The following is a 55,732-nucleotide window of genomic DNA, read 5'->3' as shown; positions in this document are numbered from 1 at the left end:
ACGTGCCGCAGCCAGGGCGCGGCGGCGCGGACGCACTCGGCCGGAGGGAGGGGTTCGAGGCACTGGCAGTGGCCGATGTCGAGGGTGAGGCCCAGGTTCTCCGGGTCGCCGAGGGTGCCGCGCAGGTGGTGGAAGTCGGCGAGGGTGGCGAGGAGGTGACCGGGTTCGGGCTCCACGGCGAGGGGGACGCCGGCGGCGGTGGCGGCCTCCAGGACGGGACCCAGGGAGTCGGCGAGCCGCTTCCACGCCGTGTCCCGGTCGGTGCCGGGCGGGGTGATGCCGCTGAAGCAGTGCACGGCGTGGGCGCCGAGGTCGGCGGCCACCCGTACGGCCCGCAGCAGCAGGTCGACGCGCCGGGCACGGTCCTCCGGGTCCGCGTCCAGGAGGGAAGGGCCGTGCTTGCGGCGCCGGTCGAGCACATAGCGGGCGCCCGTCTCCACCGTCACCCCCAGGCCGAGCGCGTCCAGCCGGTGCGCGACCCGGCGGGCGCGGGCGGCCAGGTCGGGGGCGAGTGGGTCGAGGTGCATGTGGTCGAGGGTCAGTCCGACGCCGTCGTAGCCGAGGTCGGCGAGCAGGCCGAGGGCGTCGTCGAGGCGCAGGTCGGCGAGGCCGTTGGTGCCGTAGCCGAAGCGCGGGACCGCGGCGGGGTCGGGGCTCATGTCACGCTCACCTTCCTCGCGAACCTTCGGGCCAGGGGGGCCAGGGCGGCCGTGCACAGGGCGGTGCCCGGTGCGCCCGCGCGGGCGGACAGCGCGGCCTGGAGGGGGATCATGGCGCGGATGCCGCCGCCGACGGCGCGCTGGGTGAGCGGCGGTGAGGAGTTGAGTACGGCGTGGGCGAGGGGGCGGGCGACGGTGGCGGCGTAGCCGAGCGCGAGGGCCGCGCGGAGCGCACCGCCCGGTGCGGGGGTTGGGCCCGGCAGACCGAGGGGGGCTGCTCCGCCTCGGTCCGCCGGGAGTCTGAGGGCCACGGCAGGCGGGGCCAGTGCGTACGCGACGCAGGAGGTGACCGCGAGGGCCGCGAGCGGGACGGCCGTGGAGCCGCCCTGGGTCTCGCGGCGGGAGACGGCGGTGACGGCCAGGGTGTGGGCGCCGAGGGCGGCGGCGGACGGTACGGCGTCGCGGACCCGGCCGCCGCTCGCGGCGGCGCCGAGCACGAGGTCGAGGCTCCGGGCCGCCGCCATCGCGGGCGGCCCCGCCCAGTTCCGCTTCAGTCCGAGGTCGTACGCCCAGACCGTGGCGGCGAGCGGTACGGCGACGGTGAGGGCGGGCCGGCCGGCGCGGGCGGCGAGCGCGAGGCCGAGGGCGGTGAGCGCGCCGGCCGCGGCGAGCGCGGCGCCGGGGGCGATCCGTCCGGACGGGACCGGCCGGTGCGGGCGCTCCACGGCGTCCTCGACGCGGTCCGCCCAGTCGTTGAGCGCCATGCCCGCCTGGTAGAGGCACAGGGACGAGCCGATGGCGAGCAGCGTACGGGCCCCGGGCGCCCGCCCGGCCGCCGCGGCCCCGGCGAGGGCATCACCGGGAACGGTGAACAGAGCGGGCAGCCGCAACAGTTCGACCCAGTCGGCGGGCGTACCGAGGGCGGGGCGATGGGGCCGGAGCGGGGTGGGTGCGGGGGCCGAGCCTGCGGCGGGCGGGGTGGCTGTGGGGGCGGCGGAAGTGGCTGCCGGGGCGGCGGAAGTGGCTGCCGGGGCGGTGGAAGCGACGGGGTCGCCATCCGCCCGCTCCGGCCGGAAGGCCCCCTCCGACGGACCGGCCGCCGGCGGCTGTCCGGCGGAAGCCGCGGCTGGCGCCGCCCGCTCGGTGGAAGGCTGGGGCACGGCGGGGGTGGCTGACCGGGCGGTGCCAGGGTCCGCATCTGCGTCCGCCCGCCCGGGCCGCGAGGCCCCCTCCGACGCGCCGGACGCCTGTGACTGTCCGCCGGAATCGGTGGCTGTCGCCGGCCGTTCGGCGGAAGCTGCGGGCGTGGCGTTCTCCCCCGCTGGGTGGGTCGGATCCGCGGGTCTGGCATCCGACTGCGTCTCCTGCTCCGTCTGCGGCGAGGGTGCCGGGTGGCCGTGGTCCTCCGCCTGGCGCCGGCGGCCGCGGGCCGAGGACCCGCGCGCTCCTGCCACGGCGGCGACGGTCACCGCCAGGGCGATGGCCACCAGACCGTGGCGGGTCATCGCTGGTCCCCCAGCCGTCGGCCGAAGTCCAGGAGCGCCGCGTACTGCTCGCCCAGCGCGGCGGGGGCGCCCGGGTCGGGATCCTTGAAGTAGAAGCCGAGTTCGGGGCGCGGCCCGGTCAGTCCGCGTTCGTGGGCGCGGGCCAGCAGCCGGGCCAGGTCGAGGACCAGAGGTGCGGCGAGCGCCGAGTCGCAGCCCTGCCAGGTGGTCTGGAGGGTCATCCGGGAGCCGAGGAAGCCGTCGAAGGCGATGTGGTCCCAGGCGGTCTTCCAGTCGCCGAGCGCGGGCACGTCGTCGATGTGCACCTCGCCCTGGGGAGCCGTGCCAAGGGTGTCCACGAGGACCCGTTCCTTGCCGGCGTTCTTCGCCGCGGCAGCGGCGGGGTCGGCGAGGGCTGCGCCGTCCCCGCCGCCGAGGAGGTTCGTTCCGGACCAGGCCAGCACCCGCAGCGCCCGCTGCGCGAACATCGGGCCGAGCACGGACCGCAGCAGGGTCTGCCCGGTCTTGCCGTCGCGGCCCGCGTACGGCAGGGCGGCGGCCCCGGCCTCGGCGGCGAGCGCGGGGTGGTGCAGCCCGGTCGACGGGGTGAAGTTGACGTACGGGCAGCCGGCACGCAGGGCGGCCGCCGCGTACAGCGAGCTGGCGGGCAGGGCGGTGCCCTCGGGGGCCGGTTCTGTGGAGGCGACGTTGACGACGACGGTGCGGGCGAGACCGTGGCTGCGGGTGAAGTCGCGGATGTCGCCGGCGAGGGCGTCGATGAGGGCGTCCTCGCTCCGGGTGTCTCCGGGCAGCGGACCGCCGGGCCTGATCTCCCCGTCGGCGGCGGCCAGTTCACTGCGGACGGCGGACGGGAGGCCGTGCGGCAGGACGCCGCCGGCGGCGAGGGCTTCGGCGCGTTTGGGCAGCGGGCAGTCCACGGTGTCGTGCCCGCCGAAGACGAGGGCGGACAGGGCCGGCAGGCCGCTCGCGGCGAAGGGCTCTGTCTCGGTGACGAGGCCGGCGGTGGGATGCATTCCGGCGGCGACGGCGGCGCATCCGGTGATGGCGGTGGTGGCGACGGAGCCTCGTGCGCCGATCAGCCAGACACCGGTGCGGGAGGGGGAAGCGGAAGGTTCGGCGGACATGGGCAGCCTCCTTGTCGTACGCGAACCGGAAGCCGGACGGGTGGGTCGGGTGCCGGGTGCGGGCCAGGACCCGGGCTTCGGGCAACGCCCGGGGTCCCGGCCCGCACTGGCTGGGGGAAGTACGGGCGCGGGCGCGTCGGCGGCCGGCCCGGTCGGAGGGACGGCGGGCGGGAGTCCGGCGTCTCCCGCCCGCCGCCGTTCTAGGCGCCCTTGACGGGCAGTTCCTTGATCTGGATGTTGCGGAACGACACGTGGTCGGACGGCCCGTGGTTCTGGAGTCCGATGTAGCCGTTCTTCATCCGCTCCGGGTCCTTGTTGGTGAAGTCGTTGATCTCGACTCCGTTGAGGAACACCTGGATGCGTTCGCCCTCGACGCGGATCTCGTAGCTGTTCCACTCCCCCGGCGGGCGCAGCGCCGCGTCACGCGCCTTGATGTCCGCCGACTGGAAGGAGTAGATGGCCCCGGTGGTCCGGTCCGGCGCGTCGGTCGCGTCGATCTGGATCTCGTAGCCCTTGTTCACCGCCGACCACGGGTCGTCGGAGGCGGGGAAGCCCACGAAGACACCGGAGTTGTCGTCGCCCTGCATCTTCCAGTCCAGCTTCAGGGAGTAGGACTGGAACTCCTTGGCCTGGTACCAGAGCAGGCCCATGCCGCCCTCGGAGTGCAGCGCGCCGTCCTTGACGGTGAAGCCGCCCGGTCCGGCCTGCTTCCAGCCCTCGAGGGTCTGGCCGTTGAAGAGGTCACGGTAGCCGGTGCGCGGCTTGCAGTCGGCCTTCTCCTGCCCGGTGGTGTACTTCAGTCCGCCGAGCAGGTGGCTGCGGAAGCCGTCCTCGGCGTAGGACTCCTTGGTGTGGCCCATGCCGGTGTAGAAGGAGCGTCCGCCCTGGTAGGCGTGGCACCAGGCGATCGGGTGGTCACCCTTCATCTTGCCGCCCTGGTAGGTGGTCTCGTCCAGGGTGGCCAGGACGCGGACGTTGTCACGCGGGTTGGAGCGATAGTCGTACCACTCGTCGGTGCGGTCCCACGCGTCGTCGAGGTCCTTGGTGGCCGGGTGGTCGTGCTCGGGGACCCGCACGGTGGCCTTCTGGATCTGCGGGTGCGAGTCGAAGTAGGCGCCGACCAGGCCGCCGTAGAACGGCCAGCTGTACTCGGTGTCGGCGGCCGCGTGGACACCCATGTAACCGCCGCCGCCGGCGATGTACTTCTCGAACGCCTGCTTCTGATCGGCGTTCAGTACGGTGCCGGTGGTGGAGAGGAACACGACGGCGTCGTAGCGGGCGAGGTTCTCGGTGGTGAACTGCTTGGCCTCCTCGGTGGAGTCGACGGTGATGCCGCTGTCCTTGCCGAGGTCCTTCAGGGTCTGCACGCCGGTGCCGATGGAGTCGTGGCGGAAGCCGGCCGTCTTGGAGAAGACGAGGACGCGCTTGGCGTCGTTCGCCGGCTTCTTGTCCGAGATCACGAAGTCGTCGACGTCGTAGAGCGCTCCGGTGCCGCTGCCCTTGAACACCAGGTACAGCTCGGTGGTCTTGTTCGGGAGCTTGCTGAGCGGGATGTCGATGTCCTGGAAGGTCTCCCAGCCACCGGTCACCGGGACGATCCCGGAGCCGTGCAGGGGGCCGTCCGGTCCTCCGGTGCGGACCTCGAGGTAGCCGCCGGCGCCGCCGGAGGAGACCCGGGCGGTGAGCGTCTGGGCACCCTTGAGGTCGTAGGGCTTGAAGGAGATCCAGTCGCCGTTGTTGATGTCACCGACGGTCTTGCCGCCGTGGGCCTGGGTCTTGTCGTAGGTGCGGATGCCGCTCTGGTCGCCGAAGTGCTCGGCCTGCCGGTGCCGGGGCTGGAGCTGGACCTGGTCGTGGGTGGTCAGCGCAGCCTGACCGCCGCCGCCGTTGTCGGTGTACTCGGCGTCGAGGACGCCGAAGATGTTGGCGTTGGGGTCGTGCTCGCCGTCGGCCGGCACCGTGATGGTGCCCTCACAGCCGTTGGCCGAGGTGATCGGGTGGCCGTGGCTGTCGTGGCCGAGGATGTAGCGGACGGTGACCTTCGAGCAGTCGATCACTTCGTCCTCGGGGTCGGTGACCTTCACCTGGAACGGGATGGTGTCACCGAACTCGAACAGCGCGCCGTTGGCCGGGGACTTGAACTCGACGGTGGGCGCGGTGTTGCCGACGACCACGTGGACGTTGGCGGTGGCGGTGTAGCCGCTCGGGTCCGTCACGGTGACGCTGGCGGTGTACGTGCCGTTGGTGCTGTAGACGTGCTGGGGCGACTCGCCGGTGCCGGTGGTGCCGTCACCGAAGTCCCAGCTGTAGGTGAGCGCGTCGCCGTCGGCGTCCTTGCCGGTCGCGGAGAAGGACACCTTCAGGGGCGCCTTGCCGGAGGTCTTGTCCGACGTGGCGGTCACCGTCGGCGCGTGGCCGTTGGTGACGTTCTCGATGCGGTAGAGGGCGGAGTTCTCGTCGCCGCCGAACCAGGACAGGCCGTAGTCCAGGACGTAGAGGGCGCCGTCCGGACCGAAGGCCATGTCCATCACCTGGGTCCCGGACCAGGGGAAGGGGTTGATGGACTTGACGGTGCCGTCGTCGTCCTGCTCGATCCGCTTGATCCACCGGCGGCCGAACTCGCCGGCGAAGAAGTCCCCGTCGTAGGCCTCGGGGAACTTGGCGGCGGACTTCAGGTCGGGGTCGTAGCGGTAGACCGGGCCGCCCATCGGGGACTCGGAGCCGGTGCCGAACTCGGGGACGGAGCCGCCGTCGTAGTCGATCCAGGCCGGCTGGGCCGGCGGGAGGTCGACCAGGCCGGTGTTGTTCGGCGAGGTGTTCTTCGGCGCCGAGCAGTCGAAGGCCGCACCGGACTGCTTGGTGGCGAAGTCGTACTTGATGTACGCCCGGTTCTTGCCGACGCAGTAGGGCCAGCCGTAGTTGCCGGGCTTGGTCACGCGGTTGAACTCGACCATGCCGGAGGGGCCGCGGTTGGGGTTGGCGGAGCCGGCGTCCGGGCCGTACTCACCGATGTAGATGGCTCCGGTGGGCTTGTCGATGCTGAACCGGAACGGGTTGCGGAAGCCCATCGCGTAGATCTCGGGACGGGTCTTCGGGGTGCCCGGGGCGAAGAGGTTGCCCTCGGGGATGTCGTAGGAGCCGTCCTGCTTGACCTTGATCCGCAGGATCTTGCCCCGCAGGTCGTTGGTGTTGCCCGAGGTGCGCTGGGCGTCGAACGCCGGGTTGCGGTTCGACCGCTCGTCGATGGGGGTGTAGCCGTCGGAGGCGAAGGGGTTGGAGTCGTCGCCGGTCGACAGGTAGAGGTTGCCGTCCTTGTCGAAGTCGATGTCACCGCCGACGTGGCAGCAGATGCCGCGGGACGCCGCGACCTCGAGGACTTTCTTCTCGCTGGCCAGGTCGAGGGTGCCGTCCTGCTTCAGGACGAAGCGGGAGAGCCGGTTGACGCCGTCGAAGGGCGCGAAGTCGGCGGCCGTGCCGTTCTCGGGAGCGTCGCCGGGCGGGGTGTTCAGCGGCGGCGCGTAGTAGAGGTAGACGAAGCGGTTCTCGGCGAAGTCGGGGTCGACGCCGATCCCCTGGAGCCCCTCCTCGTCGTGGTTGTAGACGGCCAGCTTGCCCGCGACGGACGTGTTGCCCTGCGCGTCGGTCAGGCGCAGGGTGCCGTCGCGGGAGGTGTGCAGGACGCTGCGGTCCGGCAGGACGGCCAGCGACATCGGTTCGCCGACCTCGGGGGCGCCCTTGGCCAGGGTCACCTGCTGGAATTCCTCGGCGGCCGCGGCGGCCGGCTTGGCGGTGTCGGGGTCGGCGGCGCTCGCCGGCGGCGCGGCGAGCGCGAGCGAGCTGCCCGCGAGGAGTGAACCGGTGAGAAGTGCGAGTGCCTTGCGGAATCTGGGACGTTTCCTGTGCACGAAGATCCCTCCGGGAGGGTGGGGGTCGTACGGGGCGGTTGCGATGTGCCGGGGTGCGCCGTCACCCCGGAGATGTGCGGGACCTGTACAACTCCGGGACCGTAGCTGGCTTTGTCGGAGTCGGATAGCCCTTGCACAGCAGAGAAGTTGAACTTTTTCCAGTGGCAGGACAAAGCGGTCTGCGGGCATGCCGAACCGGCAGGTGGCGCGCCAGCGCCCCCGAAGGGGCGCGGGGAACTGCGCGACCGGCCACAGCCCACCCGCAGCCGCCGGCGGACACCGCGCCGAAACGGCGCTCTGCGTCCCCGCCTCCCGCGGAGCTATTCGCTGCCGAAGGCCGCGTCGAACGACGCGCTCGGCGGGTCGAAGTCGAACTCCTTGAGCCGGCGGAGTGCCTCGGGAGCGCCCTGGAGCCGGTCCATGCCGGCGTCCTCCCACTCCACCGACACGGGGCCGGCGTAGTCGATGGACCGGAGCATGCGGAAGACGTCCTCCCACGGGACGTCACCGTGCCCGGCGGAGACGAAGTCCCAGCCGCGCCGGGGGTCGCCCCACGGCAGGTGGGAGCCGAGGCGGCCGTTGCGCCCGTCCAGGCGCTTGCGGGCCTCCTTGCAGTCCACGTGGTAGATGCGGTCCCGGAAGTCCCACAGGAAGCCGACCGGGTCGAGGTCCTGCCACACGAAGTGGCTCGGGTCGAAGTTCAGCCCGAACGCGGGCCGGTTGTCCACCGCGTCCAGGGCCTGCCGGGTGGTCCAGTAGTCGTAGGCGATCTCGCCGGGGTGCACCTCGTGCGCGAAGCGGACGCCCTCGGCGTCGAACACGTCGAGGATCGGGTTCCACCGCTCGGCGAAGTCCTCGTAGCCGCGTTCGATCATGCCCGGCGGCACGGGCGGGAACATGGCGACGAGGTGCCAGATCGAGGAGCCGGTGAAGCCGATGACGGTGTCGACGCCGAACGCGGCCGCCGCCCGCGCCGTGTCCTCGAGTTCGGCGGCGGCCCGCTGCCGTACGCCCTCGGGCTCCCCGTCGCCCCAGATGCGGGCCGGCAGGATGCCCCGGTGGCGCTCGTCGATCGGGTGGTCGCAGACCCCCTGGCCGACCAAGTGATTGGAGATCGCCCAGCACTTGAGACCGTACTTGTCGAGCAGCGCGCGGCGCCCGTCGAGGTAGCCGGGGTCGGCCAGCGCCTTGTCGACCTCGAAGTGGTCGCCCCAGCAGGCCAGTTCGAGTCCGTCGTAGCCGAAGTCGCGGGCCAGCCGGCAGACCTCCTCCAGGGGGAGGTCTGCCCACTGGCCGGTGAACAGAGTGAACGAGCGTGACATGACCTGGCCTCCCTAGACCGGGACGGGCGTGTAGAGGGAATTCTTCGCCGCGCTCTCCTCGACGGCGGCCAGGACGCGCTGCACCTGGAGTCCGTCGGAGAAGGACGGTTCGGGCGCGGTGCCCGCGGCGATCGCGAGCACCAGGTCGCGGGCCTGGTGGACGAAGCTGTGCTCGTAGCCGAGGCCGTGGCCCGGCGGCCACCAGGCCTCGAGGTAGGGGTGGTCGGGTTCGGTGACGAGGATCCGCCGGAAACCGGCGCTGACCCCGGGTTCGGTGTGGTCGTGGTACGAGAGCTCGTTGAGCCGTTCCAGGTCGAAGGCGAGCGAGCCGTGCGCACCGTTGAGTTCGATGCGCAGCGCGTTCTTGCGGCCGGAGGCGAACCGGGTCGCCTCGAAGGAGGCGAGCGCTCCCGAGCCGAACCGGGCGGTGAACAGGGCCGCGTCGTCGACGGTGACCTCCCCCCGGCCGCTGCCGCCGATGCCGCTGAGCCCGGCCGCCGCTCCGGCCGGCAGCGGGCGCTCCCGGACGAAGGTCTCGGTGACCGCGGACACCCCGGTGATCGGCTCGCCCGCGAGGTACTGGGCGAGGTCGACGATGTGCGCGCCCAGGTCGCCGAGCGCTCCGGAGCCCGCCGAGTCCTTGCGCAGCCGCCAGGTCAGCGGGAACTCCGGGTCGACGAGCCAGTCCTGGAGGTAACTGACCCGTACGTGCCGCAGGGTGCCGAGGCGGCCCTCGGCGACCATGCGGCGGGCCAGGGCGGTCGCGGGCAGCCGCCGGTAGTTGAAGCCGACCATGGCGACCTGGCCGCGGGCCCGCGCCCGCTCGGCCGCCTCGGTCATCGCCCGTGCCTCCTCGACCGAGTTGGCGAGGGGCTTCTCGCACAGCACGTGCTTGCCCGCCTCCAGGGCGGCCACGGCGATCTCCGCGTGGCTGTCGCCCGGGGTGCAGATGTCGACGAGGTCGACGTCGTCGCGGGCGATCAGGTCGCGCCAGTCGGTCTCGGCGTCGGCCCAGCCGAGCCGGGCGGCCGCGCCCCGCACGGCCGCCCCGTCACGTCCGGCGACGACGGCCAGTACGGGCCGGTGCGGCAGGTCGAAGACGCGGCCCACGGTGCGCCATCCCTGGGAGTGGGCGGCGCCCATGAAGGCGTAGCCGACCATGCCGACACGCAGCGGAGGCTTCCCGGCCGCGGGCTCGCTCTCGGCCTGCTCCGACTGTCCCTTCAGGCCCATACCGATAACTCCTTCTCGTAAGCGTTCGCAGCGGCGTTCCCGACGCCGTGATTGCGATGTGGGGGGTTGGCGGCGCCCATCACTTGAAGCCGGTGGGCATGTACTGGTCCACGTTGGTCTTGTCGACCACGGCCGAGTACAACGTGATGGACGCCGGGATCTCGAACTCCGCCATCCCGGACACGCCCTTGCCCTGGCCCAGTGCGCGTGCCAGGTCGATCGCGGACGCGGCCATCGTGGGCGGGTACAGCACGGTGGCCTTCAGGACGCCCTTGTCCTGCTTGATCTGTTCGAAGGCGGAGAGCGCGCCGGCGCCGCCGACCATGAGGAACTCGTCGCGCCCGGCCTGCTCGATGGCGCGCAGCGCGCCGACGCCCTGGTCGTCGTCGTGGTTCCACAGCGCGTCGATCTGCTTCTGCGCCTGGAGGAGCTGGGCCATCTTCGCCTGGCCGGACTCGACGGTGAACTCGGCCGCCTGGCGGGCCACCTTGGTGATGTTGGCGTAGTTCTTCAGCGCGTCGTCGAAGCCCTGGGTGCGCTGCTTGGTCAGCTCCAGGTTGTCGAGGCCGGCGAGTTCGACGACCTTCGCGTTCGGCTTGCCCTTGAGCTGCTCGCCGATGTACTGCCCGGCGTTGAAGCCCATGCCGTAGTTGTCGCCGCCGATCCAGCAGCGGTACGCCTGCGGGGAGTTGAAGATCCGGTCGAGGTTGACGACGGGGATGCCCGCACGCATCGCCTTCAGACCGACCTGGGTGAGCGCCTTGCCGTCGGCGGGCAGGATCACCAGGACGTCGACCTTCTTGTTGATGAGGGTCTCGATCTGCCCGATCTGCGCGGCGGTGTCGTTGGAGCCCTCGGTGATCTCCAGGGTGACGTCGGAGTACTTCTCGGCGCGGCTCTTGGCGTTCTCGTTGATCGCGTTGAGCCAGCCGTGGTCGGCCTGGGGGCCGGCGAAGCCGATGGTGACCGCCTTGCCGGGCTTGTCGTCGGCGGCGGGCTGGTCGTTCGCCGCGGGCTTCTCGTTCTTGGGCTCGTTGCTGGTGCAGGCGGCGAGGAAGGCGGTGGCGCCGACGGCGGCGCCGCCGAAGAGCAGACCTCTGCGGCTCGGTGTCTGGGTCATGGCGATGGCCTTTCCGTTGAGGGCCGTACGGAGCGGGCGGCTCGGCTGGGCTACGTGGTGGAGGCGGTGCGCCGCTGGACGAGGACGGCGGCGACGATGATGGCGCCCTTGGCGATCTGCTGGACGTCGCTCTGGAGGTTGTTCAGGGCGAAGATGTTGGTGATCGTGGTGAAGATCAGGACGCCGAGGACGGAGCCGACGATGGTGCCCCGGCCGCCGCTCAGCAGCGTCCCGCCGATGATCGCGGCGGCGATGGCGTCGAGTTCGTACAGGTTGCCGTTGGTGTTCTGGCCGGAACCGGCCAGGACGATCAGCAGGAAGGCCGCGATGCCGCAGCACAGCCCGGACAGCAGGTAGAGGTAGAGGCGCTGGCGGCGGACGTCGATGCCCGCGAGGCGGGCCGCCTCCGCGTTGCCGCCGACGGCGACGGTGCGCCGCCCGAACGTGGTGCGGTTCAGCACGAGCCAGCCGATGACGGTGACGGCGGCGAAGACGAGGACCAGCGGCGGCACGCCGAGGACGTAGGAGTCGCGTTCGCCGAGCCGCAGGACGCCGTCGATGGTGACGATCTGCGTCTTGCCGCCGGTGATCTGCAGGGCGAGACCGCGCGCGGAGGCGAGCATGGCGAGTGTCGCGATGAACGGGACCATGCCGCCGTACGCGATGAGGACGCCGTTGACGAGTCCGCAGCCCACGCCGACGAGCACCGCGGTGAACAGCACGCCCGCGAAGCCGTACTCCTGGGTGGCGACGGTGGTGGCCCACACGGAGGCGAGGGCGACGATCGCGCCGACGGACAGGTCGATGCCTCCGCTCATGATGACGAAGGTCATCCCGACGGTGACGACGCCGATGATGGACGCCTGGGTGAGCACCAGTTGCAGGTTGCGGGCGTCCAGGAACTGGTCGGGTTTGGTGATGCCGCCGATGAGGACGAGGACGGCGAGCACGCCGAGCAGCGACAGGGTGCGCACGTCGGTGCGCGCCAACAGGGCGCTCAGCGGGCCGGCGCCGCCGGACGGGGTGTCCGCGCGGGCGGCGGGGGGCGGCCCGGCGTCGGGTCCGCCGTGCTGGGCCGGGGTGGCGGGCTGCGTCATGACGTCGCGCTCCCTTCCTCGGTTACGGACTGCGTGGACACGGGGCTTCCTTCCATGACCAGGTCGAGTACGCGGTGTTCGTCCAGCTCCCGGGCGGGTGCCGTGTGGACGACGAGTCCTTCGCGGAGCACCAGGACGCGGTCGGCGAGGCCGAGGACCTCGGGCACCTCGCTGGAGACCAGGAGGACGGCCAGGCCCTCGTCGGCGAGGCGGCGCACCACCGCGTACAGCTCGGCGCGGGCGCCGACGTCGACGCCGCGGGTGGGTTCGTCGAGGAGCAGGACGCGGCAGCCGCGCAGCAGCCAGCGGGCGAGGACCGCCTTCTGCTGGTTGCCGCCGGAGAGAGTACGCACCGGGGCGTCGGGATTGTCGGGGCGCAGGGAGAGTTCGCGGGTGGCCTGCCGGGCGGCGGTCCGCTCCGCGCGCCGGTCGAGCCAGCCGCCGCGGGCGAAGCGCGACAGCGTGGAGACGCTGACGTTGCGGGTGACGGACTCCAGCATCAGCAGGGCCTGGGCCTTGCGTTCCTCGGGAGCGAGCCCGAGTCCGGCGCGCACGGCGGAGCGCACGCTGCCGGGGCGCAGCGGTGCGCCGTCGACGAGGACACGGCCCGCGCTGGGTTTGCGGGCACCGTAGATGGTCTCCAGGATCTCGGAGCGGCCGGAGCCGACGAGTCCGGCGAGGCCGACGATCTCGCCGGGCCGCACTTCGAGGTCGAGGGGGGCGAACTCGCCGTCGCGGGAGAGTCCTTCGACGGTGAGGACGGGCGGGGGGTGCTCGGTGCCGGCCGGCGGGCGCGGCGGGAAGACGTACTCGACGTTGCGGCCCGTCATCAGGGAGACGATCTCGCGGGTCGGGGTGGATTCGGCGGGCAGGCCGCCGGCGACGGCGCGGCCGTCCTTGAGGACGGTGACCCGGTCGCCGATGCGGCGGATCTCCTCCAGGCGGTGGGAGATGTAGACGACGGCGACGCCGTCGGCGGTGAGGTCGCCGACGATGCGGAAGAGGTTGTCGACCTCGTCCGGGTCGAGGGCGGCGGACGGCTCGTCCATCACGATGAGCCGGACGTCGTGGGAGAGGGCCCGGGCCATGGAGACGACCTGCTGCTGGGCGGCGGAGAGTTCGCCGACGAGCCGGGCCGGGTCGATCTCGGGGTGGCCGAGCCGCTTGAGGAGGGCGGCGGTGGCGGAACGTGCCTCGCGACCGCGGACGACGAAGCCGGCGGTGGTGGGTTCGTGGCCGAGGAAGACGTTCTCGGCGACGGACAGATGCCCCACCAGGTCGAGTTCCTGGTAGATGGTGGCGATGCCCAGGCTCATGGCGGCGATCGGGGACTTCAGCGTGATGGGCTCGCCCCGCCAGGTGATCTTCCCGTCGTCGGGCTGGTGGGCCCCGGCGAGGACTTTGATGAGCGTGGACTTCCCGGCGCCGTTCTGGCCGAGCAGGCAGTGGACCTCTCCGGCCAGGACCTCCAGGTCGACTCCGTCCAGGGCACGGACTCCGGGGAACGACTTGGTGATGCCGGACATGCTGAGCAGGGGTGGTTCTGGAGCCATGGTGGTTCCCCTCGGCGGATACGGCCGGTCTCAGGGCAGGGCTGACGTACGCGGGGCGTACCGGTGTCGGTGCGCGGTACGCGGCGTGTTCGGGTACTGGGGGTGTGCGGGGGCGTGCGGGTACGGGGGATGTGCGGGTAAGGGGATGTTTGGGTATTCGAGGGTGTGCGGGGGCTGGGTACGCGGGGTTGGGGGCGCGAGTTCGGTGCCGGGGGTGCGGCTTTCGTACGTGCGCGGGACGTGCGGTTGCGTGCCGGTGGTACGGACTTGTGCCGGTGGTACGGGGTCCTGCCGGTGCTCGGGACGTGCTGGCTGGTACGTGGACGTACTGGTGGTGCGTGGACGCACTGTGCGCGGGACGTGCCGGTGTGCCGTGCTGCGTGCTGCGTGCTGGTGGTGCGGGACGTGCCGGTGGTGCGGGACGTGCCGGTGGTGCGGGACGTGCCGGTGGTGCGGGACGTGCCGGTGGTGCGGGGTGGTACGCGCCGGTCAGGCCGGCGAGAACAGGTGGTCGCTGATGAGCCGGGCCGCGCCGATGACTCCGGCGACGGGCCCCAACTCGCCCAGGACGATGGGCAGGTTGCCGGTCGCCAGGGGCAGCGACTGGCGGTAGACCTGGGTGCGGATCGCGGCGAGCAGGGTGTGGCCGAGGCCGGTGACCCCGCCGCCGATCACCACCAGGCCGGGGTTGAAGAAGGAGACGAGTCCGGCGATGACCTGTCCGGTGCGGGTGCCGCCCTCCCGGATCAGGCCGAGCGAGGTGGCGTCGCCCGCGGCGGCCGCGGCGGCCACGTCGACGGCGGTGAGGGCGCCGTTCGTCTCCAGCCGGGCCGCGAGTTCGGCCGACAGGCCCTGCTGGGCCGCCTCCAGCGCGTCACGGGCCAGGGCCGCGCCGCTGAAGTGGGCCTCCAGGCAGCCCCGGTTGCCGCAGACGCAGGGGCGTCCGTCGGGCACGGCCTGGATGTGCCCGATGTCGCCCGCGCTGCCGGTCGTACCGCGGTGGACCTCGCCGTCGACGACGATGCCGCAGCCGATGCCGGTGCCGATCTTGACGCAGAGGAAGTCGCCCACGGAGCGGGCGACGCCCGCGTGCTGCTCCCCCATCGCCATGAGGTTCACGTCGTTGTCGACCATGACCGGGCAGCCGAGTTCCTGGCTGAGCGCCTCCCGCACGGGGAAGCCGTCCCAGCCCGGCATGATCGGGGGTGCCACGGGGACGCCCTGGGGGAAGCGGACGGGCCCGGGGACGCCGATACCGGCGCCGTCGTACCCCTCCGCGAGCCCCGACACCCTCAACTTCGCAGCCATGGCGAGGACTTGCTCGAAGACCGCGACGGGCCCCTCGCGTACGTCCAGCGGCTGGTTGAGGTGTCCCAGCACTTCCAGTTCGGCGTTGGTGACCGCGACGTCGACCGAGGTCGCGCCGATGTCGACGCCCAGGAAGCGCAGTTCGGGGGCGAGCCGGACGTTGTGGGAGCGACGGCCGCCGCGCGAGGCGGCGAGTCCGTCGGCGACGACCAGTCCCGTCTCCAGGAGCCGGTCCACCTCCACGGCCAGCTTCGACCGCGACAGCTCGACGCGGTCGCCGAGCTGTGCCCGGGAGCTGGCTCCCCCGTCGCGCAGCAGCTTCAGCAGCCGGGCCTGGTGTGTGTTGGCGGGTCGTGCCGTCATACGTCTCACGTGCCCCTCCCCGCCCCAATTCGGCCTGTGCACACGGGATTTCCGGCCACTTGGCCGCTTGCTTGAGAGAGGAACGTAGCAGCGACTGCCGGAACTGGGAAGAAGTTGCGCACGGATTGCCGCCAACTTTCCCCACCGACAGGACAAAGTTGGCGGCGATGAGCGGGACCCCGGACCGGTCTTCGGGGGGTCAGGGCTGGGCCCGTGGGGGCAGGGCTCGACCCGTGGGAGCAGGGCTGGGCCCGCGGGGTCAAGGCTCGACCCGTGGGAGCAGGGCTGGGCCCGCGGGGTCAAGGCTCGACCCGTGGGAGCAGGGCTGGGCCCGCGGGGTCAAGGCTCGACCCGCGGGGTCAAGGCTCGACCCGTGAGGGCAGGGCTCGACCCGTGAGGTCAAGGCTCGACCCGTGAGGGCAGGGCTCGACCCGTGAGGTCAAGGCTCAGCCCGTGGGGTCAAGGCTCGACCCGTGAGGGCAGGGCTCGAGGTCAAGGCTCAGCCCGTGGGGTCAACGCTCAGCCCGTCGGATCAGGACTCAGCCCCCGTAAGGTCAGGGCTTCGCCCGTGGGTCAAGGCTTGGCCTGGCCGTGGTACGACCTGCGGGTGTGCTCCGTGTGCTCGCGCATCAGACGGGTGGCGCGCTGCTCGTCGCGGTCGGCGATCGCGTCGATGAGCGCGCGGTGCTCGATCCAGGACTGGCGGCCGCGCTGCCGGGCCACCGGGGTGTAGTACCAGCGCACCCGGCGATCAACCTGCGCGGCGAGCTCGGCGAGCACCGCGTTGCCGGCCAGCTCCACGACCTTGGCGTGGAAGCGGGCGTTCAGGGCGACGGCCGTGTCCACGTCGTCGGCGGCGACGGCCTCGAACCCCTGCGCCACGAGCTCCTCCAGGACGGTGACGCCGTCGCGGTCAGCGTTCACGGCGGCGAGGCGGGCCGCCTCGGCCTCCAGCAGCATGCGCACACTGAGGAGCTGATCGGCCTCCTCCTCCGTCGGCTCGTGCACGAAGGCGCCCTGGGCGGGCCGCAGATCGACCCACCCCTCGGTGTTCAGGCGCTGGAGCGCCTCGCGCACCGGCTGCCGGGAGACGCCGAGGTGCCCGGCGAGTTCGCTCTCGACGAGGTGCTGGCCCGGCTGGAGGGCGCGGGTGGTGATGAGCTCCAGCAGGGCCTCGTAGACACGCTCGCGCAGCGGGCCGGGGCGCTCGAGCCTGGGCACCGCCCCCTGCGGCAGTCCTGTCGACAACATCGCGGTCCCCTCCTCGGCCGGGCGCGTGCGCAGCAGGCGGACAGCCGGGTCCTTGACACTCGGGCAGAGCATCGATCGGGCGTTCGTCTACAGTCTACGATGCACAGTAGCCACGATCATCGGAAGTCGCGCACGTCACACACTCGCGCGCGTGAAGCCCGCACGCGCGACGCCCGCGCGTGACGCCCCCGTCCGAAGCCGTACACCCATCGCGCGAGGCCCCGCCGGCCGCCGCTCACGGGCAGCGCACGACCTGCCCGGCGTAGGACAGATTGCCGCCGAAGCCGAACAGCAGCACCGGGTCGCCGGTGGTCACCTCGCCCCGTTCGACGAGCTTGGACAGGGCCAGCGGGATGCTCGCGGCCGAGGTGTTGCCGGACTCGCTGACGTCGCGGGCGACCACGGCGTTGACGGCTCCCAGCTTCGCGGCGAGCGGCTCGATGATGCGCAGGTTGGCCTGGTGCAGGACGACCGCGGCCAGTTCCTCCGGCGCGAAGCCGGCCCGCTCACAGGCCTGCCGGGCCAGCGGCGGCAACTGTGTGGTGGCCCACCGGTAGACGCTCTGCCCCTCCTGCGCGAACCGCGGCGGCGTGCCCTCGATCCGCACCGCGTGTCCCATCTCGGGCACCGAGCCCCACAGCACCGGCCCGATCCCGGGCTCCTCGCCCGGCCGGCAGGCCTCGACCACGGCTGCCCCGGCCCCGTCGCCGACCAGCACGCAGGTCGTGCGGTCGGTCCAGTCGGTCACGTCGGACATCTTGTCGGCGCCGATGACCAGGGCGCGGGTCGCGGCGCCGGCCCGCACGGTGTGGTCGGCGGTGGCCAGGGCGTGGGTGAAGCCCGCGCACACGACGTTGACGTCCATCGCGGCCGGCCGCGGGACGCCGAGCCGGGCGGCGACACGGGCGGCGGTGTTCGGGGAGCGGTCCGTGGCCGTGGAGGTGGCGACCAGCACCAGGTCGATGTCGGCGGGCGTGAGCCCGGCCGCCGCGAGCGCCTTGGCGGCGGCGTGCGCGGCGAGCTCGTCGACCGGCTCGTCGGGCGCGGCGATGTGCCGGGTCCGGATGCCCACCCGGCTCCTGATCCACTCGTCGCTGGTCGCCACGATGCCCTCCAGATCCTCGTTGGTGAGCACCTTGGCGGGCTGGTAGTGACCGACGGCGGTGATGCGCGAGCCGTTCATGGGTGATCCCCCTCGTGGCCGTGGGTAGCGGGATTCACCAGTCTGATCAGTGACTCACGGGTAAGGCGGCAGGTGAAGTCACAGGATTGACGGGCCCCGCTTGTCGGCTTCTGTCAGAGGGGCGCCACCCTCACCACCAGGGCCCTTGCTCAGGCGGCGGCAAGCGGTGGACAATAGATCGTAGACAGTATTCGAGCAGTGGCAGGACAGGTCACGGCTGTGATCAGCGAGGTCCTCCCGCCGCGATCCCCTGCCACGCGTGCAGGACAATTGAGATCGTCAAGGCCGCTTCGGCCGGAGAGCGCACAGAACCGGGGCTGATCAGGACATGGGACGAGTCACGGAACGACGCAAGGTGATCCGCATCCGGGACGGAGCCGTCTCGTCCCGCCCCGACACGCTGGTCGCCGAGGAGCCGCTGGAGATCCGGCTGAACGGCAAGCCGCTCGCGATCACCATGCGCACACCGGGTGACGACTTCGCGCTGGCGGCCGGTTTCCTGGTGAGCGAAGGCGTGCTGGGCGCCAGGTCCGACCTGCTGAACATCGTGTACTGCGCGGGCGCGACGGTGGACGGGTCGAACACGTACAACGTGGTGGACGTGAAGACGGCGCCGGACGTCGTCCTGCCCGACATCACCCTCGAACGCAACGTGTACACGACCTCGTCGTGCGGCCTGTGCGGCAAGGCGAGCCTGGACGCGGTCCGTACGACGGCCCGCTGGCCGATCTCCGACACGCCCCCGCTGCGTGTCGGGCCCGAGCTGCTGGCGAGCCTGCCCGACCGGCTGCGGGCCGCCCAGCGCGTCTTCGACCGCACCGGCGGGCTGCACGCGGCGGCCCTGTTCGCCGAGGACGGCGAACTGCTGGACATACGGGAGGACGTGGGCCGGCACAACGCGGTCGACAAGCTGATCGGCCGCGCCCTGCAGCACGGCGACCTGCCCCTGTCGCGCAGGATCCTGCTGGTCTCGGGCCGTGCGTCCTTCGAGCTGGCCCAGAAGGGCGTCATGGCGGGCATCCCGGTCCTGGCGGCCGTCTCGGCGCCGTCGTCCCTGGCGGTGGACCTGGCCGCGGAGACGGGACTGACGCTGGTGGGCTTCCTGCGGGGCAGCTCCATGAACGTGTACGCGGGCGGGGAGCGGATCGCCCTGCGGGAGGCGGCCGCCCACGGCTGAGCCGCCCCGACGGCCGCCGCCGCGCGGCCGTGCGACACCGGCCCGATCAGGTGGCCGCGCCGGTGTCACGGACGTCAACGGGGACCGGTGGCCGTACCGACCACGGTCCGTGACGCCGCGGCCGACGCCCGCCCGGTGGCCTCCTGCCGCGGCTCGGGGTCGTGCGCCCGGCGCTTGGCGATCACCGCGCACACCATGAGCTGCATCTGGTGGAAGAGCATCAGCGGCAACACGGCGAGCGAGGCATGGGCGCCGAACAGGACGCCGGCCATGGGCAGCCCGGAGGCCAGCGACTTCTTCGAGCCCGCGAACTGCACGGCGACGCGGTCCTCGCGGGAGAAGCCCAGCGCCCGTGTGCCGTACCAGGTCAGGGCGAGCATCACGGCGAGCAGCAGGGCCTCCACGACGAGCAGCCCGCCGAGCCGTACGGGACTGACCTGGTGCCAGATGCCGCGCACCATGCCCTCGCTGAACGCGGTGTAGACCACGAGCAGGATCGAGCCGCGGTCGACCAGGCCGAGAGCCTTCTTGTGCCGGGCGACGAAGCGCCCGATCCACGGCCTGAGGACCTGGCCGGCGACGAACGGCACGAGCAGTTGCACCACGATCGTGACCAGCGAGTGCCCGGAGAAGCCGCCGCCGCCGCTGCCGAGCAGCGCCGCCGCGAGCAGCGGGGTGAGGATGATGCCGACCATCGAGGAGAAGGAGCCGGCGCAGATCGCGGCGGGCACGTTGCCGCGGGCGATGGAGGTGAACGCGATCGACGACTGGATGGTCGACGGGACCAGGGTGAGGAAGAGCAGGCCCTGGTAGAGCGGCTGGTTCAGCAGCACCGGGACGAGTCCGCCTGCGGCGATGCCGAGCAGCGGGAAGACCAGAAAGGTGCAGGCCAGGACAGTGACGTGCAGCCGCCAGTGCTTCAGGCCGTCCAGTGCCTCACGGGTGGACAGGCGGACGCCGTAGAGGAAGAACAGCAGGGCGATCGCGGCGGTCGAGGCGCCCGAGGCCACATGGGCGGCCGTGCCGCGGGCCGGGAGGAGTGCCGCGATGCCCACCGTCCCCAGCAACAGGACGATGTACGGGTCGATCGGCAGCCAGTTCGTCCGGCGCAGGCGTTTCACGGTGCTCCACTTGCTCGTGCTCTTCGGTTCGGTACGGGCGCCGTCATGCCCGTTCGGTAGGGGGCCGACGGGGCCCCTCTCCATCGTGCTCCTCGCGCGGCCGATCGGGAATCCGTCACACCGCTCTGACTGTCATCGTGTTTCGCGATGACCGCGGTAACCTGTGCCTCGTGTACGACCCCGCCCAGTTGCGCACCTTCCTGACCGTGGCCCAGACCCTCAGCTTCACGGGGGCGGCGCGGCGGCTCGGGCTGCGTCAGTCGACCGTCAGCCAGCACGTGCGCCGATTGGAGGACGCGACCGGCAGGCTGCTGTTCTCCCGCGACACCCACTCGGTGGAGCTGACCGAGGACGGCGAGGCCATGCTGGGCTTCGCGCGGCGGATCCTCCAGGTGCACGAGCAGGCGACGGCGTTCTTCACCGGCGCCCGGGTGCGCGGCCGGCTGCGGTTCGGCGCGTCGGAGGACTTCGTGCTGACCCGGCTGCCGGAGATCCTGGAGGGCTTCCGCTACGAGCATCCCGAGGTCGACCTGGAGTTGACGGTGGAGCTGTCGGGCACCCTGCACGAACAGCTCGCCGCCGGAAAGCTGGACCTGGTGCTGGCCAAGCGGCGCCCCGAGGACCCGCACGGCGAACCGGTCTGGCGCGACCGCCTGGTCTGGATCGGCGCCGAGCGGCTGCGTCTGGACCCCGATCGCCCGGTGCCCCTCATCGTGTACCCGCCGCCCGGCATCTCCCGGGCCCTCGCCCTGGAGGCCCTGGAGCGCCAGGGCCGGCCGTGGCGCGTCGCCTGCACCAGCGGCAGCCTCAACGGCCTGGTCGCCGCCGCCCGCGCGGGCCTGGGTGTGATGGCCCACTCCCGTGGCCTGATCCCGCCGGGCCTGGTGCGTGTCCCGGACCGTGCGGGCCTGCCGGAACTGGGCGGAGTCGACTTCGTCCTCGTCCACGGCCGCCGCCACGACACTCCGCACCACGCGGCCGACGCCCTGGCCACGGCCATCCTGACCAGCGGCGACCGCCTCCACCGGCGCGGAGCCGGCTAGACGGCGGCCGGTCCGGGCCTCCCCACCGCCCTCGCCCTGGCCGGTTCGGGTGGTCCGGGTCTGCCCACGACTCTCGCGACCGGCGCCCGGCTTGCCCACCGCGGTCGCCGCGGGTGTCGGGCCGGCCGGTCGCGAGGGCCGTAATCGGGCCGTACAGATTCGGTGGAGATAACGGCACCGAACCTTACTGATCCGTAAGAAAGCCTGTCCGACCCTTCCCCTTGTGAGCGCATTTTCCGGCGTCCACCGGGGCGCCGCTCGCCTTCGCGGGCCCTCCCGTCCCCTGCCGCGCTGGGGTAGCTTTCACGGCGCTGTGCGGAGCGTCACAAGGAACGGGAGCGGGCTTTGCGCGAGTTCACCAGCCCTCCGTCGAGGTTGCCACCACCGGTGGGCGGACTGGCCGACGTCGTCTTCCAGCATGCCCAGGACGACCCGCTGCACATCGCGCTCGGCCGCAAGGACGAGTTCGGCAGGTGGCGGGACGTGACCTGCGCCGAGTTCCGCGACGAGGTGCTGGCCCTCGCCAAGGGCCTGCTCGCCCAGGGCATCCGCTTCGGCGACCGCGTCGCGATCATGTCCCGTACCCGCTACGAGTGGACGCTGTTCGACTTCGCGCTGTGGACGATCGGTGCCCAGGTGGTGCCGCTCTACCCCACCTCCTCGGCCGAGCAGTGCTTCTGGACGCTGTACGACGCGGAGGTCACGGCGGCGGTCGTGGAGCACGAGGAGCACGCGATGACGATCGCCACCGTCATCGACCGGCTCCCGCAACTGCGCCTGCTGTGGCAGCTGGACACCGGCGTCGTGCAGCAGCTGTACGACGCGGGCGGGCACATCGACGACGACGTGGTGCACCGGCACCGGCAGGCGGTCACCCCGGACTCGGTCGCGACCGTCATCTACACCTCCGGCACCACCGGCCGTCCCAAGGGCTGCGTGCTGTCGCACGGCAACTTCATGTACGAGTCGGACACGGTGATCGAGCGCTGGGAGCCGGTGTTCCACAGCAAGAAGGGCGACGAGGCGGCGACGCTGCTGTTCCTGCCGCTCGCCCACGTCTTCGGCCGGATGGTGGAGGTCGCCGCGATCCGCGGCAAGGTCCGTTTCGGCCATCAGCCGCAGCTGAACGCCGCCGCGCTGCTGCCCGACCTCCAGGCGTTCCGGCCGACGTTCATCCTGGCGGTGCCGTACATCTTCGAGAAGGTGTTCAACGCGGCCCGCCGCAAGGCGGAGAAGGAGGGCAGGGACGGGCCGTTCGAGAAGGCCGTCGAGGTCGCCGTGAAGTACGCGGACGCCGTCGAGGCCAAGGCGTGGGGCGTCGGCCCCGGCCCCTCGGCCGGCCTGCGGATGCAGCACCAGTTCTTCGACACGTTCGTGTACTCCAAGGTGCGCGCCGCGATGGGCGGCAGGATCCGCAACGCGATGTCCGGCGGCTCGGCCATGGACCGCCGCCTCGGCCTGTTCTTCGCGGGCGCCGGCGTGCAGATCTACGAGGGCTACGGACTGACCGAGTCCACCGCGGCGGCCACCGCCAACCCGCCCGAACGCACCCGCTACGGCACGGTCGGGCAGCCCATTCCGGGCACCACCGTGCACATCGCCGACGACGGCGAGATCTGGCTGCGCGGCGGCAACGTCTTCCAGGGCTACCTCCACAACGAGAAGGCCACCGACGAGACCCTGCACGACGGCTGGCTGGCCACCGGGGACCTCGGCTCCCTCGACGAGGACGGCTACCTGACGATCACCGGCCGCAAGAAGGAGATCCTGGTGACCTCCGGCGGCAAGAGCGTCGCGCCGGGCCTGCTGGAGGAACGGGTGCGCGACCACCCGCTGATCTCCCAGTGCATCGTCGTCGGCAACGACCGCCCCTACGTCGCCGCGCTGGTCACCCTCGACCAGGAGGCCGTCGAGCACTGGCTCCAGATGCGCGGCAAGCCGCGGATGCCGGCGGCCCGGCTGGTGCACGACGCCGACCTGGAGACCGAGGTCCGCCGTGCGGTGGTCGCCGCCAACACGCTGGTCTCCCAGGCCGAGTCGATCCGCACCTTCCGGATCCTCGCCCAGCCGTTCACCGAGGAGCACGGTCTGCTGACCCCGTCCCTGAAGCTCAAGCGCAAGGCCATCGAGAACGCGTACGCCGTCGAGGTGGAGGCGCTGTACCAGGTCTGAGCGGGGCCGCACCGCCAGGGGCCGATCAGGAATGCGATACGGCCCGTGATCGTTGACCATGGCACCGACACACGACGACAACCGAAGGATCGAGAAGCTCGTGAGCAGCAAGGTCCCCCCGATCATCCTCAACAACGGCGTCGAGATGCCCCAGCTGGGCTTCGGCGTCTGGCAGGTGCCGGACGACGAGGCGGAGCGGGCCGTCGCCACCGCGTTGGAGGCCGGGTACCGCAGCGTCGACACAGCGGCGATCTACGGCAACGAAGAGGGCACCGGCAAGGCCATCGCCGCCTCCGGGATCCCCCGCGAGGAGGTCTTCGTCACCACCAAGCTCTGGAACAGCGACCACGGGTACGACTCCACGCTGCGCGCCTTCGACGCGTCGCTGGCCAAGCTCGGCCTGGAGTACGTGGACCTGTACCTGATCCACTGGCCGACGCCGGCCCGGGGGAAGTTCGTCGACACCTACAAGGCGTTCGAGAAGCTGTACGCCGACGGGCGCATCCGGGCGATCGGCACCTCCAACTTCCTTCCCGAGCACCTCGATCGCCTGATCGCCGAGACCTCGGTGATCCCGGCGGTCAACCAGATCGAGCTGCACCCGCACCTCCAGCAGCACGCCGCCCGCGAGTACCACTCGGAGCAGGGCATCACCACCGAGGCCTGGTCCCCGCTCGGCCAGGGCAAGGGCCTGCTGGAGGTTCCGGCGATCGTGGCGATCGCGCAGAAGCACAACCGCACGCCCGCCCAGATCGTGCTGCGCTGGCACCTCCAGCTCGGCAACGTCGTGATCCCGAAGTCGGTGACGCCCTCCCGGATCCGGGAGAACATCGACGTCTTCGACTTCAGACTGGACGACGAGGACCTCGCGGCGATCGGCGCCCTGAACGAGGACCGGCGTCTGGGCCCGAACCCGGCGACCTTCGAGATGGCCTGACCCGCACAGCGCGCGGCGCGTCCTGAACCACTGCCCGGCGGTTACGGGACGCGTCGTGCGCCGTCGATATCGAGACGCCTCCAGGTAAGGAAACTTTCCTGACAGAAGGATCACACAGGGCACATGCGAAGACCGCCCCTCGCCGCGGCCCTGGGTGCGGCCCTGCTCACCACCGGAGTGCTCCCCGCGAACGCGCCCGGCGCCGGCGGACCGCGGCCCGCCGGGGAGGGCTCGGTCGGTACCGCCGACCGGCTCGCAAAGGTGACGACCTGTCAGCAGGTCTCCAAGGAGATCACCGGTGAGGCCTCGTACGCCACCGCCCAGGACCTCGGCATCGACCCGGACCCGGCCACCGGCGGCGTGGACTCCGGCGTGACCTGCATCCTGTTCAAGAACTCCCGGGTCTCGCCGATCGGGAGCCACAGCGCGGCGCATGCCCTCGGCGAGAGGCCGGCGCAGGAGTTCATCGAGGCCGACTGAGCCGGGTACACGGGCCGAGCGATTGCCGCGCCCCTGCGGCTCAGGCGGTCCGGACCGCCGTGTACACCGTGTGCGCCTTGAGCACGAAGAGGTCGTTCCTGCGGTGCACGCCGGCCTCGTCCTCGGGGTCGAGGAGCCGGTCGAGAGTGGCACGGTCCTCGTCGTCGATGTCGCTCTCCAGGGACTCGCGACGCCGGTTCAGGTCGGCGGCGACATAGGCGCGGGCCGCGTCCGAGACCGGGGCGGGCAGGTCCAGCAGGAAGCTGCGGGTGCCGCTGGGCTTCAGGCCCGCGGACTCCAGCAGCGCCGGCCAGTCCTCGGTCTCGGCGACCGAGCCCGGCAACTCGGCCCGCATGCGCGCGAACCAGTCCTCCTGCACCACGTCGAGCCGGGTCTGGAGGCCGGGCCTGCCGATGCCGATGTCGCGGGGCAGGAACCGGGCGGGCAGGCCGCCCTCCAGCAGGGCGAGCGTGCCGCCGGGCGCCAGCCGCTCGGCGAACGCGGCGAGGGCGGCCCGCTGGTCGCCCAGGTGGTGCAGACTGTTGCCGGCCCACAGCAGATCCACCGGGTATTCCAACTCTTCCAGCACACCGGGGAGTTCACCTGCGGCGGTGCCGAGGCGGTCTGCCAGGCCGAGGCGGGCGGCCCGGGCCCGGGCCAGGGCCAGCAACGGTTCGGAGCCGTCCACCGCGACGACCCGCGCGCCCGGGAACGCCTCGGCGAAGAGGCAGGAGACCACGCCCGGCCCGCTGCCGGCGTCGACGATCAGGCCGGGTTCGGGCGCCTTCTCCCCCAGCCACGCCATGACCTTCCCGTACAGGGGCGTGAACAGCTCCGCCTGGGCCTCCAGCAGCGCAGCCATGACTGCCCAGTCGATGTCGGTGTGACCGTGGTGGTCGTGCCGGCCGGGGTGGGCCCCCTCGTGGTCGTGGTGTCCGTGGTGTCCGTGCGCCATGCTGATCAGCCTCTCTTGTCCGGTGCGGCCAGCCTGCGCCGACGCACCGGGAGAGGGCCAGTCCTGTTGCCGAGGCGGCAAAACGGCCGGGAGCACAGGCCCCTGGCCGCGGGGAGGAGCCGTTCGCGGCCCGCCGGGCCGCCCGGCAGGGCCGGCCCCGGCGGATCGCCTCAGATCACGGCAGAGGCGGGTACGCGTTCTTCCTCAGCTCCTGGAACCGGGCGGAGAACCAGGGACACGGGGGCGTTCGGCAGCGCGCCCGACATGCTGTTGCCGTTGCGGACGTTGCCCCCGTAGGTCGGGCCGCACATGCGGTCGAAGCCCTTGCCCTCGTCGGTCGGGCGGCTTCCTCGTCGTAGTCCAGCACGCGGATCCCCCTCCCTGTCCCGGCGCGGCTCAGCTCGCCCCGTGTCCCGGTGCGAGGTCCTGCACCCGGCGGGCGAGTTCGAAGTCCTTCTCGGTGACTGCGCCGCCCGCGCTGTGGGTGTTCACGCTGAGCGAGACGGTGTTGTAGCCGAGGGTGAGGTCGGAGTGGTGGTCGAGCTCCTCCTGGACCTGGGCGATGTGCACGACCATCGCCGTCGCCGCGAAGTGCGAGCCGAGCCGGAAGGAGCGGGTGAGGCGGTCCCCGTCGACGGACCAGCCGGGCAGCTCGGCCAGCCGGTCCTCGATCTCCTTGTGCGACAGCGGTGCGACGGGCATGGGACCGGCTCCCTTCCTGGACCTCTGCTGGACCTCGCGTTCCTGTTCAGACTGCCACAGGAGGGCCGTCGCGTCCCGGGCCGGAACGGGCCCGCGGCTCGGCCGGCCACGCACTCGGTCGCGAGGTCGTCCGCCAGGTCGGCGGTCCTGGCGCGGCCCTCGACGTGTTCCATCCAGGTGTGCGGGAGGCCGTGGTCGCCGTGCCGGGCGCCGCGGAGGTTTCCGCAGGTGGAGCCGGTGGAGTCACTGTCACCCGAGTGGTCGACGGCGAGCAGCAGGGCGTCCTCGGCGCGCGGGGCGGCCAGGGCGCTGCGGACGCCGATGGCGAGGGCTTCCTCGGCGACCCATCCGGCGTCGAGCCGCTGAAGCCTCTCGAGTGTCGGAGCGCCCTGCGCGGCCAGGTCGAGGGCCTGCTCCAGGGCGGCGCTGGTCTGCTCGTGCCCGGGGATGGGGGGTCCCCCTGCTCGAGTGGAGCCGAGAGCTTGGGGGCGGGCGAGCAACCGCAGCGCACGCAGGACCGCGCCCTCGACGGACTCCCCGGACATGAGGTACGCGACGATCACGGCGAGCGCGCCGGCCGCGTAGCGGTGGGGTGGCCGTGGGTCGTCTGGGCGCAGCGGGCGGCCGTGCCGAAGGCGGCGGCGGGGTCGGTGCGGGTCAGTCCGAACACCGCCGTCGCCTCCCAGGACGGCTTCCACGGCTCGGTCATACGCCCCCTCCTCGACTACGGTCGGGCCTATGACCATTGTCGCGTCCGGCACCACCGTGTCCCCCACCGCCCCCGCAGCCCAGGGCGTGGGCCCGTTGCTGCGGTCCTGGCGGGAGCGGCGGCGGATCAGTCAGCTCGAACTGGCGCTGCGCGCCGACTCCTCGGCCCGGCACATCAGCTTCATCGAGACCGGACGGTCCCGGCCGAGCGAGGAGATGGTGCTGCGGCTGGCGGAGCACCTGGAGGTGCCGGTGCGGGAGCGCAACGCCCTGCTGCTGGCCGCCGGTTACGCCCCGCATTACCGGCAGACCCCGCTGGACGACCCGGCGCTCGGCCCGCTGCGCGAGGGCCTGGAGCGGCTGATCCAGGGGTACGAGCCGTATCCGGCGCTGGTGGTCGACGCGACGTACGACGTGGTGAGCGCGAACCGGGGCATCACGATGCTGCTGGAGGGCGTACCGGAACGGCTGCTCGCCGCGCCGCTGAACGCGATGCGGCTGACCCTGCACCCGGAGGGCCTGGCGCCGCGCATCCGCAACCTGCGCGAGTGGCGCGGGCATCTGCTCGCCCAGATGGAGCGGCAGTTCGCGCTGCACCGCTCGGCCGCGCTGCGCGAGCTGTACGAGGAGGTGGCGGCCTACCCGGTGCCGCGGAGCGCGCCGGAGGCGGCGGAGCCGCCCGCGCAGGTGCCGTACTTCGCGCTGCCGCTGCGGATCGAGCACGATGGGCGGGTGCTGTCGTTCGTCTCCTCCATCTCCACCTTCAACACGCCCATGGACGTGACGGTGGCGGAACTCGCGATCGAGACGTTCCTGCCCGCCGACCCGGCCACCGTCGAGTACCTTCACTCGTCGTGGGCGGGAGAGAGCCGGGAGGCGTGGCGTGAGTGAGCGGCGGGCGGCACCCACCGTGGGCCAGGTGGTGCTCGGCAGACGACTTCAGGAGCTGCGGGAGAAGGCCGGACTGGGACGCGAGGAGGCCGCGCGCGTCCTGCGGGTGGCCCCCGCGACCGTACGGCGGATGGAGACGGCCGAGGTCGCGCTGAAGATCCCGTACGTGCAGATGCTGCTGACCGCCTACGGGGTGGGCGACGAGGCGGCTGCCGCGTTCGTCTCGCTGGCCGAGGAGGCCAACGCGCCGGGCTGGTGGCAGCGGTTCCACGACGTGCTGCCGGAGTGGTTCAGCCTGTATGTGAGCCTGGAGGGCGCCGCCCGGCTGATCCGCTCCTACGAGCCGCACTTCGTGCCGGGTCTGCTCCAGACGGAGGGCTACGCGCACGCGGTGCTGGAGGCCGGGACGGTCGGACAGCGCAGGCCGGACGCGGTCGAGCGGCACGTGTCGCTGCGGATGGCCCGGCAAGCGCTGCTGGAGCGGCCGGATCCGCCGCACCTGTGGGCGATCATCGACGAGACGGTGCTGCGGCGGCCGGTGGGCGACCGCCCCGAGGTGATGCGCGAGCAGCTCGACAAGCTGCTCGAGTACACCGAGCGGGACCGGGTGACGGTGCAGGTCGCCGAGTTCGCGCGGGGGCCGCACGCGGGGACGTACGGGCCGTTCTCGCTGTTCCGCTTCGCCGAGCCGGAACTGCCCGACCTGGTCTACACCGAATACCTGACCGGCGCCCTGTACCTGGACTCCCGCACGGAGATCTCCACGCACCTCGAGGTCCTCGACCGCATGACGGCCACCGCCGCCACCGCCGAGCAGACCCGCGAGCTGCTGCGGGAGTACCGCAAGAACCTGTGACCCGCATCCCGGCGACCTGACCCAGGGCCTCTCGTTCGGATCAGCCGGGCTCGCGGGCCCTGGTGCCGCTCCCCCAAGCTCTTCGAGCAGGGGGGACCCCCAGCCGCGTTGTCGACCCCGCTCCCTGGTCCGGCCCGATCCGAACGAAAGACCCTAGGCGGCCCCGCCCCTGGTGTCGCGTTCGTCGTCGACGATCTCCGCGTCCACCACCGAGTCCTCGTCGGGCGGTGCCGTCTGCTGTCCGGTGCTCTCCGTGCCGCTCTGCTGGGCCTGGGCGTACATCGCCTGGCCCATCCGCTGGCTGACGGAGGCCAGTTTGTCGATGGCCGTGCGCAGCGCCGGGGTCTCCGCCTGCTGCTCCAGGAGGGCCTTCACCTCGGCGGCGGCGGCCTCGACCTCCGACTTGGTGTCGGCGGGGACGCGGTCGCCGTTGTCGCGGAGGAAGTTCTCCGTCTGGTAGACGAGCTGCTCGGCCTGGTTGCGGGTCTCGGCGGTCTCCCGGCGCTTGCGGTCCTCCTCGGCGTACTGCTCGGCCTCCCGCATCATGCGGTCGATGTCGTCCTTGGGCAGCGCCGAGCCACCGGTCACGGTCATCTTCTGCTCGCGGCCGGTGGCGAGGTCCTTGGCCGAGACGTGCATGATCCCGTTGGCATCGATGTCGAAGGCGACCTCGATCTGCGGCACCCCGCGCGGGGCGGGCGGCAGACCGGTGAGGTCGAAGACGCCGAGCTTCTTGTTGTACGCGGCGATCTCACGTTCGCCCTGGTAGACCTGGATGCCGACCGAGGGCTGGTTGTCTGTGGCGGTGGTGAAGATCTCCGAACGCCGGGTCGGGATCGTGGTGTTGCGCTCGATGAGCTTGGTCATGATGCCGCCCTTGGTCTCGATGCCGAGGGACAGCGGGGTGACGTCGAGGAGGAGGACGTCCTTGACGTCGCCGCGGATCACGCCCGCCTGGAGGGCGGCGCCCACGGCCACCACCTCGTCGGGGTTGACGCCCTTGTGCGGGTCCTTGCCGGTCAGCTCCCGCACCAGGTCGGTCACGGCCGGCATCCGGGTGGAGCCGCCGACGAGGATCACGTGGTCGACGGCCGGCAGCTTGACGCCCGCGTCCTTGACGGCCTGGTGGAAGGGCTTGCGGCAGCGGTCCAGCAGATCGGCGGTCAGCTCCTGGAACTGGGCCCGGGTCAGCTTCTCGTCCATGTGCAGCGGCCCCTCGGCGGAGGCCGTGATGTAGGGCAGGTTGATCGTCGTCTCGGAGGACGACGACAGCTCGATCTTGGCCTTCTCGGCGGCCTCGCGCAGCCGCTGCACCGCCATCTTGTCGTTGCCGAGGTCGATGCCGTACTGGCCCTTGAACCGCTTGACCAGGTGCTCGACGACCCGCTGGTCCCAGTCGTCGCCGCCGAGATGGGTGTCGCCGTTGGTGGCCTTGACCTCGATGACGCCGTCGCCGATCTCCAGCAGGGAGACGTCGAAGGTGCCGCCGCCGAGGTCGAAGACGAGCACGGTCTGCTCCTCGCCCCGGTCCAGGCCGTAGGCGAGCGCGGCGGCCGTCGGCTCGTTGATGATCCTCAGGACCTTCAGGCCGGCGATCTCCCCGGCCTCCTTCGTCGCCTGCCGCTGGGCGTCGTCGAAGTACGCGGGTACGGTGATCACCGCGTCCGTGACGTCCTCGCCGAGGTAGGACTCCGCGTCCCGCTTCAGCTTCTGCAGGACGCGCGCGGACAACTCCTGCGCCCGGTAGCGGGTGCCGTCGACGGAGCCCTTGTCGGGGAAGCGCCAGTTCGCGTCCCCCATGTGCCGCTTGACCGAGCGTGCGGTGCGCTCGACGTTCGTCACCGCCTGCCGCTTGGCCACCTCGCCGACGAGCACCTCGCCGTTCTTGGCGAACGCCACGACCGACGGTGTGGTGCGCGCGCCCTCGGCGTTGGCGACGACGGTGGGGTCGCCGCCTTCCAGCAGGGCCACCACCGAGTTCGTCGTCCCGAGATCGATCCCGACCGCACGTGCCATCTTCGTCCCCTTCCGGGCGCCTCCTGCTCTCCAGCACAAAACTTGAGTGCGCTGTTGTCAATGCCGCGTACCCGCCGACTGCCTCTCTACCCCGGGACACCGATGCCGCGCCCGGGGCGGGCGCGGCACCGTCGTCGGACGTAGGCCTCGCGTCAGGCGAGCTTGGCGTCCAGGGTGATCGTCGTACCGGTCAGGGCCTGGCTGACCGGGCAGTTCTTCTTGGCCTCCTCGGCCGCGGCGACGAACGCGTCGTTGTCGATGCCGGGGACCGTGCCCTCGACGCTGAGGTGGATGCCCGTGATGCCCTCGCCCGGCTGGAAGGTGACGTCCGCCTTCGTCCGCAGGGTGGTGGGCGGGGTGCCGGCCCCGGCCAGGCCGTGCGACAGCGCCATGGAGAAACAGCTGGAGTGGGCGGCGGCGATCAGCTCCTCGGGGCTGGTCTTCCCGTTCGCCTGCTCGGCGCGCGACGGCCACGACACCGGCTGCTGGCCGATGCCGGAGGAGTCGAAGGTGACGACGCCGTTGCCCTCGAGCAGGTTGCCTTCCCAGACGGTGTGAGCGGTGCGCGTGGTTGCCACGGTTGGTTCCATACCTTTCGCCTAGGTTCCCGTTTGCCGGGGTTCCGTAACCGCCATCCGATCACATCCGCGCCGTACGCACCCACCGAACGGGCCGCGACCTGCCGGAGAAGCTGCGGGAATCGCCTGCCGGACGGCGGGGGGAGGGCCTACAGTCCGTTCCATGGTCGAACTCTTCCAAGTCCTCGGGGGAATCGCGGGATTTGGTGGGGTCGCTCTCGGTGTCCTGTACCTGCTCTACCGGGACCTCGTGCGCGACATCATCCGCAGGCGGATGTTCCGGACGCTCACGTCGGCGCAGGCGACCGCCCTGTTCGGGGCCGTGGTCGTGCTGGCCTTCGTCGTGGCGATCCTCGGGATCTTCGCCACCCTCGCCGAAAGCCAGGGCGTTCAGCAGTTCCTCGTCCTCGTGGGCATGCTGCTGCTGTTCCTGCTGGCGGTGCTGTTCATCGCGGTGCGCGTGGTCACGGGCCCGGCGGCCCGCGCGAAGGCCGGCGGCCCGAGCGGCTCGGAGCGCAGGCTCACCGCGGTGCGCCGGCACGTCGAGAGCGGGGAGGCCGACCAGGCGGAGCGCGCCCTGGAGGCGTCCCGGCCGGACCGCGAGTCGTCGGTGTTCTGGTACTGGAAGGCCAGGATCGCGCTGGTCCGGTCCAACCTCGACGTGGCGTCCGGCTATGTCGAGGAGGCGCTGAAGCTGGACGGCCGGGACCCGTACAGCATCGCGCTGAAGATAGAGCTGCTCCTGCTGGCGGGCGACCCCGACCGGCGTGACCGAGCCGCGCGGCTGTCGGTGGACAGCACCGGTCTGAGCGGCGAACTCGACGCGTGGCTGCGCCAGTTGCGGGCCGAGGGAATGTTCGACGGTGGGGTGCGCACCCGCACGGAACTCGAGGCGCGGTGCCCGCTTCCCACCCGTACCACGGAGGATGTCCATGCGGAGTGAGCGGAGCAGGCACGGGGAGGAGCGGGAGACGGTCGTCTTCCTTCCGCCGGTCACCGTCGCGGGCGGGGGCGCGGACGGTGGGACGCACGGCGAACCGGAGGATCCGCTGCGCGAGGCGCTGTACGCGGCGGCCAGGGCGGGTCTGCGCCCGGTGACTCCCGTGGCCCGCTCGGCGGAGGAGGCCGACGCACTCCTCGCCCGGCACCCGGACGCGGTGCTCGTGATCCACCCGGGCGATCGGATCCTGCGCGATCCGCGCCCCCGGCCGGGCGGCGCGCTGTGGGACCTCCTGCGCTGCGGAGCCGGACTGCGGCTGTGCGAACCGGCCGCCGTGGTGGAGGCATCGCTTCCGGAAAGGGCTTCACGCCCGGAGGAGAACTCTCTGGTGGAGGGTGCCTCGTCGTCGGAGGCGGCGTCGTCCTCGGAGGAGTCGCCGCTTGCGCCGGGTGCTCCGCTCCCGGACGGCTCGGCAGCGCCGGGGCCCATGGGCCCGGACGACGAGGAACGGCTGGCTCTCCTGGTGGTGGAGCTGCCCCGGGAGGGTGCTCCGGCGGCCGGGCGGGCGGTACGCGCCGAGCGCGCGCCGCTGTGCCGGGACTTCGCGGCCCGCATCGGCCTGCCGGCCGGGCCGGTGCTCGGGGAGAGCGCCGAGGACTGGGTGGTGGAGCTACGACGGGCCGTGCGCTGGTCCCTGACGCTGACGGCCGTCGTGCACCCCGGGCTCACCGCGCCAGCCCCCGACAGCCCGGACGCCCTGCTGTGGGGATGGCTGCAAGCGGGTCGGGAGATCCGGTCGGCGTTCGCCCCGCTCGCGGGGCGGTTCTCCCGGCGGCGGTCGGGGACGGCGTCCGCCGGGGAACTCGGCGTCACGTACACCGGCGGCACGTACAACACCGGCTGTCTGAGCGGTCCGCCCCCGGACGAGGACAACCGGCTCCTTCCAGCCTCCCTCGACGGGGAGACCCGAGCGCCCATGAGGCGCGGCGGCGAGGACTACGAGTTCCTCGGCCGTCTCAGCCCCCACGAGGTCCCCGAATCCACGGCAGCAACGACCGATCACCTCAGTGCCGCCTCGCAACGGCGCACCATCAGCCATGACGCCCAGCCCGGCCGTCGCCCACCCCTGTTCCTACGCACCGGCCGGCCCCTCCCCCACGACGGTCTCTTCATCCGCCGCAACAGCGCCTTCGGCACCCGTTCCCCTCTCGGCGTGCGGGATCTCATCGAGCAGGGCCTGATCATCGGCCAGGAGCAGATCCGGTTCGACGACTTCGTGGCGGCCCGCACCGAGCAGGTGCCCGGTCCCCCGCCCGGCCGGGCCGTCGGCGTCAGCCACGGGCTGGCGGCCGCGCAGGGGGAGTTCAGGGCCGACGAGGCGACGACCCACTTCCTGGAGATCACTCTCAAGGCGGGCGAGGCGCACCCCGGGGACGCCCCCGCCGAGCCGCTTCCCGTCAACTTCGTCTTCGTCGTGGACACCAGCGGCTCGATGCGCGGCGAGAAGCTCGACTGCGTCAAGGCGGCCCTGCAGACCCTCTACGACCGACTGCGGCCGACGGACTGCCTGGGCGTCATCACCTTCGACCACCGCGTCCGCACGGTGCTGCCCGCCACCGCCAAGCGGGAGCTGCCGCGCGAGCACTTCGCGCAGGTGGTGGCCGGGCTGAGAGCCGGCGGCGGCACGGACATCAACCTCGGTGTGCAGTACGGCATCGACGAGATCGGCCGGAACGCCCTCGGCGGGCGCACGGTCAACTGCCTGTACCTCTTCTCCGACGGCGGCCCGACCTCCGGCGAACGGGACTGGGTCAGGATCCGCACGAACATCGCGGCCAAGCTCCGCGGCGACCTCACCGTGTCGTGCTTCGGTTTCGGCTCCGACGCCCGGATGCCCGAACTGGCGGCGCTGGCCGGGCTGGCCGGCGGTCACTCGACGTTCGTCACCCGGCCCGAGCAGGTGGGCACGGACCTGCTCGCCGACCTGAACCGGCGCGACCACCTGGCCGCCATCGACATCCAGCTCCGCCTCGACATCGCCCCGGACGTGGAGATCAGGCACCTGTACGGCCACGACCTGGTCACCGACCCGCGCGCCCGGGCGGCGGTGCTGCGGGAGGCGGCCCAGGCGGCCGAGCGCGCGCGGCGGGACTACGGCGCCGAGACCCTCCCGGACCTCATCACCCACGAGACCGGCATCCGCATCTTCGCGCCCGACCTCGCGTTCGGGGAGACGTACTGGATCGTCCTCGAGCTGACCGTGCCGCCGGGCCGCGAGCCGCACCCACTGGGCACCGGGGCCCTGCAGTACGTCGACACCGTCAGCCGCGAGGGGCACCGGCACGAGCTCGACCTGGCCACGGGCCTCACCCTCACGGAGGAGACCGTGACCGTGCACGCGATGGGCCTGTGGACCAGCGAGGTCACCTTCCACGCGCTGGACGACCTGTACGACCGTGACCGGGACGCGGCGACGAAGCGGTTGAAGCAGCACATCCAGGTGCTGCGGGCCGCGCACAGCCGGCTGCCGGCGCGGGAGTTCCGCGACGACCAGGTCACCCTGCAGAAGCTGATCACGCTGACCAGCGCGCTGGACACGGTGGTGTCGTTCAGCGACCAGCCGCACGGCGCGGGCGGCATGGCGCCCGCGGTCATGATGATGAGCGACTTCGGCCGGGTCCGATCGGGCTTCTGGCCGCACCACTGACCGCCGGCACCAGGGGGATCAGGCGGCCCGCTCCTCCGGTTCCGCGGTGAGCGGCGCCCCGGTCCCGGCGGCCTCGTGCAGCCAGCGGCGCAGCACCCGGTGGACGTGCTCGGCGCCGACGAGTTCCTCGCCGTCCTCGACCGGCGGGGAGCAGTCGAGCGGCGACAGCAGGAAGGGTCGGCTCTGCGCGCCGCCGAGGCCGCCGTGGGAGCCGATCTGCTCCTCGAAGGCGAGGACCTCCCCGTCGGCCGGGTCGTGACAGGAGTTCACCATGATGTCGGCGGTGTGCGGGAAGGAGTGGGTGCGGCGTACGGCGTCGGCGGCGCCGGGGCCGAAGTGGGCCAGCGGGCCGGGGTCGGTGTCGAGCTCGGCCAGCGGTATCCGCACGCCACGCGCGCCGAGCACGACACCGCCGTGCTCCTCGCTGCGCACGAGCAGGAAGCCGACGCCCGGGTGGTCGGCGAGCGTGGACAGCAGCGCGGGGTGGCGGGCGTCGATCTCCTCCTGGCTCATGCGGTGCGGCACGTCCGGGAAGGAGACGAGGCCCAGGTTGCCGGAGGCCAGCACGACGGGCTCCGAGCGGCGGGAGGGCCGGCGGTCCTCACCGCTCTCCTCGACCGGGCGGCCCAGCGCGGCCCGTACGGCGGCCCGCGCCTCGGCGCCGATTGGGGTCTCCCCTGCTCGAGCGAAGCCGAGAGCTTGGGGAAGGGTCCTCTCCGCCCGGCGCGGCACGGGCAGGCCGCAGCCGGCCCGGACCAGGTCGCCCAGGGTCAGGCCGTAGCGGGAGCGGAAGGTCTCGCCGGGGCTCTGGCCGTGGTCGGACAGGAGGACGAACCGGTACGGGCGCGGGGCGTGCTCGGCGACCTTCTCGATCAGCGCCAGCGAGCGGTCCAGCCGCCGCAGTACCTGGGCCGCGTCACGGCTGTGCGGCCCGGAGTGGTGGGCCACCTCGTCGTACGCCACCAGGTCGGCGTAGACGGCGGTGCGCCCGGCGAGCAGGTCGCCCATCACCGCGGCCACGACGACGTCCCGTTCGACGACCGTGGCGAAGGCGCGGATCAGCGGGTACAGGCCGCCGCGGGAGACACGCGGGCGCTCCTCGCGGAGCCGGGCGCGCAGGGACTGGCCGATCTCGCGGCCGGTTTCGGCGACGAAGGACAGGAAGGTGCGCACGGCGTTGGCGGGGTCGGAGAAGTAGGCGAAGTAGCCCGCGCGGGAGCGGCTGGCGCGATCGCGGCGGACCGCGACCGACAGGACGAGGGCGAGTTCACCGGCGCCGCCGCCGAAGAGGTTGCCGCGACTGGCTCCGTCGGCGGTGAGCAGTCCGCCGTCGCCGGTGCGCCGTACGGCGCGGCGCTGGAGTTCGACGGCGCTGCTCGGGCGGTTGCAGACCATCACCTCGCCGGTGTCCTTCTCGTACCAGCGGAAGGCGGGGACGTCGTGGTTGGATCCGTGCAGGATGCCGAGCTGGCTGGCGCCGGTCTGGCTGGACCAGTCGGTGCGCCAGGGGGTGAGCCGGTGGGTGGGCTGCCCCTGGCCGGCGCCGAGCCATCGGGCGACGGTCGGCATCAGGCCCGCGTCCACCGCGTCCCGCAGCACGTCGTGACCGACGCCGTCGAGCTGGACGACGACCGTGCCGGGGGTCGACGAGCAGGGCGGCAGCCGTCTGCGGCGGCGGTCGGCGAGCCGGTGAAGCCGGCGCCGGTAGGCGTCGTCGTCGCGCACGGCGAGGGCGGCGCCGGTGGCGGAGGCGACCGCGGACATCACCGCGGCCACGATGACGGCGGTCTCGGGGGCCGCCTCGGCCTGGCCGGAGGGGGTGATGCGCAGGGCGAGCAGGAGCAGTGAGCCGTTGAGGAAGAACACCAGCAGCCCGAGGACCAGCGCGGGCACGAGCAGCAGCAGCCGGACGAGCAGCGGCCACACCACGGCCGACAGCACGCCGAAGGCGCCCGCGCCGAGCGCGGCGGTCCCGGCGGTGGTGGTGGCACTGTCGCCGTCGGGCGACTGCAACTGGAAGTCCGGCAAGATCCCGGCGAGCAGCAGCATGGTGACCGTGGAGACGGCCCACACCGCGGCACTGCGCCCGACCTGACTGGCGGCCCGCCGCCACCGCCGCCCGCCACCCATGCCGACACATCCTCCGTTCCCGCCCCGCTCCGTGCCTCCACACGGACGCGACCCAGCTTGTCATACACCCACACAAACCCCCGTGACCTGTGGTAATGCCCACAAAGCGGGGGTGGAGGGGCGGGTCAGCGGCCGTCGTAGCCGGCGGTCGGCATGGAGAGGCGGCGGTGTACGCGGGCCTTCATCTGGGCGTCGTAGGAGGGCTCGGCCTGGCCCACCGTCTCCACCCGGACCCCGCGTCGCGCGCACTCCTCGGTGAACTCCTCGACGGAGGACAGCGCCCGCTCCAGCACCCGCCGGCTGGGTGCGACGAACAGGTCCACGCCGGGGCGTACTCCCTCCCACAGGGCGCAGTGGTCGGCCCGCAGCCCCCCGACGAGCAGTTCCCGCGCGATCACGTAGCCGCGTTCGGCCGCCCAGCGGGCGCACATCGCGTGCTGGCTGCGGGAGTCCACCAGGAAGGGGTCGTCGTTCAGCTCCTCCAGGGGCGTCAGGCTCGCGATCGCCGTGACGCGGACGGCCGCCGGGGCGCCCCCGCCGGGGGCATCCCGCACTTCTCCCATGGCGTCCCCCCTCACCTCCGGGTTTCCGCCGCCGACCCTACTCCTGCCCGTAGGCTCAGGGGGAGTCGCACGAAGGAGGGAAAGGAGTGCCGGTGGAGATCACCTGGTGGGGTCATGCCACCTGCACGGTCGAGGATTCGGACGTCCGCGTGCTGACCGATCCCCTGTTCGCCCGCCGGCTCGCGCACCTGCGGCGCCGTCGCGGCGCGCCCCCGCCGCCCACCGCCTGGCACGCGGACGTGGCCCTGGTCTCCCACCTGCACGCCGACCATCTGCACGTACCCTCGCTGGCCCGGCTGGAGCCGGGCACGCGCCTGCTGGTGCCCCGGGGCGCACTCCGGGCGGTCGCGGGGCTGCGCCGGCTCGACCAGCTGCGGATCACCGAGGTGACGCCCGGGGACCGGGTCGACGTCGGCGGCGTCGTCGTACGGGCGGTGCCGGCCCGGCACGACGGGCGGCGGCTGCCGGTCGGGCGGCACCGCTCGCCCGCGCTCGGCTACGTCGTCGAGGGCGAGGCGCGGACGTACTTCGCCGGGGACACCGGGCTGTTCGAGACGATGGCCGAGGAGGTCGGGCCGGTCGACGCGGCGCTGCTGCCGGTGGGCGGCTGGGGGCCGTACCTCGGCGCGGGGCATCTGGACGCGGGACGGGCGGCGCAGGCGCTCGCCCGGCTGGCGCCGGGCAGCGCGGTGCCGGTGCACTACGGCACGTACTGGCCGATCGGGATGGACGCCGTGCGCCCCCATGAGTTCCATGCGCCGGGCGACGAGTTCGCGCGCCTGGCCGCCGAGCGTGCGCCGGGGGTCGCGGTGCACCGGCTCGGGCACGGGGAGAGCGTGCGCCTGGAGGGCGCCCGGTGATACGGATCGCCGCCGCCGTGACCTCGGTGGTGCCACCGGAGTCCACCCAGCAGGCGCTGGGGTATCCCTCGCTGTTCCTGCTGGTGCTGATCGGGGCGCTGGTGCCCGTGGTGCCGACGGGCGCGCTGGTCAGTTCGGCGGCGGTGGTGGCCCTGCACCAGACGGCGCCGTTCTCTCTGGCGCTGGTGTTCGTGACGGCGTCGCTGGCCGCGTTCCTCGGGGACGCGACGCTGTACTGGCTGGGGCGGCGCGGGCTGGGGTCGAGGAACGGATCGCGCTGGCTGGAGGCGATCCGCACGCGCGCCCCGGAGGACCGGCTCGCGCAGGCGCAGCGGAAGCTGACCGAGCACGGGGTCGCGGTGCTGGTCCTGTCGCGCCTCGTCCCGGCGGGCCGCATACCGGTGATGCTGGCCTGCCTGCTGGCGAAGTGGCCGCTGCGCCGCTTCTCCCGCGGCAACCTCCCCGCGTGCCTGGCCTGGGCGGTGACGTACCAGCTGATCGGCATCCTCGGCGGCTCCCTGTTCAAGGAGCCCTGGGAGGGCGTGGTCACCGCGATCGCGCTGACCGTCCTGCTGGGCGCCGCCCCCATCGTCTGGCGCCGCCTGCGCCGGCTGATCCCGGTCCACCGCTCGCACTGACCGCGGCCGGGGCTCCGGGCGCACGGGGGCGTCGACCGGCCGGTGGGCGCGCGCCGAGGACCGGCCGCTGCCGCCGGTCCGGTACGGGCGCGGGCCGCGGCACCACTCCGGACGGCCCCCGCCCGGCCGGCCCGCCGCTACTCCAGGACCCGGGAGGCGCCCACCGGCAGGTCCCACAGCCGTTCCCGGGGGAGGCCGGCCTCCCGCCAGGCTCTGCGGACCCGGGTCAGGGGCTCCAGGAGGGGTTCGGCGGAGAGGACGAAGGTGCCCCAGTGCATGGGGGCCATGTGCCGGGCGCCCAGGTCCCGGGCGGCCTGGACGGCTTCCTCCGGGTCGCAGTGGACGTCGCTGAGCCACCAGCGTGGGTCGTAGGCGCCGATGGGGAGCAGGGCGAGGTCGATGCCGGGGTAGCGGCGGCCGATGCGGGAGAACCAGTGGCCGTAGCCCGTGTCGCCGGCGAAGTACACGCGCTGCCCGTCGGGGTCGGTGAGCACCCAGCCGCCCCACAGGCTGCGGCAGGTGTCGGTGAGGGTGCGCTTGGACCAGTGGTGGGCCGGGACGAAGTCGAGGCGGACGCCGGACAGTTCGGCCGCCTCCCACCAGTCCAGTTCGGTGACGCGGGTGAACCGGCGGCGCTGGAACCAGCGGCCGAGTCCGGCCGGCACGAACACCGGGGTGTCGCGCGGGAGTCGGCGCAGCGTGGGCGCGTCCAGGTGGTCGTAGTGGTTGTGGCTGATGACGACCGCGTCGACGGGCGGCAGCGCCTCCCAGGCCACTCCGACGGGCGTGACCCGGGCCGGGGTGCCGATGATGCGCCGGGACCACACCGGGTCGGTCAGCACGGACAGCCCGCCGATCCGGACCACCCAACTGGCGTGCCCCGCCCAGGTGACGGCGACGGTACGGGTGTCCACGCGGGGCAGCGGAGCGGGCCGGTACGGCAGCAGCGGGATGTCGGCGAGGGCCTCCTTGTCCGGCCGCAGGGCGCCCTCGCGGGCGAACCGGGCGAAGGCCTTCAGGCCGGGCAGCGGGGCGGTGAGACGGTCGTGGAAGGCGCGCGGCCACACCCGCCGCTCCCCCAGCGGCCGGGGTTCGGCCAGCGGCGGGAACGGGGCGGGCTGGGTGGTCAGGAGGGACGCGGCCGCGGGATCGTCGGTCTCCTGAGGAGTGGTGCTCGTGGACGTGGTCGACTCGGACTGCTGCGTCATCGAGGAGGCTCCCATCGCTGAGCGTCGTCGCGGAGATCGTCGAGTACCGACCTCAAGGAGAGCAACGCCCGTTGCACGTGTGGCAGTTCCAACGGCTCGGGTGACAGGAGGCATTCCGCGCGTTCCTCGTCGGTGCGGCCGAGGAGTTCCGCGGTGGACAGCCGCACGCGCAGCGCGCCGAGGTCGTCTCCGAAGCGGTGGCCGCCGGGCACGGGCAGATCCAGGCGGGTGGTGAGGTAGTCCTCCAACTCCTGTGCGTCGCCCACCGCGTGGGCGTCGAGCGCGGAGCGCAGCGGGCCGAGGTCGGCGTACAGGTGGCGGCCGGACTGCGGCGGCCGGGCGAACGCGCCGGCGGCGACCACGGCCGCGTGGACGGCACGCGCCACGCGGGCGTGCAGACGTACCGAGGCCGCCAGGCGCGCGGTGACCGGCCCGGGTTCGTCGAGGACGTAGGCGGCCGCGGCGGCGACCGGTTCGGGGATACGGGCGTCCAGCGCGGTGAGGATGTCGAGCACGCGCGCGTGCAGTGCCTCGCCGGTGGCGCCGGCGGGGAAGCGGGCGATCGCGGCGGGCCAGCCGGCGGGCAGGAACGCGCCGGCGAGGTCGGTGACGACGGTGACCCGGTCGGGCAGCATCTCGGCGGGGCTGAGCAGCACCGTCTCGTGCGGTGCGTGCACGGTGTCGCGCCAGGTCTCGTCGCTGACCAGGTGCAGTCCCTCGGCCGCGGCGGCCTCGACGGTCTCGTGCAGCACCTCCGGCGGTGCCACGGTGGCGGTGGGGTCGTCGGCGACGGACAGCACGAGCAGCCGGGGGTCGCCGCCCTCGGCGCGGACTCTGCGGACGGTCTCCAGCAGGGCGTACGGGTCGGGGACGCCGCCGCACTCGGCCGGCGTCGCCACATGGAAGGCGGGGCTGCCCAGCAGGCGTGCGTACGGCGCCCACCAGGCCGCGCAGGGCCGGGGCACCAGGACGTCGCCGCCGAGCGCGGCGGTCAGCGCGAGCAGCAGGGCGGGCGCGCCGGGTGCGGCCGCCACCCGGCCGGGCCGGGTGGACAGCCCGCGCCGCAGCCAGTACCCGCCGGCGGCGTCCAGCAGTTCCGTGCCGCCGCCGATCGGTCTGCGCCGCGTCCGGTTCGCGGCCCCGGCGAGCGCGGCGGACACCTCCGGCAGCACCGGCAGTCCGTCGTCGGGGAGGGCCGACGGACCGTAGCGGACGGGGCCGTGGCCTTCCGGGTCCGTCCGCCGCATGGGTACCTCCGCGAAGTCCCTGATGCCGTGTGTGCCGCCGAGTCGTGCCTCCGCCGGCCGGTCCGGACCGGGTGCGCCGGCCCGTCGCCCGGTGCCGGGGGCGGATCCGTCCGCACGGCGCGGGCCGTGCCTTCGGGGCTCCGTGTACCCCGGGTGGCGCCGTCCCAAGGCCACCCGGCCGGGTCGGGAAGGTCACACCGGCCCGCGTCCCTCCACGGCGTCCGGCGGCCCGGTCAGCCGTCGGCCCTCCCCCGCCGCCACGCCCGGTGGGCCGCCGCGACCAGCGCCGCCGCGATCAGCGCGCCGCCGCCGACCAGGGCCGGCAGGGAGGCGGTGAACGAGCCGCCCGTACCGGCCTGCACACCGTGCTGCATCGCGTCGCGGGAGGGGTCCTGACCCGCGGGGCCGTGGCCCGTGGGGTCGTGGCCCGTGGGGTCGTGACCCGTGGCCGGGTCGCGGCCCGGGGCGGACTGACCGCGGGAGGGGTCCCACGAGCCGTCGTCGCGGGACGGGCCGCCGGGAGCGGGACCTCGAGAGGGGTCCCGCGAGGGGTCCCGTGAGTCCTGTGGGCGGAAGGGGTCGTAGGAGGCGTTGGGGTCCGGCGGGACCTGGGGTCGGATTGAGTCCTGCGAACGGAAGGGGTCATAGGGGGCGTTGGGGTCCGGCGGGACCTGGGGTCGGATTGAGTCCTGCGAACGGAAGGGGTCGTAGGGGGCGTTGAGGTCCGGCGCGACCTGGATGCGTGAAGGGTCGTAGGTGGGGACGTCGCGGACCGTCTCACGGGCCGGATTCCGCGAGGTCTGGCCGGGGGCCGGGTCGCGGGGCAACGACTGCCCGGGCGGACCCGAAGCCGGGTCCCGAGGCAACGACAGCCCGGACGGACCCGAAGCCGGGTCCCGAGGCAACGACAGCCCGGACGGACCCGAAGCCGGGTCCCGAGGCAACGACAGCCCGGACGGACCCGAAGCCGGGTCCCGAGGCAACGACAGCCCGGACTCGGGGCGGAACGGGTCGTTGGCGAGCGTGTCCTGCAGGATCGGGTCCTGCGGCGCGTCGGCCGGGGTCTGGGTCGGCGCCACGGCCGCCGCGTCGCGGAGGGCGCCCCCGGACGGCCTGGCGCGGGCAGCGTCGGACGGGGCCACGGACACCACACCGCGCCTGCCCGCGCCGGATCCGGATGCCGCCGCGCAGGCCTCGTCCGTGCCGCGCGGGGCGGCGCGGGCGGCCGGCTCGCACACGACGGTGACGACGGCGCCCTCGCCGATCCGAAGGGCGTGGGTGGTGTACGCGGCGTGCCGCAGGGCGGAGGGACTGGCGTGCGAGCGGGCCTGCGCGACCGGGCTCGCGAGGGCGGCCGACGCGGTGCCGCCCGCTATGACTCCGGCCAGGACGGCGACGGGCAGGGCGCGGAGGACGGTACGGCGCATGAGCGGGGCTCCTTGGACCGACGGCATCTGATGGCACGGGTTCGTGCCCTTCGCTGCCATCACAGCCGCCGGCGTCGCGGGTCGCGCGCGGCCGGGCCCCATTTGCGGCACACCAACGACCTATCGGGTGACGCCGGCGGCCCGCCCCGCACGGCGGGTCCGCGCCTACGCGTCCTCCCGCATCACCTGCTCCCGCAGCCGGTCGCAGCACCGGCTGATCAGCCGGGACACGTGCATCTGCGAGATGCCCAGCTGATCGGCGATCCGGCTCTGCGTCATGTCTCCGAAGAACCGCATGTACAGGATGGCCCGCTCCCGTTCGGGCAGCGCCGCCAGCCGCGGCTTGACGGACTCGCGATCCACCACGGTGTCCAGGGCCGGGTCGGGCGAGCCCAGGCAGTCGCCGAGGGCGTAGCCGTCCTCGCTGCCGGGCAGCTGCGCGTCGAGCGACAGGGCGGTGAAGCTCTCCAGCGCCTCCAGCCCGATCCGCACCTCCTCCTCGCCGAGGTCGGCGTGCTCGGCGATCTCGGCGACGGTGGGACCGCGGCCGGAGATCGTCCGGGAGAGGTCCTGGGAGGCGAAGCGGACCCGGTTGCGCAGCTCCTGCACCCGGCGCGGCACGTGCACCGTCCACATGTGGTCGCGGAAGTGCCGTTTGATCTCACCGGTGATGGTGGGTACGGCGTAGCTCTCGAAGGCGTGGCCGCGCTCGGGGTCGTAGCGGTCGACCGCCTTGACCAGGCCGAGCGCGGCGACCTGGCGCAGGTCCTCGGAGCTCTCGCCCCGGTTGCGGAACCGGGCGGCGAGCCGTTCGGCCATCGGCAGCCAGGCTTCCACAATCTCGTCGCGGGCCTCGGTCCGCCGCCGCCCCGGGGGAAGTGCGGCGAGCCGGCGGAAGGCTTCCGCGGTGTCGGGGGCGTCGTCGTGGGGGTGGTGCCTGGCGCTCGTTCGCGTTGGCATGGTGCGTCGCAGCTCCCTCGCGGTCCTTTCGGGTGGACGGGCACCGTGGGAACGCGGGCGCGTGAACCGGACGGCCGCGCGTGACGGCGCGCCGCGCCGCTCCCACGGACGTGCCTCCGGTCCGAAGCACTGGCTCCGCGCCTGCCCCCGGTCCCGGACGCCCAAACACCCCGCCCGAGCACCCCGCCGCGGCGGGGCAGGCGCAAGCCGCTCTCGGGTGTGTCATCCCGTCCCGGAAAACCGGTGTCGGCTCTCCCGGCACGGGTACGCGGTGGCCACCCCCGACGATCTGGAGGGAGACATGCAGCGAGGCAGTGACCGGCTGAGTGTCCACCGTGACGACGAGATGAAGCACGAGTTGCAGGGGCTGCTCAGGTCCGGCCATCCCACGCGGAGCGAGGAGTGGCACGACCCGGAGCCGACCGCCGAGGACGACCCGGAGGTGTGGGGCGGACCGGTGGCACCGGGCGGCTCCCGGGCGTCCCTGGAGACCGTCCGCCTGGAGCTGGCCCGGATCCTGGGGCGCAGTGCCTTTCCCGCGGGTCCGGGCGAACTGACCCGGGAGCTGCGGCGCAAGAACGCGCCCGACGCGCTGATCGAGGCGCTCCAGCGACTGCCGCACAAGGCGCGCTACGCCAATGTGCAGGAGCTGGCCCGGGAGCTGACGCACACCGAGCGGCCCGGACGGGAGGACCGCGCCTAGGGTCTTTCGTTCGGATCAGGCCGGATCAGGGAGCGGGGTCTGGTGCCGTGCGTCGCAGGGCGGAGGAGGCCGGCAGGGCGGAGCCCTGCCGGACGACAACGCGGCGAGGCGCGGCCCAGGGTCCCCGAGCCCGGCATGATCCGACCGAGAGGCCCCAGGCCCGCGCCCGGGGGCGCCGCGGGCGGCCTCTCACGGCACGGCCGTGGCGCTCCCGCCGGGACGGGGGCGGTGCCCGGCGTGATGGCCGGATCGGTGCGGACGGGACGCGGGTGAGGCCGCCGTACGGCGGCCGGGGCGAAGAGAGAGGCGCGCGGGGACGGAAGGGCCCGTCCGCAGGCGACGAAAGGACGTTGAGGCATCATGCGCATTGCATTTCTGACCGCGCCCGAGGGCGTGGAACAGGTCGAGCTCACCGAGCCGTGGAAGGCGGCGAAGGACGCCGGTCACGAGACCGTGCTCGTCTCGACGAAGCCCGGGAAGATCCAGGCCTTCGACCACTTGGACAAGGCCGACACGTTCCCGGTGGACGCGGTCGTCGGCGAGGCCTCCCCGGACTCCTTCGACGCGCTGGTCCTGCCGGGCGGTGTGGCCAACCCGGACTTCCTGCGGATGGACGAGAAGGCGGTGGCGTTCGTGGGGGCGTTCTTCGAGCAGGGGCGTCCGGTGGCCGCGATCTGCCACGCGCCGTGGACGCTGGTCGAGGCGGATGTGGTACGCGGCCGGGTGCTGACCTCGTGGCCGAGTCTGCGGACGGACATCCGCAACGCGGGCGGCATCTGGGTGGACGAGCAGGTGAAGATCTGCGACCACGGCCCGAACAAGCTGATCACCAGCCGTAAGCCGGACGATCTGAAGGCGTTCTGCGAGGCGTTCCTCGACGTCCTCACCGGGAAGGCGGACTGAGCCGCCGGCACCCTGGACGTTCTTCAGGTGCGGGGAGTCGCCGACTCCCCGCATCCGCGTTCCCGGGCCCCCTCGCGGGTGCGGGCGGCGGCGACCGTGCGGCGCGGGTTGCGGCGCAGATACTCGCCCTCGAGCTGCGCCATGCGCTCGTTGTGGGCGCGCAGCGCGTCGTTCGAGCCGTACAGCAGCGTGTCGTGGCGCGTGCGGTGGATCGTCTCCAGCTCCTTCATCAGCTGCTGGTCGTCCAGCCGTCCCGGGTCGACTCCGGTCATGGTGGTGCCCCGTTCGTCGTGTTCGTACCTGCGGTCCGGGTACCCGCCCGGCGTGCGGCGCCACCGAACGGTCTCCGGGAGGGAGCCATGGATCTCGCCTTTCTGCATCCACTGTACGAACAGCCGGGCCCCTGGGCCTCCGTGTACGTCGACACCTCGCGGCACGCGGAGGACACGGCCCACCAGCTGGAGCTGACGGCCCGTGCCATGGGGCGCGAGCTGGCGCGGCAAGGCGCGGACGAGGCCACCTGCCGGGCGGTGGAGGAGGCCGTGGAGGAGCTTCGCCACGTCCCCGAGCCGCACGGGCGGGTGCTGTTCGCGCGGAGCGGGACGGTCGTGCTCGACCCGCTGCTGGCCCGTCCGCCGCAGGGCGGCAGCCGGGCGGTGTGGGCACCGCTGCCGCGCGTGGCGCCGCTGCTGGACCTGGCGGGTGAGGATCCGGTCGCGATCGTCTCGTACGTCGACCGCAGGGGTGCGGACTTCGAGCTGCGCAGCTCGCTGGGCCGGGAGGACGCGGGGACGGTGGTGGGGTTGGAGTGGCCCATCCACCGGACGGCCGGCGCGGACTGGTCGGAACGGCACTTCCAGCTGAAGGTGGAGAACACCTGGGAGCACAACGCGGCGGAGATCGCCGACGCGCTCAGCGTCTGCCAGGAGGAGACGGATGCCGACCTGCTGATCCTGGTCGGGGAGGAACGGGAGCGGCGTGAGGTGCGCGAGCGGCTGCCGAAACGGCTGCACGACCGCGTGGCGGAGGCCGTCCACGGCACCGGCAGCCGGCTGCTGGACGAGGACGTGGAGCGGATCCGCGCCGAGCACGTGCATCAGCGTGTCGAGGCCGAGCTGGACCGGTTCCGGGCGGCCCGGACGCCGGACGGCGAGGGCCGGTCCGGGGCCGTCGAGGGGGTGTCCGCGCTGGTCGAGGCGGCCCGCGAGCACCGTCTGGAGGAACTGCTCATCCGCCCGGACGGCGCCGACGCCCACCGCGAGGTGTGGATCGGCGAGGACGCCGACCAGCTGGCCGTGCGGCGTACGGAGCTGAAGACCCTCGGTGAGCGGCGCTCCTGGCCGGCCCGGGCCGACGACGCCCTGCTGCGCTCGGCGGTCTGCCAGGACGCCACGGCCCTTTCGCTGGACCCGGCGGCGCCCGCCGGCGAGGACGTGCCGACGGGCGGCCTGGGCGCCGTCCTGCGCTGGAGGTGAGCGGCGCCGCGGAGGCGGGCGGGCGTTACCGCGTATGCGGGCGGGCGTTACCGCGCCCGCCGCACCCGCCGTTCGTCCCACACGGGCTCCGGGGTCTCGCGGACCCGGCCGTCGCTGCCGAAGACCAGGTACCGGTCGAAGGAGCGGGCGAACCAGCGGTCGTGGGTGACCGCGAGGACCGTGCCCTCGAAGGCCTCCAGGCCTTCCTGGAGGGCCTCGGCGGACTCCAGGTCGAGGTTGTCGGTCGGCTCGTCCAGGAGCAGGGCGGTGGCGCCCGCCAGCTCCAGCAGCAGGATCTGGAACCGGGCCTGCTGCCCGCCGGAGAGCCGGTCGAAGGTCTGTTCGGCCTGGCCGGTCAGTTCATAGCGGCGCAGCCGGGACATGGCGGCGCCGCGGTCCTGGGAGTGCTCCTTCCACAGGATGTCCAGCAGGGTGCGGCCCATGAGCTCGGGATGTGCGTGGGTCTGGGCGAAGTGCCCGGGGACCACCCGGGCCCCGAGCTTCCACGCGCCGGTGTGCGCCACGTCCTCGCCGGCCAGCAACCGCAGGAAGTGCGACTTGCCGGAGCCGTTGGAGCCGAGCACCGCGACGCGTTCGCCGTAGAAGACCTCCAGGTCGAAGGGCTGCATCAGGCCGGTCAGCTCCAGGCCCTGGCAGGTGACGGCCCGGACGCCGGTGCGGCCGCCCTTCAGGCGCATCCGGATGTCCTGCTCACGCGGTGGCTCCGGCGGCGGACCGGCCTCCTCGAACTTGCGCAGCCGGGTCTGGGCGGCCTGGTAGCGGGAGGCCATCACATCGCTGCGCGCCGCGTACTGCTGGAGGTCGCGCACCAGCCTCTTGAGCTGCGCGTGCTTCTCGTCCCAGCGCCTGCGCAGCTCCTCGAAGCGGGCGAACCGCTCGCGCCGGGCCTCGTGGTAGGTGGCGAATCCGCCGCCGTGCACCCAGGCGTCGGCGCCGGCCGGACCCGGTTCGAGGGAGACGATCCGGTCGGCGGCGCGGACGAGGAGTTCACGGTCGTGGGAGACGAACAGCACCGTCTTGCGGGTCTCCTTCAGACGCTCCTCCAGCCAGCGCTTGCCGGGCACGTCGAGGTAGTTGTCCGGCTCGTCGAGCAGCAGCACCTCGTCCGTGCCGCGCAGCAGCGCCTCCAGCACCAGCCGCTTCTGCTCGCCGCCCGACAGCGTGCGCACCTGCCGCCACTGCGCCTTGTCGTAGGGCACGCCGAGCGCGGCCGTGGTGCACATGTCCCACAGCGTCTCGGCCTCGTAGCCGCGCGCCTCCGCCCAGTCGGCGAGGGCCTGCGCGTACTGGAGCTGGGCGGTCTCGTCGTCGGCGGTCATGATGGCGTGCTCGGCCGCGTCGACGGCCCGCGCGGCCTGCCTCACCCGCGGCGGCGCGACCGACACGAGCAGGTCGCGCACGGTCGTCTCGTCCCGCACCGACCCCACGAACTGCCGCATCACACCGAGACCGCCGCCGACGGTCACGGTGCCGCCGTGCGGTTTCAGCTCGCCGGAGACCAGGCGGAGCAGGGTGGTCTTGCCCGCGCCATTGGGTCCGACGAGGGCCACGGCGGCCCCCTCGCCCACCCGGAAGGACACATCGCCGAGCAGCGTCCTCCCGTCGGGGAGGCAGTACTCGAGGTGCGCGGCTTCCAGATGTCCCATGGTCAGGCATTCTGGTGGCGGCCGCACGGGCCGGGCAAACGCTTATCCGAAGTCCACGGGCCGTCCCGCCGGGCCGCTCTCCCGCGCCGGGATGACGACCGCGTCCGCCCACGTCAGGGCCGTCCATCCGGCGCCCGCCGAGCCCTGAAGGGCCACCACGCCGGTGTTCTCGAGGGGGTGGGTGGCGGCGAACTCCGCGTCGAGGTTGCGGGCGCGGACCGCGGTCCACAGGCGGATGGCCGCGCCGTGACTGACCATGGCGACGGTTCCTGCGCCGTCCGCGGCGGCCTCGGCGACGACGGCGTCGTAGCGGGCCAGTACCTCGGTACCGCTCTCGCCGCCGGGCATGCGCGTGCGGGTGTCACCGGCGGCCCAGGCGAGCAGCGTACGCATGTACACCTGTCCGCGCTCGGAGTCGCCCGGCTCCGTCTCCAGGTCGCCGGCGGACACTTCGCGGATGCCGTCGCGGACGATCAGGTCGAGTCCGCGGGTGACGGCCAGGGGCCCGGCGGTGAGCTGGGTGCGGACCAGCGTGGAGGCGTAGAGCGCTTCGATGTCCTCGCCGGCGAGCGCCCGCGGCAGCGCGGCGGCCTGCCGTTCGCCGAGCCCGGTCAGGCCCGGCCCGGGGATCCGCGTGTCCAGCAGGTGGCCCACGTTGGAGGCGGTCTGGGCGTGGCGGATGAGGAGCAGACGCATGCAAGGGTCCCTACGACGGCGTGCCGCCCCGCGCACACAAGAAACGGCCACTTCAGGGTAACGGTCCCGGTATGAGCCCAGACGTCGACCTCACCGTTCCGAAGACCGGCGGCCGCTCCGTCCTGAATCGTCTGACGGCCCTGGACGGCCGGCTGTTCGAGTTCGCGGCCGAGCGCCGCTGGCCCGGCGCCGGGCCCGTGCTGCCGAGACTGAGCCGGGCCGCGAACCACGGCGTGCTGTGGTGCGCGGCGGCGGCCGCCATCACCGCGAGCCGCACCCCGAGGGCCCGCCGGGCCGCTGCCCGCGGTCTTGCCTCACTGAGCCTGGCCTCCCTGACCGTCAACACCCTCGGCAAACGCTCGGTGCGCCGCGACCGGCCGGTCCTCGACCCTGTCCCGATCATGCGCCGGCTCAAGCGGCAGCCGATCACCACGTCCTTCCCGTCCGGGCACGCGGCCTCCGCGGCCGCCTTCGCGACGGGCGTCGCCCTGGAGTCCCCGGCCTGGGGGTCCGCGGTGGCCCCGGTCGCCGCGTCGGTCGCGCTCTCGCGTGTCTACACCGGCGTCCACTTTCCGAGCGACGTGCTGGCGGGTGCCGCACTGGGCGCGGGCGTCGCGTATGCGGTCCGGGCCCTGGTGCCCACCCGCGCCCAGACCGGCCCGCCGGCCCGCCCCCGCGCCGACGTGCCGGCGCTGCCCGGCGGCGAGGGCCTCGTGCTCGTGGCCAACCGGGCCTCCGGCACCGCGGACCGCGCCGGTGCGCTGCGGGACCTGCTGCCGGAAGCGGAAGTCGTCGAGTGCGGGCCGGAAGACGTCCGGGCCGAGCTGGAGAGGGCGGCGGACCGCGCCCGGGTGCTCGGGGTGTGCGGCGGCGACGGCACCGTGAACGCGGCCGCCGAGGTCGCCCTGCGCCGCGGCCTGCCGCTCGCGGTGCTGCCCGGCGGCACGCTGAACCACTTCGCCCACGACCTGGGCGTGGAGGACGCGCGGACCCTCGGCCGGGCCCTGGAGCACGGTCACGGCGTGCGCGTGGACGTGGGCCGCTTCGGCTCCGGGAGCAAGCGGGGCGTCTTCCTCAACACCTTCAGTCTCGGCGTGTACCCGGAGCTGGTGCGCGAGCGCGAGCGCTGGGCGGGCCGGATCGGCAGCTGGCCGGCCGGAGTGCTGGCGGCGCTGAAGGTGCTGTGCGCCGACCGCCATCCGCTGCGGGCGGTGGTCCAGGGGCGGACCCACCCGCTGTGGCTGCTGTTCGCCGGAAACGGCACCTATCACCGCATGGGGCTCGCGCCGGGCCGCCGGCTCGACCTGACGGACGGAAATCTGGACGTCCGGGTGGTGCACGGGGGCCGCAGGCCGGCCCTGCGTCTGCTGTCCGCGGCGCTGGCCGGCCCGCTGACGCGGTCCCCCGCCCACGCCGCGGTCCACGTGCGCCGGCTGCGCCTGACCGGTGTCGCGCCCGGCACCCTGCTCGCCCACGACGGCGAGGTGATGGAGGTGGCGGACGAGCTGTGGCTGGAGAAGCTGCCCGAGGCGCTGGCGGTGTACCGGCCGCTGCCCGGCGGCTGACGCTCCACCCCCGCCGTCCGGATGCTGGAACGGTGGTCTCACGATCCGGCACGGAGGCGTACCGTGATCCGTACCGCCCGGGGCCGCGGGCCCCACGGGGTGTGGGGACGAGAAGGGGTACAGCCATGCCGAAGCGGGAGACAGCCGTCTACACGCACGGGCACCACGAGTCCGTGCTGCGTTCGCACACCTGGCGCACCGCCGCCAACTCCGCGGCCTACCTGCTCGGCTCGATCCGGCCGCACATGAGGATCCTCGACATCGGCTGCGGTCCCGGCACCATCACCGCCGATCTGGCGGCCCTGGTCCCCCGGGGGCACGTCACGGGTGTCGACCGGGCGCCCGGCGTCCTGGAGCAGGCCCGGGCCACGGCCGCCGGGCGGGGCCTGACCAACGTCGACTTCGCGGTGGCCGACGTGCACGCCCTCGACCACCCCGACGACACGTTCTGCGTCGTCCACGCCCACCAGGTGCTCCAGCACGTGGGCGACCCCGTGCAGGCGCTGCGCGAGATGCGGCGGGTGACGAAGCCGGGCGGGTACGTCGCCGTCCGCGACGCGGACTACGCGGCGATGACCTGGTACCCGCGGGTGCCGGGGCTGGACGACTGGCTGGACCTGTACCGGCGGGTCGCCCGCGCCAACGGCGGCGAGCCGGACGCCGGACGCCGGCTGCGGTCCTGGGCGCTGGCGGCCGGCTTCACCGACATAACGGCCACCTCCGGCACCTGGACCTACGCCACCGAGGACGAGCGCGCGTGGTGGAGCGGGCTCTGGGCCGACCGCACCCTGGCGTCGGCGTACGCCGAACGGGCCGTCACGGGCGGACACGCGACCGAGGAGCGGCTGCGGGCCGTGTCGGCGGCGTGGCGGGAGTGGGGCGAGCGGCACGACGGCTGGTTCGCCGTCCTGCACGGAGAGATCCTGTGCCGCAAGGAGGCCTGATCCCCGCTTCCCGGCGCCCGTTTCCGGGGCCTCCCCGGCCCGCCGTGCCTCACTCCCGGGGAAGCAGGGGCCCCAGCGGTCCGAGGTCCAGATTCAGGTCCTCGGGCCGCAGCCCGTAGCGGTCGCGCAGCTCGGTCATGCGGTCCTCCAGGAGCATGAGCGTGAGACCGATCCGCTCCTCCTGCTCCTCGCTCAGGTCCCCCGCGTCGAAGCGGCGCAGCGCCTGCCGCTCCATGAGCTGGCGCAGCAGCTCCACGACGGTGAGCACGAGTTTCATCAGGTCCCGCTCGACGGTGTCGGGTTCCAGGTCCAGACGCTTGCGCGGGGCCACGGCTACTCCTCGAAGGGCGACGGCACTTGGGCGTTCACCGAGCTGATCAGCGCGTTCAGGTCGATGCGGACGAGGTCCACGTCGGCGATGCGCAGTGTGATGTCCCCGGTGATGACGACACCGCCGGCCAGCAGCCGGTCGAGCAGGTCGACCAGGGCGATCTCACGGCGTTCGACGACCGTCATGCCTCCTCCCCGGCGAAGGAGTACGCCGCCCAAGGGCCGGTGAGTTCCACGCGCAGCCCCAAAACGTCGTCCTTCGTGCGGTCCACGAGTTCCACGAACTCCTCGGAGTCGCCGCGCGGCACCAGGTAGGCGGCGTTGAGCACGTTCCGCCCCGCCACGCCGGAGAGGGTGGGGTTCTGCGGGGCGTGCAGCCGGGACTCCTCGGCGAAGGCGGAGAGCTGCTCGTGCAGCCGGGTCGCGAAGGTCTCCGCCTTCTGCCACAGGTCCTCGCCCGCCCGTGCCTGCTGCCGCCGCTGCCGCAGGTAGTCCCGGCCCGAGGCGGCCTTCGGCGCGGGCTGCGCGGCCTGCTGGGGCTGTTCGGTCTCGGCGTAGATCTTCACGCCCCACTCCACGCGCCCCTCCAGCCGGTCCAGGGTGCGGCGGAAGTGGTCCTCGCGGGCCTCGATCATCGAGCGCACGGCGCTGTCGTCCCGGAAGACGGTGGCGAGCCTGAGCGGCAGCGGTGTGGTGACGACGGTCAGCGCGTCGATGACGCCCTGGTGGGCGCGGGCGGTGGCGGCGAGCCAGTCGAGATCCTCCAGGTGGGCGCGCAGCGGCTCCTCGCCGAAGTCACGCTCCGGCACCTCGCTGATGACGGCGACCAGGCCGTGGTGGTTGAGCTGCTTGGCCGGGGCGCCCGCCACCCCGGTCAGCTGCGCCTGGAGGGGCGCGCCGGGGGGTCGGCAGACGGCGTAGACGTAACGCAGTCCGGTCATGGTGCCTCCTTGCGGGCGCGGTCCTGGTCCACGCGCCCCCCGTCCAGGCGGCCCGGCTCCGGGCGGCCACGCTCCAACTCGAGTTCCTCCAGTCGTGCCAGCCGCTCGCGCAGCTCGGCGTTCTCCCGGGCGAGTTCGTCGCGGCGGGCGCGGGAGGAGAGCGCCGGGTCGCTCTCCCACCAGTCGATCCCCATCTCCTTGGCCTTGTCGACCGAGGCGACGACGAGCCGGAGCTTGACGGTGAGCAGTTCGATGTCGAGCAGGTTGATGCGGATGTCGCCCGCGATGACGATGCCCTTGTCGAGCACGCGCTCGAGGATGTCGGCGAGGTTGGCCCCGCTGCTCGGGCCGTACGGTTCGGGCAGTCGGCTGGGCGTCGTCATCGGCGGCCCCCGCCCTCGGCGTACTCGTACTCGGGCTCCTCTTCTTCCTCGTCCTCGTACTCGGGCTCTTCCTCGTCCCGGGGCTCGTACTCCTCGCCTTCCTCCTCCTCGGGCTCTTCCTCGGGCTCCTCCTCTTCCTCCTCTTCCTCGTACTCGCCGTTCTCCTCCTCGGCGTACGGGCCCTCCTCCTCGTACGGCTGCTCCTCGTCCTCGTAGCCGGCCTCCTCCTCGGCCACCACGTCCTCGTGGCTGCGGACGACCTCGCCGTCGCGGATCTCGCCGCGCCAGCTGTCCTCGGCCTCTCCCTTGAGGGTGATGAAGCGGACGTAGTTCTTCAGGTCCAGCCGGGCACGGCGGCCCTGGGCCCGCCAGATGTTGCCGGTCTTCTCGAAGAATCCGCTCGGGTAGTACTCCATGACCAGGAGGACCCGGGTGAGGTTCTCCTCGAGACGGTGGAAGGAGACGACGCCCTTCGTGGTGCCCTTCGCGCCCTCCGACGTCCACTGGATGCGCTGGTCGGGCACCTGCTCGGTGGTGTGGGCCTTCCAGCTGCGGCTGGACCACAACACCTTCAGCTGCCAGTCGGAGGTGGTGTCGTCGGCGCGGTTAGCGCTCTTGACGCCCTTGGCGAAGGTGCTGAAGTCCTGGAACTGGGTCCACTGGTCGTAGGCGGTGCGCAGCGGCACGCCGACATCGACGGACTCGATGATGACCGTGGGCTTGTTGCCCCCGGCACGCTTGCGCTTGCCCCCGCCGCCTCCGAGGTTCTTCAGCGCGCCCATGACGTTGTCCTTGGCGCGGGAGGCGCCCAGCTCCAGGACCGAGCGCAGCGGGCCCTTGCCCTCGGCGATCTTGCGACCGGCGTCGAGGGCGAGCCTGGCGAAGCCCGGGCTGTTGCCCTCGGCTATGTCGTTCAGCCGGCCGGCGGTCTCGCCGAGCTTGCGCCCGAAGCCGACCAGCAGCCGCTGGGCCTGGACGGCGAGGTAGTCCTGCACCTCGGCCTTGAGGCGGTCCGCGGCCTCGCTGTGGGCGAGGTCGCTCAGCGGGGTGTCCTTCGCCGCGCCGCGCGCCGCGCCGCCGGCGGCGGAGGTCGCGGATCCGAGGGCCTCGGTCATCGGTCACCACCACCCTTCGGCCGCCGGGAGCGGGCAGCGCGGGTCGCGTCGCCGGCCGCGGCGGTCTTCTTCGCGGCCGTCCTCCCGGCCGCGGTCTTCTTCGCCGCCGCCTTCTTCGCGGCGGCCTTCTTCGCCGCTTCCTTCCGGGCCGGCACGCCCGCCGACGCCTTCTCGGCGGCCTTCTTCGGGGGCGCCTTCTTCGCCGGCCCCTTCTTCGCGGGGGCCTTACCGGCCGCATCCTTCCGGGCCGGTCCGCCCCTGTCCCCGGACCCGCCCCGGGTCTCCCCCTCGGCCTCGCGGCCCTCCCGGTCCTCGTACTCGTCCTCGTACTCGTCCGGGTACGCGTCCTCCCCCTCGGTCTCCTCGTCCCCTCCCGGCTGCGGCACGACGCCGGCCAGTTCGTCGCGGACCTGCGCGGTCCGCCCGTGCAACCGGTCGGCGAGCGCGGTCATCTGCCGTTCGACCATGGCTCCCGAAGCCGCCTTGCCCACACCCTTCAGGTCCTCGCGCAGCTGGTCCCCGATCTCCTTGAGCTGCGGGTTGTTCACCAGTTGCTGGTTGACCAGCTGGGCGATCCCGCCCGGACCGGGGGTCAGCTTCCTGCCGGCCACCAGACTGCCCACCGTGAGGGCGAGTTTCGCCTTCTTCGTCCGTCCCAGGAGGTAACCTGCCCCTATCGCGAGGCCGAGTTCCACTTTGTTCATCGTGCCGTCCCCTCGCCTGTCCCCTCGCCTGTGTACGTGCCTGGGCGCGGGCCGGTCTGCAGCCGGTCCAGAAGCTCGTCCTCCCTGCGGTCGAACTCCTCGGCGCTGATCTCGCCCGCCTCCAACTGCTCTTCCAGCCGCGCCAGTTCGGCCTGCACCGTGGCCGGGTCGTAGTAGATGCGCTCGGCTTCGCGCAGTACCTGCCGGATCGCCCAGGCGCTTCCGCGCACCGGTGCGAACGGCAGCAGCAGCACCTCGGAGACGAGTCCCATGACGTCACTCCGTTCCCGCGTCGGCTCCTGCCGTGGTGCTCGCGGGCTCGGCGGGGCCGGGTTCGACGAAGCTGTACGGCGGCAGCGGGCCGTTG

The 55,732-nt window shown here is 72.9% G+C and carries 49 protein-coding genes and 2 pseudogenes (1 of these 51 cut by a window edge); 16 read left to right on the top strand and 35 right to left on the bottom strand.

All coding sequences use genetic code 11. From position 1 onward, the window contains the following. The 12 genes from ACFY4A_RS20295 to ACFY4A_RS20240 all read right to left on the bottom strand — a co-directional run. Window positions 1-659, bottom strand: partial view of a sugar phosphate isomerase/epimerase family protein gene (locus tag ACFY4A_RS20295; protein WP_390830756.1) — the 5' portion only. It extends 280 nt beyond the left edge of the window; 659 of the gene's 939 nt are visible here — the first part of the coding sequence; it begins with the start codon at window positions 657-659; its stop codon lies beyond the left edge, outside the window. Next, a complete protein-coding gene (locus ACFY4A_RS20290; RefSeq protein WP_390830824.1) occupies window positions 656-1,552 on the bottom strand; it encodes an SCO3242 family prenyltransferase in 897 nt (298 codons plus the stop codon). The genes ACFY4A_RS20295 and ACFY4A_RS20290 overlap by 4 nt, the downstream gene beginning before the upstream one ends. Before the next feature lie 608 nt (window positions 1,553-2,160). Continuing rightward, window positions 2,161-3,288 carry an inositol-3-phosphate synthase gene (locus ACFY4A_RS20285; RefSeq protein WP_390830755.1) on the bottom strand — a complete coding sequence of 376 codons (1,128 nt, stop codon included), beginning with the start codon at window positions 3,286-3,288 and terminating at the stop codon, window positions 2,161-2,163. A gap of 200 nt (window positions 3,289-3,488) precedes the next feature. Next, window positions 3,489-7,193: a ThuA domain-containing protein gene (locus ACFY4A_RS20280; protein ID WP_390830754.1), complete on the bottom strand. Its 3,705-nt coding sequence runs from the start codon at window positions 7,191-7,193 to the stop codon at window positions 3,489-3,491. A 320-nt stretch (window positions 7,194-7,513) separates the two neighbouring features. Continuing rightward, entirely contained in the window at window positions 7,514-8,515 is a 1,002-nt protein-coding gene (locus tag ACFY4A_RS20275) for a sugar phosphate isomerase/epimerase family protein (protein WP_390830753.1), read from the bottom strand. Between the two features lie 12 nt (window positions 8,516-8,527). Beyond that, the gene (locus ACFY4A_RS20270; protein WP_390830752.1) at window positions 8,528-9,748 is read right to left on the bottom strand and encodes a Gfo/Idh/MocA family protein; all 1,221 of its coding nucleotides are present in this window, start codon (window positions 9,746-9,748) and stop codon (window positions 8,528-8,530) included. Window positions 9,749-9,827: 79 nt separating this feature from the next. Next, window positions 9,828-10,868: a substrate-binding domain-containing protein gene (locus tag ACFY4A_RS20265; RefSeq protein WP_390830751.1), complete on the bottom strand. Its 1,041-nt coding sequence runs from the start codon at window positions 10,866-10,868 to the stop codon at window positions 9,828-9,830. 50 nt (window positions 10,869-10,918) lie between these two features. Continuing rightward, entirely contained in the window at window positions 10,919-11,965 is a 1,047-nt protein-coding gene (locus ACFY4A_RS20260; RefSeq protein ID WP_390830750.1) for an ABC transporter permease, read from the bottom strand. Then, window positions 11,962-13,518 carry a sugar ABC transporter ATP-binding protein gene (locus tag ACFY4A_RS20255; protein ID WP_390830749.1) on the bottom strand — a complete coding sequence of 519 codons (1,557 nt, stop codon included), beginning with the start codon at window positions 13,516-13,518 and terminating at the stop codon, window positions 11,962-11,964. Before ACFY4A_RS20255 ends, ACFY4A_RS20260 begins: the two co-directional genes overlap by 4 nt. A 489-nt stretch (window positions 13,519-14,007) precedes the next feature. Next, a complete protein-coding gene (locus ACFY4A_RS20250; RefSeq protein WP_390830823.1) occupies window positions 14,008-15,189 on the bottom strand; it encodes an ROK family protein in 1,182 nt (393 codons plus the stop codon). A gap of 573 nt (window positions 15,190-15,762) precedes the next feature. Beyond that, window positions 15,763-16,440: a GntR family transcriptional regulator gene (locus ACFY4A_RS20245; protein ID WP_390830748.1), complete on the bottom strand. Its 678-nt coding sequence runs from the start codon at window positions 16,438-16,440 to the stop codon at window positions 15,763-15,765. A 235-nt stretch (window positions 16,441-16,675) separates the two neighbouring features. Continuing rightward, window positions 16,676-17,623 (bottom strand): beta-ketoacyl-ACP synthase III, encoded by a 948-nt coding sequence (locus ACFY4A_RS20240; protein ID WP_390830747.1) that lies wholly within the window; start codon window positions 17,621-17,623, stop codon window positions 16,676-16,678. A 328-nt stretch (window positions 17,624-17,951) separates the two neighbouring features. Between ACFY4A_RS20240 and fdhD the strand changes: the two genes are divergently transcribed. Next, window positions 17,952-18,800, top strand: a complete 849-nt coding sequence (fdhD, locus tag ACFY4A_RS20235; RefSeq protein WP_390830746.1) for a formate dehydrogenase accessory sulfurtransferase FdhD — start codon at window positions 17,952-17,954, stop codon at window positions 18,798-18,800. Window positions 18,801-18,874: 74 nt separating this feature from the next. Here fdhD and ACFY4A_RS20230 read toward each other — a convergent pair whose 3' ends face one another. Further along, window positions 18,875-19,894, bottom strand: coding sequence for a bile acid:sodium symporter family protein (locus ACFY4A_RS20230; RefSeq protein WP_390830822.1), 1,020 nt, complete (start codon window positions 19,892-19,894; stop codon window positions 18,875-18,877). 197 nt (window positions 19,895-20,091) lie between these two features. Here ACFY4A_RS20230 and ACFY4A_RS20225 point away from each other — a divergent pair, with 197 nt between their 5' ends. From ACFY4A_RS20225 to ACFY4A_RS20210, 4 genes are all read left to right on the top strand, one after another. After that, entirely contained in the window at window positions 20,092-20,964 is an 873-nt protein-coding gene (locus ACFY4A_RS20225) for a LysR substrate-binding domain-containing protein (protein ID WP_390830745.1), read from the top strand. A 345-nt stretch (window positions 20,965-21,309) separates the two neighbouring features. After that, window positions 21,310-23,136 (top strand): AMP-dependent synthetase/ligase, encoded by a 1,827-nt coding sequence (locus ACFY4A_RS20220; protein WP_390830744.1) that lies wholly within the window; start codon window positions 21,310-21,312, stop codon window positions 23,134-23,136. 100 nt (window positions 23,137-23,236) lie between these two features. Further along, entirely contained in the window at window positions 23,237-24,073 is an 837-nt protein-coding gene (locus tag ACFY4A_RS20215; RefSeq protein WP_390830743.1) for an aldo/keto reductase, read from the top strand. Between the two features lie 123 nt (window positions 24,074-24,196). Then, window positions 24,197-24,553, top strand: a complete 357-nt coding sequence (locus ACFY4A_RS20210) for a hypothetical protein (RefSeq protein WP_390830742.1) — start codon at window positions 24,197-24,199, stop codon at window positions 24,551-24,553. Window positions 24,554-24,593: 40 nt separating this feature from the next. Here the strand turns inward: ACFY4A_RS20210 and ACFY4A_RS20205 are convergent, their stop codons facing one another. From ACFY4A_RS20205 to ACFY4A_RS20195, 3 genes and pseudogenes are all read right to left on the bottom strand, one after another. Further along, window positions 24,594-25,508 (bottom strand): class I SAM-dependent methyltransferase, encoded by a 915-nt coding sequence (locus tag ACFY4A_RS20205; RefSeq protein ID WP_390830741.1) that lies wholly within the window; start codon window positions 25,506-25,508, stop codon window positions 24,594-24,596. Between the two features lie 396 nt (window positions 25,509-25,904). Beyond that, entirely contained in the window at window positions 25,905-26,210 is a 306-nt protein-coding gene (locus ACFY4A_RS20200) for a 4a-hydroxytetrahydrobiopterin dehydratase (protein ID WP_390830740.1), read from the bottom strand. Window positions 26,211-26,317: 107 nt separating this feature from the next. Further along, window positions 26,318-26,886 (bottom strand): annotated as a pseudogene (locus tag ACFY4A_RS20195) (ADP-ribosylglycohydrolase family protein); the annotation flags it as partial. A gap of 62 nt (window positions 26,887-26,948) precedes the next feature. On the opposite strand from ACFY4A_RS20195, the gene ACFY4A_RS20190 reads away from it, so the two are divergent. Beyond that, window positions 26,949-27,809, top strand: a complete 861-nt coding sequence (locus ACFY4A_RS20190; RefSeq protein ID WP_390830739.1) for a helix-turn-helix domain-containing protein — start codon at window positions 26,949-26,951, stop codon at window positions 27,807-27,809. Further along, window positions 27,802-28,665, top strand: coding sequence for a helix-turn-helix domain-containing protein (locus tag ACFY4A_RS20185; RefSeq protein WP_390830738.1), 864 nt, complete (start codon window positions 27,802-27,804; stop codon window positions 28,663-28,665). The genes ACFY4A_RS20190 and ACFY4A_RS20185 overlap by 8 nt, the downstream gene beginning before the upstream one ends. Window positions 28,666-28,818: 153 nt before the next feature. On the opposite strand, the gene dnaK is transcribed toward ACFY4A_RS20185, so the two are convergent. Together dnaK and ACFY4A_RS20175 are read right to left on the bottom strand one after the other, a co-directional pair. After that, window positions 28,819-30,681 carry a molecular chaperone DnaK gene (dnaK, locus tag ACFY4A_RS20180; RefSeq protein WP_390830737.1) on the bottom strand — a complete coding sequence of 621 codons (1,863 nt, stop codon included), beginning with the start codon at window positions 30,679-30,681 and terminating at the stop codon, window positions 28,819-28,821. A 152-nt stretch (window positions 30,682-30,833) separates the two neighbouring features. Next, window positions 30,834-31,259 carry an OsmC family protein gene (locus ACFY4A_RS20175; RefSeq protein ID WP_141356703.1) on the bottom strand — a complete coding sequence of 142 codons (426 nt, stop codon included), beginning with the start codon at window positions 31,257-31,259 and terminating at the stop codon, window positions 30,834-30,836. Window positions 31,260-31,422: 163 nt separating this feature from the next. Here ACFY4A_RS20175 and ACFY4A_RS20170 point away from each other — a divergent pair, with 163 nt between their 5' ends. Beyond that, window positions 31,423-32,202, top strand: coding sequence for a tetratricopeptide repeat protein (locus ACFY4A_RS20170; protein WP_390830736.1), 780 nt, complete (start codon window positions 31,423-31,425; stop codon window positions 32,200-32,202). After that, the gene (locus ACFY4A_RS20165) at window positions 32,192-34,906 is read left to right on the top strand and encodes a VWA domain-containing protein (protein WP_390830735.1); all 2,715 of its coding nucleotides are present in this window, start codon (window positions 32,192-32,194) and stop codon (window positions 34,904-34,906) included. Before ACFY4A_RS20170 ends, ACFY4A_RS20165 begins: the two co-directional genes overlap by 11 nt. A gap of 18 nt (window positions 34,907-34,924) precedes the next feature. On the opposite strand, the gene ACFY4A_RS20160 is transcribed toward ACFY4A_RS20165, so the two are convergent. Both ACFY4A_RS20160 and ACFY4A_RS20155 read right to left on the bottom strand, forming a co-directional pair. After that, window positions 34,925-37,036 carry a phage holin family protein gene (locus ACFY4A_RS20160; RefSeq protein ID WP_390830734.1) on the bottom strand — a complete coding sequence of 704 codons (2,112 nt, stop codon included), beginning with the start codon at window positions 37,034-37,036 and terminating at the stop codon, window positions 34,925-34,927. A 125-nt stretch (window positions 37,037-37,161) separates the two neighbouring features. Next, the gene (locus tag ACFY4A_RS20155) at window positions 37,162-37,599 is read right to left on the bottom strand and encodes a hypothetical protein (protein WP_390830733.1); all 438 of its coding nucleotides are present in this window, start codon (window positions 37,597-37,599) and stop codon (window positions 37,162-37,164) included. Window positions 37,600-37,685: 86 nt separating this feature from the next. Here ACFY4A_RS20155 and ACFY4A_RS20150 point away from each other — a divergent pair, with 86 nt between their 5' ends. Both ACFY4A_RS20150 and ACFY4A_RS20145 read left to right on the top strand, forming a co-directional pair. Further along, window positions 37,686-38,459 (top strand): MBL fold metallo-hydrolase, encoded by a 774-nt coding sequence (locus tag ACFY4A_RS20150; RefSeq protein ID WP_390830732.1) that lies wholly within the window; start codon window positions 37,686-37,688, stop codon window positions 38,457-38,459. Beyond that, entirely contained in the window at window positions 38,456-39,097 is a 642-nt protein-coding gene (locus ACFY4A_RS20145; protein WP_390830731.1) for a DedA family protein, read from the top strand. Before ACFY4A_RS20150 ends, ACFY4A_RS20145 begins: the two co-directional genes overlap by 4 nt. Window positions 39,098-39,234: 137 nt before the next feature. On the opposite strand, the gene ACFY4A_RS20140 is transcribed toward ACFY4A_RS20145, so the two are convergent. The 4 genes from ACFY4A_RS20140 to ACFY4A_RS20125 form a co-directional block, all read right to left on the bottom strand. Continuing rightward, a complete protein-coding gene (locus tag ACFY4A_RS20140) occupies window positions 39,235-40,305 on the bottom strand; it encodes an MBL fold metallo-hydrolase (protein WP_390830730.1) in 1,071 nt (356 codons plus the stop codon). Then, window positions 40,302-41,552 (bottom strand): aminotransferase class I/II-fold pyridoxal phosphate-dependent enzyme, encoded by a 1,251-nt coding sequence (locus ACFY4A_RS20135; protein WP_390830729.1) that lies wholly within the window; start codon window positions 41,550-41,552, stop codon window positions 40,302-40,304. The genes ACFY4A_RS20140 and ACFY4A_RS20135 overlap by 4 nt, the downstream gene beginning before the upstream one ends. A gap of 233 nt (window positions 41,553-41,785) precedes the next feature. Beyond that, window positions 41,786-42,979 (bottom strand): hypothetical protein, encoded by a 1,194-nt coding sequence (locus tag ACFY4A_RS20130; RefSeq protein ID WP_390830728.1) that lies wholly within the window; start codon window positions 42,977-42,979, stop codon window positions 41,786-41,788. Window positions 42,980-43,144: 165 nt separating this feature from the next. After that, on the bottom strand, window positions 43,145-43,939 hold the full coding sequence (locus tag ACFY4A_RS20125) for an RNA polymerase sigma factor SigF (protein ID WP_390830727.1): 795 nt from the start codon (window positions 43,937-43,939) through the stop codon (window positions 43,145-43,147). 301 nt (window positions 43,940-44,240) lie between these two features. Here ACFY4A_RS20125 and ACFY4A_RS20120 point away from each other — a divergent pair, with 301 nt between their 5' ends. Both ACFY4A_RS20120 and ACFY4A_RS20115 read left to right on the top strand, forming a co-directional pair. After that, a complete protein-coding gene (locus ACFY4A_RS20120) occupies window positions 44,241-44,642 on the top strand; it encodes a DUF2795 domain-containing protein (RefSeq protein WP_390830726.1) in 402 nt (133 codons plus the stop codon). Between the two features lie 360 nt (window positions 44,643-45,002). Next, entirely contained in the window at window positions 45,003-45,545 is a 543-nt protein-coding gene (locus ACFY4A_RS20115; protein WP_390830725.1) for a type 1 glutamine amidotransferase domain-containing protein, read from the top strand. 23 nt (window positions 45,546-45,568) lie between these two features. On the opposite strand, the gene ACFY4A_RS20110 is transcribed toward ACFY4A_RS20115, so the two are convergent. Next, window positions 45,569-45,817, bottom strand: coding sequence for a DUF6158 family protein (locus tag ACFY4A_RS20110; protein WP_390830724.1), 249 nt, complete (start codon window positions 45,815-45,817; stop codon window positions 45,569-45,571). Between the two features lie 87 nt (window positions 45,818-45,904). On the opposite strand from ACFY4A_RS20110, the gene ACFY4A_RS20105 reads away from it, so the two are divergent. Then, complete coding sequence (locus ACFY4A_RS20105) at window positions 45,905-47,020, top strand: Vms1/Ankzf1 family peptidyl-tRNA hydrolase (RefSeq protein WP_390830723.1); 1,116 nt, start codon at window positions 45,905-45,907, stop codon at window positions 47,018-47,020. A gap of 47 nt (window positions 47,021-47,067) precedes the next feature. On the opposite strand, the gene ACFY4A_RS20100 is transcribed toward ACFY4A_RS20105, so the two are convergent. Further along, window positions 47,068-48,687 carry an ABC-F family ATP-binding cassette domain-containing protein gene (locus ACFY4A_RS20100; protein WP_390830722.1) on the bottom strand — a complete coding sequence of 540 codons (1,620 nt, stop codon included), beginning with the start codon at window positions 48,685-48,687 and terminating at the stop codon, window positions 47,068-47,070. Between the two features lie 42 nt (window positions 48,688-48,729). Then, window positions 48,730-49,383 carry a histidine phosphatase family protein gene (locus ACFY4A_RS20095; RefSeq protein WP_390830721.1) on the bottom strand — a complete coding sequence of 218 codons (654 nt, stop codon included), beginning with the start codon at window positions 49,381-49,383 and terminating at the stop codon, window positions 48,730-48,732. 71 nt (window positions 49,384-49,454) lie between these two features. Between ACFY4A_RS20095 and ACFY4A_RS20090 the strand changes: the two genes are divergently transcribed. Both ACFY4A_RS20090 and ACFY4A_RS20085 read left to right on the top strand, forming a co-directional pair. Next, window positions 49,455-50,948, top strand: a complete 1,494-nt coding sequence (locus ACFY4A_RS20090; protein ID WP_390830720.1) for a bifunctional phosphatase PAP2/diacylglycerol kinase family protein — start codon at window positions 49,455-49,457, stop codon at window positions 50,946-50,948. Between the two features lie 125 nt (window positions 50,949-51,073). Continuing rightward, on the top strand, window positions 51,074-51,892 hold the full coding sequence (locus ACFY4A_RS20085) for a class I SAM-dependent methyltransferase (RefSeq protein WP_390830719.1): 819 nt from the start codon (window positions 51,074-51,076) through the stop codon (window positions 51,890-51,892). A gap of 49 nt (window positions 51,893-51,941) precedes the next feature. Here ACFY4A_RS20085 and ACFY4A_RS20080 read toward each other — a convergent pair whose 3' ends face one another. The 8 genes and pseudogenes from ACFY4A_RS20080 to ACFY4A_RS20045 all read right to left on the bottom strand — a co-directional run. Beyond that, entirely contained in the window at window positions 51,942-52,223 is a 282-nt protein-coding gene (locus ACFY4A_RS20080; RefSeq protein WP_390830718.1) for a gas vesicle protein K, read from the bottom strand. A 2-nt stretch (window positions 52,224-52,225) separates the two neighbouring features. Beyond that, complete coding sequence (locus tag ACFY4A_RS20075) at window positions 52,226-52,408, bottom strand: gas vesicle protein (protein ID WP_141356740.1); 183 nt, start codon at window positions 52,406-52,408, stop codon at window positions 52,226-52,228. Then, window positions 52,405-53,163: a GvpL/GvpF family gas vesicle protein gene (locus tag ACFY4A_RS20070; protein WP_390830717.1), complete on the bottom strand. Its 759-nt coding sequence runs from the start codon at window positions 53,161-53,163 to the stop codon at window positions 52,405-52,407. Before ACFY4A_RS20070 ends, ACFY4A_RS20075 begins: the two co-directional genes overlap by 4 nt. Then, on the bottom strand, window positions 53,160-53,546 hold the full coding sequence (locus ACFY4A_RS20065; protein ID WP_390830716.1) for a gas vesicle protein: 387 nt from the start codon (window positions 53,544-53,546) through the stop codon (window positions 53,160-53,162). The genes ACFY4A_RS20070 and ACFY4A_RS20065 overlap by 4 nt, the downstream gene beginning before the upstream one ends. Beyond that, window positions 53,543-54,661 carry an SRPBCC family protein gene (locus tag ACFY4A_RS20060; protein WP_390830715.1) on the bottom strand — a complete coding sequence of 373 codons (1,119 nt, stop codon included), beginning with the start codon at window positions 54,659-54,661 and terminating at the stop codon, window positions 53,543-53,545. The genes ACFY4A_RS20065 and ACFY4A_RS20060 overlap by 4 nt, the downstream gene beginning before the upstream one ends. Beyond that, entirely contained in the window at window positions 54,658-55,365 is a 708-nt protein-coding gene (locus ACFY4A_RS20055; protein WP_390830714.1) for a hypothetical protein, read from the bottom strand. The genes ACFY4A_RS20060 and ACFY4A_RS20055 overlap by 4 nt, the downstream gene beginning before the upstream one ends. After that, window positions 55,362-55,637, bottom strand: coding sequence for a gas vesicle protein GvpG (locus ACFY4A_RS20050; protein WP_390830713.1), 276 nt, complete (start codon window positions 55,635-55,637; stop codon window positions 55,362-55,364). The genes ACFY4A_RS20055 and ACFY4A_RS20050 overlap by 4 nt, the downstream gene beginning before the upstream one ends. A gap of 4 nt (window positions 55,638-55,641) precedes the next feature. Then, window positions 55,642-55,732 (bottom strand): annotated as a pseudogene (locus tag ACFY4A_RS20045) (gas vesicle protein); the annotation flags it as partial.

The organism is Streptomyces sp. NPDC001292 (genome assembly GCF_042896465.1).
In the GTDB taxonomy this organism is placed as follows: Bacteria; Actinomycetota; Actinomycetes; order Streptomycetales; family Streptomycetaceae; genus Streptomyces.
This window is presented reverse-complemented; position numbering and strand designations above follow the sequence as displayed.

Coding starts and splice junctions, on each gene's coding strand:
- ACFY4A_RS20285 (WP_390830755.1), bottom strand. CDS start 3,288: ATGTCCGCCGAACCTTCCGCTTCCCCCTCCCGCACCGGTGTCTGGCTG.
- ACFY4A_RS20275 (WP_390830753.1), bottom strand. CDS start 8,515: ATGTCACGCTCGTTCACTCTGTTCACCGGCCAGTGGGCAGACCTCCCC.
- ACFY4A_RS20270 (WP_390830752.1), bottom strand. CDS start 9,748: ATGGGCCTGAAGGGACAGTCGGAGCAGGCCGAGAGCGAGCCCGCGGCC.
- ACFY4A_RS20265 (WP_390830751.1), bottom strand. CDS start 10,868: ATGACCCAGACACCGAGCCGCAGAGGTCTGCTCTTCGGCGGCGCCGCC.
- ACFY4A_RS20260 (WP_390830750.1), bottom strand. CDS start 11,965: ATGACGCAGCCCGCCACCCCGGCCCAGCACGGCGGACCCGACGCCGGG.
- ACFY4A_RS20255 (WP_390830749.1), bottom strand. CDS start 13,518: ATGGCTCCAGAACCACCCCTGCTCAGCATGTCCGGCATCACCAAGTCG.
- ACFY4A_RS20250 (WP_390830823.1), bottom strand. CDS start 15,189: ATGACGGCACGACCCGCCAACACACACCAGGCCCGGCTGCTGAAGCTG.
- ACFY4A_RS20245 (WP_390830748.1), bottom strand. CDS start 16,440: ATGTTGTCGACAGGACTGCCGCAGGGGGCGGTGCCCAGGCTCGAGCGC.
- ACFY4A_RS20240 (WP_390830747.1), bottom strand. CDS start 17,623: ATGAACGGCTCGCGCATCACCGCCGTCGGTCACTACCAGCCCGCCAAG.
- fdhD (WP_390830746.1), top strand. CDS start 17,952: ATGGGACGAGTCACGGAACGACGCAAGGTGATCCGCATCCGGGACGGA.
- ACFY4A_RS20210 (WP_390830742.1), top strand. CDS start 24,197: ATGCGAAGACCGCCCCTCGCCGCGGCCCTGGGTGCGGCCCTGCTCACC.
- ACFY4A_RS20205 (WP_390830741.1), bottom strand. CDS start 25,508: ATGGCGCACGGACACCACGGACACCACGACCACGAGGGGGCCCACCCC.
- ACFY4A_RS20200 (WP_390830740.1), bottom strand. CDS start 26,210: ATGCCCGTCGCACCGCTGTCGCACAAGGAGATCGAGGACCGGCTGGCC.
- ACFY4A_RS20190 (WP_390830739.1), top strand. CDS start 26,949: ATGACCATTGTCGCGTCCGGCACCACCGTGTCCCCCACCGCCCCCGCA.
- dnaK (WP_390830737.1), bottom strand. CDS start 30,681: ATGGCACGTGCGGTCGGGATCGATCTCGGGACGACGAACTCGGTGGTG.
- ACFY4A_RS20170 (WP_390830736.1), top strand. CDS start 31,423: ATGGTCGAACTCTTCCAAGTCCTCGGGGGAATCGCGGGATTTGGTGGG.
- ACFY4A_RS20165 (WP_390830735.1), top strand. CDS start 32,192: ATGCGGAGTGAGCGGAGCAGGCACGGGGAGGAGCGGGAGACGGTCGTC.
- ACFY4A_RS20160 (WP_390830734.1), bottom strand. CDS start 37,036: ATGGGTGGCGGGCGGCGGTGGCGGCGGGCCGCCAGTCAGGTCGGGCGC.
- ACFY4A_RS20155 (WP_390830733.1), bottom strand. CDS start 37,599: ATGGGAGAAGTGCGGGATGCCCCCGGCGGGGGCGCCCCGGCGGCCGTC.
- ACFY4A_RS20140 (WP_390830730.1), bottom strand. CDS start 40,305: ATGACGCAGCAGTCCGAGTCGACCACGTCCACGAGCACCACTCCTCAG.
- ACFY4A_RS20135 (WP_390830729.1), bottom strand. CDS start 41,552: ATGCGGCGGACGGACCCGGAAGGCCACGGCCCCGTCCGCTACGGTCCG.
- ACFY4A_RS20130 (WP_390830728.1), bottom strand. CDS start 42,979: ATGCGCCGTACCGTCCTCCGCGCCCTGCCCGTCGCCGTCCTGGCCGGA.
- ACFY4A_RS20125 (WP_390830727.1), bottom strand. CDS start 43,939: ATGCCAACGCGAACGAGCGCCAGGCACCACCCCCACGACGACGCCCCC.
- ACFY4A_RS20120 (WP_390830726.1), top strand. CDS start 44,241: ATGCAGCGAGGCAGTGACCGGCTGAGTGTCCACCGTGACGACGAGATG.
- ACFY4A_RS20115 (WP_390830725.1), top strand. CDS start 45,003: ATGCGCATTGCATTTCTGACCGCGCCCGAGGGCGTGGAACAGGTCGAG.
- ACFY4A_RS20110 (WP_390830724.1), bottom strand. CDS start 45,817: ATGACCGGAGTCGACCCGGGACGGCTGGACGACCAGCAGCTGATGAAG.
- ACFY4A_RS20105 (WP_390830723.1), top strand. CDS start 45,905: ATGGATCTCGCCTTTCTGCATCCACTGTACGAACAGCCGGGCCCCTGG.
- ACFY4A_RS20100 (WP_390830722.1), bottom strand. CDS start 48,687: ATGGGACATCTGGAAGCCGCGCACCTCGAGTACTGCCTCCCCGACGGG.
- ACFY4A_RS20095 (WP_390830721.1), bottom strand. CDS start 49,383: ATGCGTCTGCTCCTCATCCGCCACGCCCAGACCGCCTCCAACGTGGGC.
- ACFY4A_RS20090 (WP_390830720.1), top strand. CDS start 49,455: ATGAGCCCAGACGTCGACCTCACCGTTCCGAAGACCGGCGGCCGCTCC.
- ACFY4A_RS20085 (WP_390830719.1), top strand. CDS start 51,074: ATGCCGAAGCGGGAGACAGCCGTCTACACGCACGGGCACCACGAGTCC.
- ACFY4A_RS20075 (WP_141356740.1), bottom strand. CDS start 52,408: ATGACGGTCGTCGAACGCCGTGAGATCGCCCTGGTCGACCTGCTCGAC.
- ACFY4A_RS20070 (WP_390830717.1), bottom strand. CDS start 53,163: ATGACCGGACTGCGTTACGTCTACGCCGTCTGCCGACCCCCCGGCGCG.
- ACFY4A_RS20065 (WP_390830716.1), bottom strand. CDS start 53,546: ATGACGACGCCCAGCCGACTGCCCGAACCGTACGGCCCGAGCAGCGGG.
- ACFY4A_RS20060 (WP_390830715.1), bottom strand. CDS start 54,661: ATGACCGAGGCCCTCGGATCCGCGACCTCCGCCGCCGGCGGCGCGGCG.
- ACFY4A_RS20055 (WP_390830714.1), bottom strand. CDS start 55,365: ATGAACAAAGTGGAACTCGGCCTCGCGATAGGGGCAGGTTACCTCCTG.
- ACFY4A_RS20050 (WP_390830713.1), bottom strand. CDS start 55,637: ATGGGACTCGTCTCCGAGGTGCTGCTGCTGCCGTTCGCACCGGTGCGC.